53 protein-coding genes and 1 pseudogene (1 of these 54 cut by a window edge) are annotated in these 56,335 nt (G+C 59.0%); 35 read left to right on the top strand and 19 right to left on the bottom strand.

The features are described 5' to 3' along the window. From purH to ACR0K9_RS17845, 3 genes are all read right to left on the bottom strand, one after another. Positions 1–1,572, bottom strand: the 5' portion of a protein-coding gene (gene purH, locus ACR0K9_RS17855; protein WP_480825247.1) for a bifunctional phosphoribosylaminoimidazolecarboxamide formyltransferase/IMP cyclohydrolase. Its footprint begins 18 nt before the window's first position; the window shows 1,572 of its 1,590 coding nt (coding positions 1–1,572); the start codon lies at positions 1,570–1,572; its stop codon lies off the left edge, out of view. A gap of 22 nt (positions 1,573–1,594) precedes the next feature. Further along, a complete protein-coding gene (locus ACR0K9_RS17850) occupies positions 1,595–3,334 on the bottom strand; it encodes a heparinase II/III family protein (RefSeq protein ID WP_480825245.1) in 1,740 nt (579 codons plus the stop codon). Between the two features lie 88 nt (positions 3,335–3,422). Continuing rightward, on the bottom strand, positions 3,423–4,682 hold the full coding sequence (locus ACR0K9_RS17845; protein WP_480825244.1) for an RsmB/NOP family class I SAM-dependent RNA methyltransferase: 1,260 nt from the start codon (positions 4,680–4,682) through the stop codon (positions 3,423–3,425). Between the two features lie 91 nt (positions 4,683–4,773). On the opposite strand from ACR0K9_RS17845, the gene ACR0K9_RS17840 reads away from it, so the two are divergent. Next, positions 4,774–4,956 (top strand): DUF1674 domain-containing protein, encoded by a 183-nt coding sequence (locus tag ACR0K9_RS17840; RefSeq protein WP_480535836.1) that lies wholly within the window; start codon positions 4,774–4,776, stop codon positions 4,954–4,956. Here ACR0K9_RS17840 and ACR0K9_RS17835 read toward each other — a convergent pair whose 3' ends face one another. Then, the gene (locus ACR0K9_RS17835; protein WP_480825242.1) at positions 4,957–5,817 is read right to left on the bottom strand and encodes a LysR family transcriptional regulator; all 861 of its coding nucleotides are present in this window, start codon (positions 5,815–5,817) and stop codon (positions 4,957–4,959) included. Positions 5,818–5,916: 99 nt separating this feature from the next. Here ACR0K9_RS17835 and tmpA point away from each other — a divergent pair, with 99 nt between their 5' ends. The 3 genes from tmpA to ACR0K9_RS17820 are packed head-to-tail and all read left to right on the top strand — an operon-like array spanning position 5,917 to position 8,305. Further along, positions 5,917–7,053 carry a 2-trimethylaminoethylphosphonate dioxygenase gene (gene tmpA, locus ACR0K9_RS17830; RefSeq protein WP_480825240.1) on the top strand — a complete coding sequence of 379 codons (1,137 nt, stop codon included), beginning with the start codon at positions 5,917–5,919 and terminating at the stop codon, positions 7,051–7,053. Then, complete coding sequence (gene tmpB / locus ACR0K9_RS17825) at positions 7,050–7,640, top strand: (R)-1-hydroxy-2-trimethylaminoethylphosphonate oxygenase (RefSeq protein WP_480825238.1); 591 nt, start codon at positions 7,050–7,052, stop codon at positions 7,638–7,640. The genes tmpA and tmpB overlap by 4 nt, the downstream gene beginning before the upstream one ends. Further along, positions 7,637–8,305 (top strand): ureidoglycolate lyase, encoded by a 669-nt coding sequence (locus ACR0K9_RS17820; RefSeq protein WP_480825236.1) that lies wholly within the window; start codon positions 7,637–7,639, stop codon positions 8,303–8,305. The genes tmpB and ACR0K9_RS17820 overlap by 4 nt, the downstream gene beginning before the upstream one ends. Here the strand turns inward: ACR0K9_RS17820 and ACR0K9_RS17815 are convergent. Then, entirely contained in the window at positions 8,292–8,969 is a 678-nt protein-coding gene (locus tag ACR0K9_RS17815; protein ID WP_480825234.1) for a DUF2306 domain-containing protein, read from the bottom strand. The two genes, ACR0K9_RS17820 and ACR0K9_RS17815, sit on opposite strands and share 14 nt — an antisense overlap. A gap of 45 nt (positions 8,970–9,014) precedes the next feature. Beyond that, complete coding sequence (dapB, locus tag ACR0K9_RS17810; protein ID WP_480825232.1) at positions 9,015–9,824, bottom strand: 4-hydroxy-tetrahydrodipicolinate reductase; 810 nt, start codon at positions 9,822–9,824, stop codon at positions 9,015–9,017. Positions 9,825–9,916: 92 nt separating this feature from the next. On the opposite strand from dapB, the gene rbfA reads away from it, so the two are divergent. The 9 genes from rbfA to ACR0K9_RS17765 all read left to right on the top strand — a co-directional run bounded on the left by rbfA (position 9,917) and on the right by ACR0K9_RS17765 (position 18,755). Then, on the top strand, positions 9,917–10,312 hold the full coding sequence (gene rbfA / locus ACR0K9_RS17805; protein WP_480825230.1) for a 30S ribosome-binding factor RbfA: 396 nt from the start codon (positions 9,917–9,919) through the stop codon (positions 10,310–10,312). Beyond that, positions 10,309–11,052 carry a phosphodiester glycosidase family protein gene (locus ACR0K9_RS17800; RefSeq protein ID WP_480825228.1) on the top strand — a complete coding sequence of 248 codons (744 nt, stop codon included), beginning with the start codon at positions 10,309–10,311 and terminating at the stop codon, positions 11,050–11,052. The genes rbfA and ACR0K9_RS17800 overlap by 4 nt, the downstream gene beginning before the upstream one ends. Before the next feature lie 54 nt (positions 11,053–11,106). Continuing rightward, positions 11,107–12,012 carry a tRNA pseudouridine(55) synthase TruB gene (truB, locus tag ACR0K9_RS17795; RefSeq protein WP_480825226.1) on the top strand — a complete coding sequence of 302 codons (906 nt, stop codon included), beginning with the start codon at positions 11,107–11,109 and terminating at the stop codon, positions 12,010–12,012. Between the two features lie 22 nt (positions 12,013–12,034). Beyond that, positions 12,035–12,538 (top strand): DUF1643 domain-containing protein, encoded by a 504-nt coding sequence (locus tag ACR0K9_RS17790; protein WP_480535816.1) that lies wholly within the window; start codon positions 12,035–12,037, stop codon positions 12,536–12,538. Between the two features lie 94 nt (positions 12,539–12,632). Next, the gene (locus tag ACR0K9_RS17785) at positions 12,633–13,649 is read left to right on the top strand and encodes a calcium-binding protein (RefSeq protein WP_480825224.1); all 1,017 of its coding nucleotides are present in this window, start codon (positions 12,633–12,635) and stop codon (positions 13,647–13,649) included. 144 nt (positions 13,650–13,793) lie between these two features. Continuing rightward, positions 13,794–14,063 carry a 30S ribosomal protein S15 gene (rpsO, locus tag ACR0K9_RS17780; RefSeq protein WP_480535812.1) on the top strand — a complete coding sequence of 90 codons (270 nt, stop codon included), beginning with the start codon at positions 13,794–13,796 and terminating at the stop codon, positions 14,061–14,063. A 213-nt stretch (positions 14,064–14,276) separates the two neighbouring features. Next, positions 14,277–15,377, top strand: coding sequence for a Hint domain-containing protein (locus ACR0K9_RS17775; RefSeq protein WP_480825222.1), 1,101 nt, complete (start codon positions 14,277–14,279; stop codon positions 15,375–15,377). Positions 15,378–15,654: 277 nt separating this feature from the next. Next, entirely contained in the window at positions 15,655–17,805 is a 2,151-nt protein-coding gene (pnp, locus tag ACR0K9_RS17770) for a polyribonucleotide nucleotidyltransferase (RefSeq protein ID WP_170693525.1), read from the top strand. 122 nt (positions 17,806–17,927) lie between these two features. Continuing rightward, on the top strand, positions 17,928–18,755 hold the full coding sequence (locus tag ACR0K9_RS17765; RefSeq protein WP_480825220.1) for a methyltransferase domain-containing protein: 828 nt from the start codon (positions 17,928–17,930) through the stop codon (positions 18,753–18,755). Positions 18,756–18,877: 122 nt separating this feature from the next. Here ACR0K9_RS17765 and ACR0K9_RS17760 read toward each other — a convergent pair whose 3' ends face one another. Then, positions 18,878–19,528, bottom strand: coding sequence for a peroxiredoxin (locus tag ACR0K9_RS17760; protein WP_480535804.1), 651 nt, complete (start codon positions 19,526–19,528; stop codon positions 18,878–18,880). Positions 19,529–19,740: 212 nt separating this feature from the next. Between ACR0K9_RS17760 and ACR0K9_RS17755 the strand changes: the two genes are divergently transcribed. Continuing rightward, positions 19,741–21,180, top strand: coding sequence for an aldehyde dehydrogenase family protein (locus ACR0K9_RS17755; protein WP_480825218.1), 1,440 nt, complete (start codon positions 19,741–19,743; stop codon positions 21,178–21,180). 55 nt (positions 21,181–21,235) lie between these two features. Here the strand turns inward: ACR0K9_RS17755 and ACR0K9_RS17750 are convergent, their stop codons facing one another. Next, positions 21,236–22,078, bottom strand: a complete 843-nt coding sequence (locus ACR0K9_RS17750) for a methylated-DNA--[protein]-cysteine S-methyltransferase (protein ID WP_480825216.1) — start codon at positions 22,076–22,078, stop codon at positions 21,236–21,238. A 115-nt stretch (positions 22,079–22,193) separates the two neighbouring features. Here ACR0K9_RS17750 and nth point away from each other — a divergent pair, with 115 nt between their 5' ends. Beyond that, positions 22,194–22,838, top strand: coding sequence for an endonuclease III (gene nth, locus ACR0K9_RS17745; protein WP_480825214.1), 645 nt, complete (start codon positions 22,194–22,196; stop codon positions 22,836–22,838). Next, on the top strand, positions 22,835–23,824 hold the full coding sequence (locus tag ACR0K9_RS17740) for an adenosine kinase (protein ID WP_480825212.1): 990 nt from the start codon (positions 22,835–22,837) through the stop codon (positions 23,822–23,824). Before nth ends, ACR0K9_RS17740 begins: the two co-directional genes overlap by 4 nt. Positions 23,825–23,998: 174 nt before the next feature. Here the strand turns inward: ACR0K9_RS17740 and ACR0K9_RS17735 are convergent, their stop codons facing one another. Together ACR0K9_RS17735 and ACR0K9_RS17730 are read right to left on the bottom strand one after the other, a co-directional pair. Next, positions 23,999–24,838, bottom strand: a complete 840-nt coding sequence (locus ACR0K9_RS17735; protein WP_480825210.1) for a DUF547 domain-containing protein — start codon at positions 24,836–24,838, stop codon at positions 23,999–24,001. Then, a complete protein-coding gene (locus tag ACR0K9_RS17730) occupies positions 24,835–26,220 on the bottom strand; it encodes a radical SAM protein (protein WP_480825208.1) in 1,386 nt (461 codons plus the stop codon). Before ACR0K9_RS17730 ends, ACR0K9_RS17735 begins: the two co-directional genes overlap by 4 nt. 153 nt (positions 26,221–26,373) lie before the next feature. Here ACR0K9_RS17730 and ACR0K9_RS17725 point away from each other — a divergent pair, with 153 nt between their 5' ends. Continuing rightward, on the top strand, positions 26,374–27,033 hold the full coding sequence (locus tag ACR0K9_RS17725; protein ID WP_480825206.1) for an NYN domain-containing protein: 660 nt from the start codon (positions 26,374–26,376) through the stop codon (positions 27,031–27,033). Between the two features lie 21 nt (positions 27,034–27,054). Here ACR0K9_RS17725 and ACR0K9_RS17720 read toward each other — a convergent pair whose 3' ends face one another. Then, positions 27,055–27,540 carry an RNA pyrophosphohydrolase gene (locus tag ACR0K9_RS17720; RefSeq protein ID WP_480825204.1) on the bottom strand — a complete coding sequence of 162 codons (486 nt, stop codon included), beginning with the start codon at positions 27,538–27,540 and terminating at the stop codon, positions 27,055–27,057. A 137-nt stretch (positions 27,541–27,677) separates the two neighbouring features. Here ACR0K9_RS17720 and ACR0K9_RS17715 point away from each other — a divergent pair, with 137 nt between their 5' ends. The 3 genes from ACR0K9_RS17715 (at position 27,678) to ACR0K9_RS17705 (ending at position 30,446) form a co-directional block, all read left to right on the top strand. Next, positions 27,678–29,705 (top strand): FAD-dependent oxidoreductase, encoded by a 2,028-nt coding sequence (locus ACR0K9_RS17715; protein WP_480825202.1) that lies wholly within the window; start codon positions 27,678–27,680, stop codon positions 29,703–29,705. A gap of 100 nt (positions 29,706–29,805) precedes the next feature. Continuing rightward, positions 29,806–30,057 (top strand): hypothetical protein, encoded by a 252-nt coding sequence (locus ACR0K9_RS17710; RefSeq protein WP_480825200.1) that lies wholly within the window; start codon positions 29,806–29,808, stop codon positions 30,055–30,057. Continuing rightward, positions 30,054–30,446, top strand: coding sequence for a hypothetical protein (locus ACR0K9_RS17705; RefSeq protein ID WP_480825198.1), 393 nt, complete (start codon positions 30,054–30,056; stop codon positions 30,444–30,446). The genes ACR0K9_RS17710 and ACR0K9_RS17705 overlap by 4 nt, the downstream gene beginning before the upstream one ends. A 23-nt stretch (positions 30,447–30,469) precedes the next feature. Here ACR0K9_RS17705 and ACR0K9_RS17700 read toward each other — a convergent pair whose 3' ends face one another. Next, positions 30,470–30,910, bottom strand: a complete 441-nt coding sequence (locus ACR0K9_RS17700; protein ID WP_480825196.1) for a DUF4399 domain-containing protein — start codon at positions 30,908–30,910, stop codon at positions 30,470–30,472. A gap of 228 nt (positions 30,911–31,138) precedes the next feature. Here ACR0K9_RS17700 and ACR0K9_RS17695 point away from each other — a divergent pair, with 228 nt between their 5' ends. Next, positions 31,139–32,044 carry a LysR family transcriptional regulator gene (locus ACR0K9_RS17695; RefSeq protein WP_480535783.1) on the top strand — a complete coding sequence of 302 codons (906 nt, stop codon included), beginning with the start codon at positions 31,139–31,141 and terminating at the stop codon, positions 32,042–32,044. Between the two features lie 136 nt (positions 32,045–32,180). Here the strand turns inward: ACR0K9_RS17695 and ACR0K9_RS17690 are convergent, their stop codons facing one another. The 4 genes from ACR0K9_RS17690 to ACR0K9_RS17675 are packed head-to-tail and all read right to left on the bottom strand — an operon-like array spanning position 32,181 to position 35,092. Then, on the bottom strand, positions 32,181–33,083 hold the full coding sequence (locus ACR0K9_RS17690; RefSeq protein ID WP_480825194.1) for an OmpA family protein: 903 nt from the start codon (positions 33,081–33,083) through the stop codon (positions 32,181–32,183). Further along, entirely contained in the window at positions 33,080–33,652 is a 573-nt protein-coding gene (locus ACR0K9_RS17685; RefSeq protein WP_480825192.1) for a peroxidase-related enzyme, read from the bottom strand. The genes ACR0K9_RS17690 and ACR0K9_RS17685 overlap by 4 nt, the downstream gene beginning before the upstream one ends. A gap of 10 nt (positions 33,653–33,662) precedes the next feature. After that, a complete protein-coding gene (locus ACR0K9_RS17680; RefSeq protein ID WP_480825190.1) occupies positions 33,663–34,373 on the bottom strand; it encodes a GNAT family N-acetyltransferase in 711 nt (236 codons plus the stop codon). Continuing rightward, on the bottom strand, positions 34,370–35,092 hold the full coding sequence (locus tag ACR0K9_RS17675; RefSeq protein ID WP_480825188.1) for a competence/damage-inducible protein A: 723 nt from the start codon (positions 35,090–35,092) through the stop codon (positions 34,370–34,372). Before ACR0K9_RS17675 ends, ACR0K9_RS17680 begins: the two co-directional genes overlap by 4 nt. Before the next feature lie 51 nt (positions 35,093–35,143). Between ACR0K9_RS17675 and sfsA the strand changes: the two genes are divergently transcribed. Further along, positions 35,144–35,845 carry a DNA/RNA nuclease SfsA gene (sfsA, locus tag ACR0K9_RS17670; RefSeq protein WP_480825186.1) on the top strand — a complete coding sequence of 234 codons (702 nt, stop codon included), beginning with the start codon at positions 35,144–35,146 and terminating at the stop codon, positions 35,843–35,845. Positions 35,846–35,955: 110 nt separating this feature from the next. On the opposite strand, the gene ACR0K9_RS17665 is transcribed toward sfsA, so the two are convergent. Both ACR0K9_RS17665 and ACR0K9_RS17660 read right to left on the bottom strand, forming a co-directional pair. Continuing rightward, complete coding sequence (locus ACR0K9_RS17665; protein ID WP_480825184.1) at positions 35,956–36,225, bottom strand: hypothetical protein; 270 nt, start codon at positions 36,223–36,225, stop codon at positions 35,956–35,958. 437 nt (positions 36,226–36,662) lie between these two features. Further along, on the bottom strand, positions 36,663–37,103 hold the full coding sequence (locus ACR0K9_RS17660; protein ID WP_480825182.1) for an Rrf2 family transcriptional regulator: 441 nt from the start codon (positions 37,101–37,103) through the stop codon (positions 36,663–36,665). A 108-nt stretch (positions 37,104–37,211) separates the two neighbouring features. On the opposite strand from ACR0K9_RS17660, the gene ACR0K9_RS17655 reads away from it, so the two are divergent. From ACR0K9_RS17655 to ACR0K9_RS17620, 8 genes are all read left to right on the top strand, one after another. Continuing rightward, complete coding sequence (locus ACR0K9_RS17655) at positions 37,212–37,349, top strand: hypothetical protein (protein ID WP_480825180.1); 138 nt, start codon at positions 37,212–37,214, stop codon at positions 37,347–37,349. After that, positions 37,346–37,906, top strand: coding sequence for a DUF2478 domain-containing protein (locus ACR0K9_RS17650; protein WP_480825178.1), 561 nt, complete (start codon positions 37,346–37,348; stop codon positions 37,904–37,906). Before ACR0K9_RS17655 ends, ACR0K9_RS17650 begins: the two co-directional genes overlap by 4 nt. Further along, on the top strand, positions 37,875–38,351 hold the full coding sequence (locus ACR0K9_RS17645) for a hemerythrin domain-containing protein (protein WP_480825176.1): 477 nt from the start codon (positions 37,875–37,877) through the stop codon (positions 38,349–38,351). The genes ACR0K9_RS17650 and ACR0K9_RS17645 overlap by 32 nt, the downstream gene beginning before the upstream one ends. Before the next feature lie 82 nt (positions 38,352–38,433). After that, the gene (gene ubiT, locus ACR0K9_RS17640; RefSeq protein ID WP_480825174.1) at positions 38,434–38,943 is read left to right on the top strand and encodes a ubiquinone anaerobic biosynthesis accessory factor UbiT; all 510 of its coding nucleotides are present in this window, start codon (positions 38,434–38,436) and stop codon (positions 38,941–38,943) included. 17 nt (positions 38,944–38,960) lie between these two features. Next, a complete protein-coding gene (gene ubiU / locus ACR0K9_RS17635; RefSeq protein WP_480825172.1) occupies positions 38,961–39,959 on the top strand; it encodes a ubiquinone anaerobic biosynthesis protein UbiU in 999 nt (332 codons plus the stop codon). Between the two features lie 5 nt (positions 39,960–39,964). Next, on the top strand, positions 39,965–40,876 hold the full coding sequence (gene ubiV, locus ACR0K9_RS17630) for a ubiquinone anaerobic biosynthesis protein UbiV (protein ID WP_480825170.1): 912 nt from the start codon (positions 39,965–39,967) through the stop codon (positions 40,874–40,876). Positions 40,877–40,897: 21 nt separating this feature from the next. Continuing rightward, positions 40,898–42,049 carry an NnrS family protein gene (locus ACR0K9_RS17625; protein WP_480825168.1) on the top strand — a complete coding sequence of 384 codons (1,152 nt, stop codon included), beginning with the start codon at positions 40,898–40,900 and terminating at the stop codon, positions 42,047–42,049. A 948-nt stretch (positions 42,050–42,997) separates the two neighbouring features. Further along, positions 42,998–44,266 (top strand): phophatidylserine decarboxylase associated domain-containing protein, encoded by a 1,269-nt coding sequence (locus ACR0K9_RS17620; protein WP_480825166.1) that lies wholly within the window; start codon positions 42,998–43,000, stop codon positions 44,264–44,266. 10 nt (positions 44,267–44,276) lie between these two features. Here ACR0K9_RS17620 and ACR0K9_RS17615 read toward each other — a convergent pair whose 3' ends face one another. Further along, positions 44,277–45,794, bottom strand: coding sequence for a basic amino acid/polyamine antiporter (locus tag ACR0K9_RS17615; RefSeq protein ID WP_480825164.1), 1,518 nt, complete (start codon positions 45,792–45,794; stop codon positions 44,277–44,279). A 315-nt stretch (positions 45,795–46,109) separates the two neighbouring features. On the opposite strand from ACR0K9_RS17615, the pseudogene ACR0K9_RS17610 reads away from it, so the two are divergent. From ACR0K9_RS17610 to ACR0K9_RS17590, 5 genes and pseudogenes are all read left to right on the top strand, one after another. Continuing rightward, positions 46,110–46,355 (top strand): annotated as a pseudogene (locus ACR0K9_RS17610) (transposase); the annotation flags it as partial. Between the two features lie 322 nt (positions 46,356–46,677). Further along, a complete protein-coding gene (locus ACR0K9_RS17605; RefSeq protein WP_480825284.1) occupies positions 46,678–47,445 on the top strand; it encodes a guanine deaminase in 768 nt (255 codons plus the stop codon). 329 nt (positions 47,446–47,774) lie between these two features. Further along, positions 47,775–54,764 carry a GAF domain-containing protein gene (locus tag ACR0K9_RS17600; RefSeq protein ID WP_480825162.1) on the top strand — a complete coding sequence of 2,330 codons (6,990 nt, stop codon included), beginning with the start codon at positions 47,775–47,777 and terminating at the stop codon, positions 54,762–54,764. 3 nt (positions 54,765–54,767) lie between these two features. Continuing rightward, positions 54,768–55,109 (top strand): Hpt domain-containing protein, encoded by a 342-nt coding sequence (locus tag ACR0K9_RS17595; protein WP_480825160.1) that lies wholly within the window; start codon positions 54,768–54,770, stop codon positions 55,107–55,109. Then, complete coding sequence (locus ACR0K9_RS17590) at positions 55,102–56,127, top strand: adenylate/guanylate cyclase domain-containing protein (RefSeq protein ID WP_480825158.1); 1,026 nt, start codon at positions 55,102–55,104, stop codon at positions 56,125–56,127. Before ACR0K9_RS17595 ends, ACR0K9_RS17590 begins: the two co-directional genes overlap by 8 nt. The last annotated feature ends 208 nt before the right edge of the window (positions 56,128–56,335 follow it).

Below are 56,335 nucleotides of genomic sequence, written 5' to 3'. Positions count from 1 at the left end.
CATACCGGTGAAGACCATCGCCAGACCGGCCTCATCCGCTGCCGCGATCACCTCGTCATCGCGCATCGAACCACCGGGCTGGATCACGCAGGTCGCGCCCGCCTGCGCCGCCTCCATCAACCCGTCGGGGAAGGGGAAGAATGCGTCCGACGCCACCGCCGAGCCGATGGTCAGCGGCTGGGACAACCCCAGGGTATCAGCCATGCGTTCGGCCTTTTTGGCGGCAATCAACGCCGAGTCGACGCGGCTCATCTGCCCGGCGCCAACACCCACGGTTGCGCCGTCTTTGACATAGACGATAGCGTTGGATTTCACGTGTTTGGCGACTTTCCAGGCGAACAGCAGGTCGCGCATCTGTTTTTCGGTTGGGGCCTTTTTGGTGACGACTTTCAGGTCATCCATGCCGACAAAGCCGTTATCCTTGTCCTGCACCAGCAACCCACCGGCCACCTGACGCACGGTCTTGCCTCCGGCGGTCACATCCGGCAGCGCATCGGTCGTCAGCAGGCGCAGGTTCTTCTTGGCGGCAAAGATCGCCTTGGCCTCATCCGATGCGCCGGGTGCGATCACCACTTCTGTAAAGATGCCGGTAATCTCCTGCGCAGTTTCCGCGTCCAGCGGCTGGTTCAGCGCGACGATGCCGCCGAAGGCCGAGGTGCGGTCGCAATCGAACGCAGCTTTATATGCGTCCAGCAACGTTGCGCCTTTGGCCACTCCGCAGGGGTTGGCGTGTTTGATGATGGCGCAGGCGGCGCCGTCGGCGGGGTCGAACTCGGCCACCAGCTCGAACGCGGCGTCGGTGTCGTTGATGTTGTTGTAGCTCAGCTCCTTGCCCTGATGCTGCACCGCCGTCGCCACGCCCGGACGGCCTGAGCCATCCACGTAGAACGCCGCCGACTGGTGGCTGTTCTCGCCATAGCGCAGGGTCTGTTTCAGCTCACCGGCAAAGGCGCGGCGTTTCGGGGCCTCAAGCTCCAGCGCGTCGGCCAGCCAGTTGGACACGGCGGTGTCATAGGCAGCGGTGCGGGCATAGGCCTTTTGCGCCAGCTTACGGCGGAATTTCGGGCAGGTCGCGCCGTTGTGCTGGTCCATATCGCCCAGCAGCTTCTCGTAATCCTCGACATCCACAACCACGTTGACGAAGGCATGGTTCTTGGCCGCCGCACGGATCATCGCCGGGCCGCCAATGTCAATATTCTCCACACATTCATCGTAATCCGCGCCTTTGGCCACGGTCGCCTCGAACGGGTAGAGGTTCACCACCAGCAGGTCGATGGCACCGATGCCGTGTTCGTCCATCGCGGCCACATGGGTGTCGTTGTCGCGCAGCGCCAGCAGGCCGCCATGCACCATTGGGTGCAGAGTTTTCACACGGCCGTCCATCATCTCGGGGAAGCCGGTCACTTCGCTGACATCCTTCACGTCCAGCCCCGCATCGCGCAGCGCGCGTGCCGTGCCGCCCGTCGACAGCAACTCAACCCCGCGCTCGGCCAGCGCCTTTCCCAATTCGATCAGCCCGGTCTTATCGGAAACGGAAAGCAACGCGCGGCGCACGGGGTGAAGATCGGTCATGGGTCCAAAGGTCCTTTTGGCGTCAGTCGAAAACGGGCTCGTCCCGGTGCGTATCCCGCACGGCATAGGCTGTATCCTGAGCCTTGCTGAGCGTCCACCGGATGCGCGTCGCATACTCCATTGCGCGGCCAGATAGAACGATCTGTTTTGTCGCGCGCGGCTTCAGACGGCCTTTTTCAAGATAAACGCTTGGCTCAACTGACAATTTTCCGATGTTATCATGGCGGAAAACCCATATCTCACCGCTTTTCAGCGCCATCGACACCGCCGCGCCGCCCAAATCCAGCGCCGCATCCACGTCCGGATGCAGATGAAACCGAAGTTCAAACGCGATCCCCTTGAGGTTGGCGGCGTCCATCGCACGGTCGAACTGCCGCTTGGCCTTGTCGGTGGCGGTCAGCAGAATGTCCTCGCCGATCAGCTCGCGCCCGTCAAAGCGCAGCTCTAGGGTTCGGGCATGCGTGAGGCCAAACACTTTGGCATACCCGTCATGTCCCGCCATGAACCGTGTACCTTCGAAGGCATCCTCGAAATCCACCGGCACATCCTGCGGGCCATCGACCATTGCCTCATGCGCCGCGCCTTTCATCGGCGCGGCAAGGCGCGCGCTGGAATATCCATCGACACACAGCGTCGAATGCGAGGGCGTGGCCCGACCCGCCCGGCGCCAGTCCTGCCCGAAGCTGCCGCCCGAACCGCAATTTACGATCAGCGGACGGCGGCCCGACGTCAGCTCGAACGCAAGGGTCGAGGCATGGGCGTTATAGGACGCAGCCCCTTTTGGCGGCGCGCTGGCATCCACCAGCACCGTGGTCCGCGAGGCCGCCAGCCGCGCAAAGCCCATCGACAGGTCCGAATGATCCTGCGGTTTCACCCCGCTCTGCGCCAACGCCTGGTCCAGCCGCCCCTCAAGCCCGCGTCCACCGCCATGGAACCGTGCCAGCGCGCCATCCGCATGACGCAGATTGCGCAGGGTCGGCGCGATCCGGCGGATCGCCTCGGTCTGGGCCGCTGGGGTACCCCGGCCTACTTCGCTGAGCGCGGCAGAGGTCCAGGCCAACAGCGTGAAGACCTCAAGCAATTCCTCGGGGTTGCGGGTCGGGATACCGCCTTCGGCATCAATCTGACGCTCGCATTCGCGCGCCAGAGCCTTGAGCGCGGGGTCTGCCATCTGCTCCAACCCCTCCAGCGCCAGTCCGGCCTGCACAAGACCGCCCAGCGCCTCGAACCGGGGCAGACCCGGCGTTGCCGAAGTCCAGCGTTTGGACAGGAACCATGTTTGTTGCGCCAGCGACCGGAAAAAAAGCCTGCTTTGCGCCTCATCCATCCCCCGCAACAGAAACAGTGCGTGATTGATCCAGCGCATCACCCGGCGACCCGTCAGATCCGGGGCCCAGCCGGGGCCGTGCCCGCGCCCATGCGCCGCGATCCAGCCCCAGACCCATCGCTGCGCTTTTTCGCGCGACCGGAAGTCTCCGACAGCGGCCAGATCGTCCAGCCAGGCAAAGCCATGACGTTCGGCATCGAAATCCGTACTGGGGGCAATCACGTCCCACAGTTCGGTATCATCGGCCTCGACCAGAAAACCCGCAAACAGCAGGTTTCCGGCCACCAGCTGTCGCCCGCGCGCAAACGAGCCAACCGTGCGCGGCTCGGGCTGACCGACGAAACCGGCGACGGGTTTTTGCCTTTGGCTCAGACGCGCGTAAAGACGGTTCTGAAACCGCGTCCAGCGATTGGCCATTGTGTCCGAGTTTGACATGACGCTTGCGATTCTGCCCCTTGCGCTCTGCGGGCGCTTGACCACACGATAGACCGGTCCGTTCGTCAAGTCATCGAAAAGCGTCGCCTCAGGCGGATTTGTTCAGACAGGCGATATAGAACCCGTCCATTCCGCCGGTATCAGGCCAATAATCGGGGCGCAGACGCAGGCCGCCTTCTTCGGTGATCCAGGCGGCCTCAACCCCCGCAATCGCTAGCGCCGCGCGGTCGATCTGCATATCGGGGTGTTGATCCAGCGCCTCTTCGATCTGAACTTCGCCCTCGTCCGGCAGCAGCGAACAGGTGCAATAGACCAACCGCCCGCCGGGTTTCAGCAGGGTCCAGGCATGGGCCAGCATCTGTGCCTGCAATTCGATCAGCCCACCGAATTCCGAGCCGTCCTTGGCGAACGGCAGATCGGGATGTCGGCGAATCGTACCCGTTGCTGAACAGGGCGCGTCCAGCAGGATGGCGTCGTACTGCCCCTGATGCTCCAGCGCGTCGCCGGCAATCACCTTGGCCTTCAACCCGGTGCGATCCAGATTTTCACGCACCCGTGCAAGCCGCGCCTCAGAGATATCCAGCGCAGTGACTTCCGCCCCTGCCGCCGCCAGTTGCAGCGTCTTGCCGCCCGGCGCGGCGCAAAGGTCCAGCACCTTTTCCCTCGCTTTCGGGGCCAAAACCCGAACCGGCAGCGCCGCCGCCGCGTCCTGTACCCACCAGCCCCCGGCCTTGTAACCCGGCAGAGCGGACACCTGCCCGGCCTCCTGCAGCCGGACCGAACCAGTAGACAAAAACTCTCCGCCCGGGGCCTCGGCCCCCGGTTTCAATGTCACATCCAAGGGCGCGCCGTGGAAATGGGCCTGCTCCACACCCTTCACCGCGTCGTCGCCCCACGCCATGATCAGCGGATCGCGCAGCCAATCCGGCAGACGGGGCACGCGCATCTTGGGCCACGCATCCGGCCCATCGGCGGCAATCTTGCGCAGAACAGCGTTCACCAACCCCTTCAGCCGCCCATGCTTGCGCGAGCGGCCGACGATCTCGACCATCGAATTGACCACCCCATGCGCGGCCTCACCCTGACACAGCTCGACCGTGCCCAGCCGCAAGGCGTTATGAACGGTCAGCGCGGGCGTCTGCCGCAGATGATCGGCCAGCAACCGGTCGGCGCGTTCCAGCCCGCGCAGGGTCTCGATGGTCAACCGTTGCGCCCGGGCGCGATCCTCGGGGGCCAGACGATCCAGTGCGCCTGCCGCCAGACATTCAGGCAACAGCCGCCCCTCGCCCAATATCTGGTCCAGCAGATAGATTGCGCTGCGCCGCGCGGCTGTTGCGGAATTTGACATGATGCTGAGAGTCCCTCGTGACCTTTGCCCGCATTGCCTTGGGCGGACGAGGGCGTATATCAAGGCGCAGAACGGAAAGGAACCCGATGTCATGAGTGACGAGCGCAAAGACCTGCCCCCCGCCGCCCAGCGCGCCCTCGCCGAGGCCGAGGATCGTCGCAAGAAGGCCGAGGCCGAAGCAAAGGCGCGTCCCAAAGAGCTGGGCGGCCGCGACGGTCCCGATCCCGCCCGTTACGGCGATTGGGAAAAGAAGGGCATCGCCATCGACTTCTGATCAGGTCGCATCCCGCAACGCCTGCAGAAAGTCGTCGATCAACCCCCGCTGGCGTTTCGACCGAACCCGGTCTTCGGGCCATGTCAGCCAGTATCCGTCTTTTGTCTTTAGCTCGGGTTGATCCAACCGGCACAGCCCTCCGGCCTGCAAAGGACCTGCGGCTAACGGCACCGATCCTAGCACCACCCCCATGCCCTGCCGCGCTGCGGTAATCGCGTGGCCAATGGAATCGAAACTGATCCGACCGGTTGGCAAGTCTTCGACCTCTGTACTCCGCGCCCAGTCCTGCCAGCCCGGGCGTTCTCCGCGCAGGTCTATCAGCGGCGCGCCCCAATCAACGCCCGGCGCAGCCATCGGCACCAGAACCTCGGGCGCAATCAGCTGCGCCTGACGTCCGGGCCAAACGCCACGGCCATACCGGATTTGCAGCCATGTCCGCTCTTCCTCCAGCGACGAGCGGCGGGCCATGGAATCCGTCAACACCTGTACCTTGGGACGCGTTTCAAGAAACGCGGGCAAAGCAGGCAGTACCAGCGCGTGAATATGAGACGACAGCCCCGCCACCCGCAACTCGCGCGGGGATTTGCCGAACAGGTCTTCGGTATTGCGCTCCAGCGCCTGCAGACTGTCCTGCACCAGAGGCAGATAGCTTTCGCCCTCGATGGTCAGCGACACACCGCGCGCCTCGCGCACGAACAGCGACCGGCCCAGCCAGGCCTCGAGGTTGCCGATCCGCTGGCTGACCGCGGCCTGCGTCAGCCCGAATTCACGCGCAGCGGCGGAAAACCCGCCCAACCGCCCAGCCGCTTCGAACACGCGCAGCCAGTCCAGCGGGGGCAATCCGATCTTCTTCTTAGCCATAAGATTTTCCACCCCTCAGTCGCAATAAGGATTAATTGTCGTAATGCCATGAAGGGCGTATCTGCTCAAGCAAAGCCCGCGCTGAACAGGAGAGACCCCATGCTGCGCTCTGCCACTTTTGACCCCTCCGTGGTCACCGTTGAATTTACCGATGGCACCCGGTCCCGTTTCCACGCCATCTGGCTGCGTGACAACGCGCTGGATCCTGACACCCGCGCCCCCGGCAATGGTCAGCGCCTGATCACAATCGGCGATATCCCCACGGATATCTCGGTCAGCGCCGCAGATGTGGTGAACCGTGATCTCAGCGTCACGTTCCAGCCCGAGGACAAGACCGTGACGTTCCCCGCCGCCTGGCTGGCCGATCACAGCTATGATCGGGCGCAGACCGCTGAAATCGGGCGCATCGCCCCCGGCATCACCACTTGGGAACGCGGCATCGACGCGCCCAGCGGGGATTGGGATCAAGTGCACGCCAACCCGACCGCCAAGCGCGACTGGCTGGCCGCCGTCGCCGAGTTCGGCTTTGCCAAGCTGACCGGCGGCCCGACCGAGCCGGAATCGCTGCTGAAAGTGGCCGACCTGTTCGGTTACGTGCGCGAGACAAACTATGGCCCCTATTTCGAGGTCCGCACCGAGGTGAACCCAACCAACCTCGCTTATACCGGGCTGGGCCTGCAGGCGCATACCGACAACCCGTACCGCGACCCGGTGCCGACGCTGCAAATCCTTTATTGTCTGGAGAATTCAGCCGAAGGCGGCGATTCCATCGTGGTTGACGGGTTCCGCGCCGCTGAACGTCTGCGCGCCGAGAACCCCGAAGGCTTTGCCCTGTTGGCCGGTTACCCGGCGCGGTTCGAATACAAGGGCTCGGACGGGGTCTGCCTGCGTTCGCGCCGCCCGATGATCGAACTGTCGCCGGATGGCGAACTGATCGGTATCCGCTTCAACAATCGCTCGTCCGCGCCCTTCGTGGACGTGCCCTTCGACAAGATGGAGGCGTATTACGCCGCCTATCGCCAGTTGGGCGAAATCATCGACGATCCGGCAATGGGCGTGTCGTTCAAACTGGAACCGGGCGAAAGCTTTATTGTCGACAACACCCGCGTGCTGCACGCGCGGCTTGGCTATTCGGGCGCAGGCTCGCGCTGGCTACAGGGCTGTTATGCCGACAAGGACGGTCTGCTGTCGACACTGGCGGCCATGAAGGCCGCAACGCCTGAGGCAGCAGAATGAAACCTGATTTCTCAAGCCTGAACCGCGACAATATCGTCGCTTTCATCGGCGATATCTTTGACCGCCGCGGCGGCGAGGAATATCTGGGCGAACCTGTCACCATGGCCGAGCACATGCTACAAGGTGCAACCATCGCCGAACAGAACGGTCAGCCCGAAGAGATCATCGTCGGCGCGCTGCTGCACGACATCGGCCATTTCACGTCCGAGTTCGGCACCTATCACCCCGACGATACCGAGAACCGCCACCACGAGGACGCGGGCGCCGAGGTGCTGGAGCAGTTCTTCCCCTCGGTCATCACCGATTGCTGCCGCTATCACGTGGCGGCGAAACGCTATCTCTGCGCCACCAAACCCGAGTATTTCAACCGCCTGTCGACCGCCTCGGTCCACACATTGGAATTGCAGGGCGGCCCGATGAGCGCCGAGGAGGTTGCAGAATTCGAGGCCAATCCGAACCTGAAAGAGATCATTCAGGTGCGCTATCTGGACGAAGCGGGCAAACGCGCAGATATGGAAACCCCTGATTTCGCCCATTTCGCACCGATGGTGCAGCGTATGGTCGACAGGCATCTGGGGGCAGCATGAACGCACCGGAATATATCTTCGAGGCCAGCTCAAAACCCTCGCTGCCGTGGCATGAGGTTCCTCTGATCCGGGCAACGGAACAGTCGGTCAAGGGTTACGGCTGTCTCGTCGATGACCCAGAGGGATTCGAGATCGAGATCACCCGTTGGCCCCAGCAGGGCTGGCGGCCCATCGACGAAGGCACCGGTGACGAAGGCGGCTGGGTCGAGGGCACGTTCAAATGCGACTGGCAGGGCGACGTACTGTATGGCGAGAACGAGGCGGTCAAAGGCCACTATGTCCTCGGCTGGTCTGCCGACCCGCAGAGTGCGCAGACAGACCGTCAAACCGCGCCGCGCGATCAGGTTCTGCTGTGGCACATGAACTACCACCCCGACGGCGGACAGATGTTCTGGCCTTTGGACAACAAGCCCTTCGTCGTTCCCGCCGCCCTGCCCGGCGACAACCTGACACCTGAAAAGGTGGTGGCGTTCTGGTGCGATGGCTCACGCGGGCTCTATATCCATCCCGGCATCTGGCACGAGGGGATTTTTCCGGTCGAAGACAGTCAGCGTTTCCTCGACCGGCAGGGAAAGGTTCACGCACGGGTCAGTGCCGATATCGGCAAAGAGTTCGGCGTCTATCTGGCTTGCCCACTGCGCGCGGACAAGATCAAGGACGTGTAACCAACGCGCCTTGATGCGCTGGACGCTTGCGAATGATCCAGAACTGCACTGCCAGCAGATAAGGTACGAAAAACGCGAAGTTCTGAACCAGATCGAACGGGCCCGAGAAATCGTGCTCGGATCCCAGCCCACCGGTCAGCAGATACCACAGCGTATAGTGCAGCCGATACAACCACGACCCCAAAGCCAGCCAGAACAGCCGCAGCCCCCAGGCCCAGTGCTCCGCGCGGTTGCCGCTCAGCGCCATCCGCGCCAGCATGAACGCCGACGTGAACAGACACAGCCCATAGAGAAAAAACGCAACCGACATCACTGGCCCGCCGATCGTTCCGCGCAGCGGAATATAAACCATCCCGGCCAGTCCGGTGATCAACGCCAGCGCGATCAGCACCGCACCCAATACGCGATGAAACCGGTTGAGCCTGTGACGAAGGGTGCGGATCAGTTGCAGCGGAACCAGCGCCACCAGCACCGATCCTGCCAGGATATGCAGCATTATGGCCGCGTTGCCGACACTATGTCCGTCCGCGAACAGATAGCTTCGCTCAGCCGCGCTTTCGGACAACCCGATGCCGATCATACCAAACCCGTGCAGCACGAATGGCAGCAGTGTCAGGTAAAACACCACCAGCAATACAGCAGTTGCCAGTCCGGATTTCAGCATTCGCATATGCCTGAGCTTAACGTCGGCAGGCGATCCGTCTATGGCTTATAGCCCCAGAACGTCCACCATATCGTACTGACCCGGCGCCTTACCCTGCCCCCACAGCGCCGCCTTCAGCGCGCCACGGGCAAAGATGGCGCGGTCGGTGGCCAGGTGGCGCAGCACGATACGTTCACCGGGGGCGGCGAACAGGACGTCGTGTTCGCCGACGATGTCGCCACCGCGAATGGCGTGAAAACCGATATTGCCGCGTTGACGCGCGCCGGTGATGCCGTCGCGGCCCCGGTCGGACACATCCGCCAGATTGACCCCGCGCCCCTCGGCAGCGGCCTCGCCCAGCATCAGCGCGGTGCCCGAGGGCGCGTCGACCTTGTGGTGGTGGTGGCCTTCGATCACCTCGATGTCGAAATCCTCATCCAGCGCGGCAGCCACCTTTTTGGTCAGTTGCACCAGCAGGTTTACGCCAAGGCTCATGTTGCCCGCCCGCACGATCACAGCGTGGCGAGACGCCGGTTCCAGCGCGGCGATCTGTTCGTCGCTCATGCCAGTGGTGCCGATCACATGCACGCACCGCGCCTGTGCGGCCAGCGCGGCAAATTCCAGCGTCGCTTCGGGCGCGGTGAAGTCGATCACCGCCTGTGCCTGCGCAAACGCTTCCAGCGGGTCGTCGGTAACGGTCACGCCCAGCGCGGCGCCACCCATGGCTTCGCCCACGTCCCGGCCGATCCAGTCATGGCCCTTGCGCTCGACCACGCCCACCAGACGCGCCTGATCGCTGTCGGTGATGGTCTTGATCAGCATCTGACCCATGCGGCCCGAAGCCCCTGTGATGACGATACCCGGAATATGGGTCATTGCGCTGGTCCTTTTCGCTAAGTCGGCTCAAAGCCTCCTACCCCGTTCGCGCCCGCTTGGCAAAGCCCCGCTTTGGGCTTAGATCGGAAGACATGGCAAAGAACAAATTCCACGATGGCCCCGGCCCGTCCCAACGGCAACTGCGTGTCGGCGAACTGATCCGCCGCACCCTGTCCGAGGTTCTGGCGCGCGGAGATGTCCACGACCCCGACCTGAACCGTATGTCGATCACCGTGGGCGAGGTGCGCACCTCGCCCGATCTGAAGATCGCCACTGCCTATGTGTTGCCTCTGGGCGGCAAGGGACGGGAGGACGTGATCGAACTTCTGGCCCGCAACAAGGGCGAGTTGCGGCGCGCGGTCGGCAAGAAGGTCGGCCTGAAATTCTCGCCCGATCTGCGGTTCCGGCTGGATGACACGTTCGACCGCCTGGACGACACCCGCCGCATGTTCGAACAGGACGCGGTGCGCCGCGATCTGGACGAGTGATCCGCGCAGCTTTGACACTGGGCGCTGTCCTTTGGGCCGCGCAGGCCGGGGCGGTGACCTGTGAAAAGGTCACCCATGAAGACAGGCGCTATACCATCTGCGAGGTGGATGCTGCCAGCGAAGATCTTCGGCTGTTCCTCGCTGACGAAAACGGCGAGGTGTTGGGGCACTTTTCGTCAGTGAACGAAGCGCTGGAACCCGGCGGCAAGCGGCTGGCCTTTGCCATGAATGCAGGCATGTATCACGATGACCGCTCGCCTGTCGGCCATTATGTGGAAGAGGGTCAGGAGGCCATGCGCGTGATCGCCAACGCCGGCCCCGGCAATTTCGGTCTGTTGCCCAACGGAGTCTTCTGCATCCGAGACGGCCGCGCCGATGTGATCGAGACGTTACAATACGTCGATGAGACCCCCAACTGCCGGTTCGCCAGCCAGTCTGGCCCGATGCTGGTGATCGACGGAGACCTGCACCCGCGTTTCCTGCCCGATTCGACCTCGCGTTATGTGCGCAACGGGGTGGGCACCAGCAATGACGGCACCCGCGCGGTATTCGCGATATCCGAGGATTACGTCACCTTCCACGAATTCGGCAGCCTGTTCCGCGATGTGCTGCAGACTCCGAATGCGCTGTTCTTCGATGGCAATATCTCGCGCATGTATGACCGGGCGGGCGGGCGTTCGGATCTGGGCTTTTCGCTAGGGCCGATCGTGGGTGTCGTGGAAGACATCCCGACAAATTGACAGCGGCGGGGTGATCCGCTAACCGGCGCGCCTCAGCAAAAGGCAAGGTGCAAGATGGGACGCAAACGCAAGGGCCGCGATATCTCGGGCTGGCTGGTGGTGGACAAGCCTGCGGGCATGACCTCGACCGCGGTGGTCAACAAGGTGCGTTGGGCGATGGACGCGAAAAAGGCGGGTCATGCGGGCACGCTGGACCCCGAGGCAACCGGCGTTCTGGCTGTTGCGCTGGGTGAGGCAACCAAGACCGTGCCCTATATCACCGACGCGTTGAAAGCCTATACCTTCACTGTGAGGCTGGGTCAGGCCACCAACACCGACGATGCCGAAGGCGAGGTGATTGCCGAAAGCGATGCGCGCCCGTCAGATGAGGATATCAAACAGGCGCTGACCCCATTTCTGGGCGACATCATGCAGGTTCCGCCCAAGTTTTCGGCGGTGAAGATCGACGGTCAGCGCGCCTATAAACTGGCCCGCGATGGCAAGGAAGTGGAACTGACCGCGCGGCCCCTGTGGGTCGAGGAACTGGTGCTGGTCGACCGCCCCGACGAAGACCACGTGGTGCTGGAAATGACCTGCGGCAAAGGCGGTTATGTGCGGTCTATCGCGCGCGATCTGGGCGCGGCTTTGGGCTGCCATGGCCATGTTCGCGAACTGCGCCGCATCTGGTCCGGCCCGTTTGAGGCCGAAGACGGCCTGTCCATCGAACAGATCGACGAGATGGCCAAGACTACTGCGCTGGACGAGTATCTACACCCGCTGGAAACCGGCCTCGCCGACCTGCCCGAACTGAAATGCACGCCCGAAGGCGCCACCCGCCTGCGCAATGGCAATCCGGGCATGGTTCTGGCCTCGGACGTGGAATATGGCGACGAAGCATGGGCCTCGCTGGACGGCAAAGCCGTGGCGGTGGGCATCTACAAATCCGGCGAATTGCATCCCAGCCGGGTGTTCGTCGCCTGAACCTCGTGATAGGCGATAGGGCATGATCACCCGTTCCCATACCAAGGGCGACGCGCCCTCGACCGCTGTTTATTCCGATTGCGAAAAGTACCGCTATAGCCTGACCCGCATCTGGGACCCGGCGGGGCGTAAGGCATTGTTCGTGATGCTGAACCCGTCGACTGCGACCGAGGTGCAGAATGACCCCACGGTTGAACGCTGCGAACGGCGCGCCCGCGCTTTGGGGTTCGGGGCGTTTCAGGTCACAAACATCTTTGCATGGCGCGACACAGACCCGCGCAAGATGCGAGCGGCTGCTGATCCAGTGGGGCCTGCCAATGATGCCACCATTCTGGATGGCGTGGAATGGGCAGATCAGGTCATCGCCGCCTGGGGCACTCACGGCGCGCATCTGGAGCGAGGCCCTGCGGTGGAAACCCTGCTGCGCGGCACCGGACAGCCACTGTTCCATCTGGGGCTGACCAAGGGCGGGCATCCGAAACACCCGCTCTATATCGCCTATACCCAGCAGCCTCAGCGCTGGTGACGAAGGGTTAACCACACCCCCAACTTGGCTTTGACCAACCGCTTGATCGCATGGGATATTTCACACTCGAAGCGATGTGCTTGCGGAGGGTGTCATGTTTCTTGCCGGATTGTTCGGACTGGCCGCCATAGGCGGCGCAGCCTATGCGATGGGAGATCTCCTGGCCCCCAAGGAAGAGGATGAGGACGACCGCATCGAAGACACGGTCGCGGAAGACGTGCCCACGGGCAACCTGCTGGACGCTGACGAGAACATCGACGATCCCGCTGATCCTGAGGAGGTCGGCAAAGGTGAGGTAATCTCTGACCACGAAGGCGATTTGATCATCACCGGCGATGAGGGCGCGGACGCCTTGACCGGGCAAGAGGGCGACGATCAGATCAACGGATATGGCGGCGACGATCTGATCGATGGCGGTACGGGGAACGACGATCTGCATGGCGGCGAAGGTGACGACGTGCTGATGGGCAACACCGGGAATGATGTGTTGCACGGCGACGCGGGCGCGGATGTTTTGTCTGGGCAGTCCGGTGACGACACGCTTTATGGCCATTTCGGTGCAGATACCCTGCAGGGCGGTGACGGCGATGACAACCTCTATGGCGGTCAGGATGACGACAGGCTGGAGGGCGGCGAAGGCGACGACGCGCTGCAAGGCGGCAAAGGCGCCGATTATCTGGCCGGGGGCGCGGGCGAAGACGCTTTGTTCGGGGGCGATGGCGACGATGTTCTAACCGGTGACGACGGGCCGGGCGAAGAGGCACGCGATTTCCTCAATGGCGGGGCGGGAGACGACATCCTGATCGCACAGGGCGGCGATGTGGTGACGGGTGGCGCAGGCAGTGACGAGGTCGTGGTTCAGACCGAACCGGAACAGGACAGCGTCACGATCATGGATTTCCAGGTGGGCCAGGACAAGCTGTTGGTCACCTGGGAAGGTCCTGAGGAACCCGATATCGAGATCGAAAAAGACAGTGAAAGCAATGACCTGACTCATGTTCGCGTGAACGGGGAAGAGGTTGCCCAGCTTTACGGGGCCGAAGGGTTAACCGTTGACGACATTCAACTGGTAACCGAGGCGTATCTGGCGCAGATGACCGCGACCGGCTAAGCCACCAGAATCCCTTTGCCATTCACGCCAAAAGCGCCTATACGCGCCCATCCGCATCGGAATCGGTGCGGTTTTCTCCATGGGCCTGCGCTGGACGACATCCCGGCCTGCGCCATCAACTCTAACCTTTTAAAGGAGACCCCGATGTCGATCACAACTGCTGAAAAAGCACGCGTCATGAAAGAATTCGCAACCAAGGACGGCGACACCGGTTCGCCGGAAGTCCAGGTTGCCATCCTGACCTCGCGCATCAACACCCTGACCGAGCACTTCAAGACCCACAAAAAAGACAACCACGGTCGTCGCGGTCTGCTGAAGATGGTTGCTCAGCGCCGTAAGCTGCTGGACTATCTGAAGGGCAAAGAAGAAGCGCGTTACCAGGACCTGATCAAACGCCTCGGCATCCGCCGCTAAGCACGGATTGCGCGGGTTTTCAGACCCGCCACAAGACCCTTTCAGACGCCCGCCACATGGTGGGCGTTTTTTCGTTCCGGCCCCTGTTTTTCCCGCGTTAAGACAGAGACTTGCCCTAAATCCCCTGTTTACTCTGGTGAATTCTGCGGTTGACCAGTGCCGTGGATCTCGTGCAGTTATTCACTGGTTTTGTAATGTTAATGAGTACACGCAATGGCGACACTGGATCAAGCTGTATGGCTGGATGGCACAGGCACGGCACAAGATGGCAGTACCGTTGTCACGGATGGGGCAAACTCGACAACCGTCACAGCAGACTTTACCGGCAGTTGGGTAACGGACGATCCGGGTGGATCCGGGAACGATATCAACTCGAATTTCGCGACAACCGAAAACACCGCTGATTTCAGCTTTTCCAACGATGTGACCAATCTGTCCTTCAGCCTGGACGGGGTGAATGCAAGTGGATCGTTCAACGATGGCTATCGGGTGCTTATTTTGGATGAGAACGGGCAACCGATCCCTCTTTCGAGTATCACGATCACGCAAAGCTCGGGCGGAACGATCAACATCACTCAGGATGCCAATGGCAATATCCTGATCGACCCGGACACCGGAATTCCCAACGGTCTGACTTTCTCGACCGCCGGGCCGGTGTCACAGGTTGTCATAACCTCGACCCCTGCGCCGGATGGTTCGACAACCGGTGGATCGGGGATCAGCGATTTCACCTTCGACGTCCCGCCGCCGCCACCGTGTTTTGCGCGCGGCACTCTGATCGAAACCCCGGCCGGGCCGGTCGCGGTTGAGGATCTTCGTGTGGGCGATCTGGTGCTGACCAAAGACAATGGCGCGCAACCGATCCGCTGGCTGGGCGGGCGCCCTGTGCCCGGCACCGGCAACCGCGCGCCGATTGTGTTTCGCACAGGCGCAATCGGCAATGATCGTGACCTTGTCGTCTCGCAAAACCACCGCGTCTTGTTGACCGGGTGGAAGGCCGAGATGCTGTTTGGCGAGGCGGAATGTCTGGTCGCTGCCAAGTCGCTGGTAAATGACGACACCATCCGCCTGCAGCCCTGTGATGAGGTTCAGTATTTTCACATCCTCTTTGACCGTCACGAGATCATCTACAGCAACGGTGCCGCGACCGAGAGCTTCCTGCCCGGCAATGTTGGCCTGAACAGCCTCGACAAGGACCTGCGCGCGGAAATCCTCGACCTGTTTCCGGAACTGGAGGCGCAGAACAACACGCCATACCCTCCGGCCCGGCCCTTGCTGAAATCCCGCGAAGCCCGCGCGCTGGCGTCTTTCTGACCCTGCGCTGGCGATTTCACGGGGTGTTTCCCAAACCGAAAGCACCCTGTGACCCACGCCCCACAAGGCCGGTGGCTGACACCCGCTCCTGACCGGTGGGGCAAAGCGCACTTCCCCTTTTCTTCCCACGCATTCTCATGTATGGGCGCTGCATCTGAGACGTTGTGCCCCTGACCCCGGCACTCGAATGGAAGATAAAGTGGGGTCGGCGGCAATGGGGCCGCCATGCAAACCGGAGACCCGCAGGGGCGGGAGTGCTCCGTTCTAGGATACGCATATGTTTGATGTAACAAAGAAATCGATTCAGTGGGGCGAAGAGACGCTGACACTGGAAACCGGCAAGGTTGCCCGTCAGGCGGACGGCAGCGTGATTGCCACGCTGGGCGAAACCAGCGTCATGGCCAACGTGACCTTTGCCCGTGCTCAAAAGCCCGGTCAGGATTTTTTCCCGCTGACCGTGCACTACCAAGAGAAATACTATGCCGCCGGTAAAGTTCCGGGTGGCTTCTTCAAGCGTGAAGCGCGCCCGACCGAGAAAGAGACGCTGACCGCACGTCTGATCGACCGTCCGATCCGTCCGCTGTTCGTTGACGGCTTCAAGAACGAAGTTCTGGTGATGTGCACCGTGCTGAGCCACGATCTGGTCAACGATCCCGACATCGTCGCGATGATCGCGGCATCCGCTGCCCTGACCATCTCGGGCGCGCCGTTCATGGGCCCGATCGCCGGTGCCCGCGTTGGTTTCGAGGATGGCGAATACGTCCTGAACCCGACCGTCGACGACATGCAGGACCTGCGCCTGAACCCTGAACAGCGTCTGGACCTGGTTGTTGCCGGTACCAAAGACGCCGTGATGATGGTGGAATCGGAAGCGTACGAACTGTCCGAGGCGGAAATGCTGGGTGCGGTAAACTTCGCGCATGAGCAGATTCAGCCGGTTATCGACCTGATCATCTCGCTGGCCGAAGAAGCCGCGAAAGAACCGTTCGAATTCGTTGCCCCCGACTACTCGGAACTGTCCGCCGCTGTTTCGGCTGCCGGTGAAGAGCAGATGCGCGCAGCCTTCGCGATCACCGACAAGCAAGAGCGCACCGCCGCTGTTGCCGCGGCCCGTGAAGCGATCAAGGAAGCGCTGACCGAAGAGCAACTAGAAGACGGCAATCTCGGTTCCGCAATGAAGAAGCTGGAAGCTGGCATTCTGCGCGGTGACGTCGTCAAAGGCGGCAAGCGTATCGACGGTCGTTCGACCACCGATATCCGTTCGATTGTTGCAGAAACCTCGATGCTGCCGCGCACACACGGTTCCGCTCTGTTCACCCGCGGTGAAACACAGGCACTGGCCGTGACCACGCTAGGCACTGGCGACGATGAGCAGTTCATCGACGCGCTGCACGGCAACTTCAAATCGAACTTCCTGCTGCACTACAACTTCCCGCCCTACTCGGTTGGTGAAGTTGGCCGCGTTGGTGGCCCGGGCCGTCGTGAGATCGGCCACGGCAAGCTGGCATGGCGCGCCCTGCAGGCGGTTCTGCCTGCAGCGACCGATTTCCCCTACACGATCCGCATCGTGTCGGAGATCACTGAATCCAATGGCTCGTCCTCGATGGCGTCGGTCTGTGGCGGTTCGCTGTCGATGATGGATGCGGGTGTTCCGCTGAAAGCACCGGTTGCCGGTGTGGCCATGGGTCTGATCCTGGAAGATGACGGCGAATACGCCATCCTGTCGGACATTCTGGGTGACGAAGACCACCTGGGCGACATGGACTTCAAAGTGGCTGGTACCGAAAACGGCATCACCTCGCTGCAGATGGACATCAAGGTTGCAGGCATCACGCCCGAGATCATGGAGAAAGCCCTGGCGCAAGCCAAGGACGGCCGGATGCACATTCTGGGTGAGATGGGCAAAGCCCTGTCCGAGACCAACGAATTCTCGGTCCACGCCCCGCGCATCGAAACCATGAACATCCCAACCGACAAGATCCGCGAAGTGATTGGCTCGGGCGGTAAGGTCATCCGCGAGATCGTTGAAGTTTCGGGTGCCAAGGTCGACATCAATGACGACGGCGTCATCAAGATCGCGTCGCCCGATGGTGAATCGATCAAGAAGGCCTATGAGATGATCCACTCGATCGTTGCTGAGCCGGAAGAAGGTCAGATCTACACCGGTAAAGTGGTCAAGATCGTCGATTTCGGTGCCTTCGTGAACTTCTTTGGCAAGCGCGACGGTCTGGTCCACGTGTCCCAGATCGAAAATCGCCGCCTGAACCATCCGTCGGATGTTCTGAAGGAAGGTCAGGAAGTGAAGGTCAAACTGCTGGGCTTTGACGATCGCGGCAAGGTCCGCCTGTCGATGAAAGTCGTCGATCAGGAAACCGGCGAAGAGATCGTTCCCGAGAAGAAAGAAAAGAAAGAGGAAAGCGCAGAGTAATCTGCCGCCTCATCGCAAACACAAAAGACCCCGGTTCTGGCCGGGGTCTTTTTTTGTTGCGCACAACTATCTCCGCGCCTTGCTGCCATGCTAACATAGGCCCCGGATTGGCGGGTTCGACCATGACAGACAAAACCGCATTCGAGGAAATGGAATTCAATGGCTGGTCCGATCCGGCCATTGCCCAAGGCTATGCCGACAGCTTTGCGGTCGCCACCCGCGAGGTCGCGCAACGGTTGGCAAGTGCGGTGCAGGCCGGGCCGCAGACCCGCGTGCTGGACCTTTGCACAGGGCATGGGGTGGTAGCATCCGCATTGGTGGCGCGCGGAGCCTCGGTTGTTGGGCTCGATTTTTCCGAACCCATGATCGCGCTGGCCCGCTCTGCCGTCCCCTCGGCCAAGTTCGTGCAGGGCGACGCGATGGCCACGGGCTTTGAGGATCGCAGCTTTGACGCTGTTACAATCGGCTTCGGGGTTCCCCATTTCCCCGACCCGCTACGCGGCCTGTCCGAGGCCGCGCGGGTTCTGAAACCGGGCGGGAGGCTGGCATTCTCGATCTGGCAGGGTCAGGGATCCGAAGGCGCATTTGGCTGGTTGTTCGATGCGGTCGGGCGGCTGGGTGATCCGACTGTGACGCTGCCCGAAGGGCCAGACGCCCACCTGCTCGCTGACAGCAGCGTCGCCGCATCCATGGTTACTGACGCAGGCTTTACCGCCGCCACCTCGGATAATATTGCAACCGGACTTGGCCTGACCGAGCCAGAGGCCCTGTTTGATGCGTTCGATCGCGGAGCCGTCCGAGCGGCGTCGCTGCTGGGTGGGCAACCGGATGCAAACCGTGCCGCCATCCGCACCGATCTTGCCGCCCGTGCCCGCTCTGAGGGGGTCCGCCACACCGGGGGTTACCGGGTTCCGGCCCCATCGGTGATCGTGTCGGCAATCAAGGCCTGACACTTTTTAGTGCTGCAAACAGTACGCCTCCCCCGCCCGCTTCATCTGGCCAGAAATATCCTCGGAGGGAATCGCGCACCGGCGCGATGGGGGGGCAGACAGCCCCCCTGACCCGGCCCCAATCAGGACGGGGCCTTGGTCTTGCGCAGATAGGGGAAGATCGTCTCGAACTCGCCGAACTTTTCCTTGGCATCTTCGTTGGACACGGCGGGCGGGATGATCACGTCCTCACCGGGCACCCAGTTCGCCGGTGTGGCCACGCCCTTGGCCGACATCTGCAACCCGTCCAGCGCGCGTAGGATTTCGGCAAAGTTGCGACCCACGGTCATCGGATAGGTCATCGACAGTTTCAGTTGTTTGTCCGGCCCGATGATAAACACGGAACGCACGGTGGCGCTGTCGGCCGGGGTGCGGCCATCGGGCAGATAGGCCTCGGCGGGCAGCATATCGAAGGCTTTGGACACGGCCAGACCATCATCCGCGATGATCGGGAAACCGGGATTGGCGTTGCCATAGGCCTCGATGTCTTTCTTCCACTTCTTGTGGTCTTCGACCCCGTCGACCGAAACGCCGATCACCTTGGTGCCCCGCGCAGCCCATTCATCGTTCAGCTGTGCGACCGCCGAGAACTCGGTGGTGCAAACAGGGGTGAAGTCCTTGGGGTGCGAGAACAGGATGGCCCAATTGTCGCCGATCCAGTCGTGGAACTGGATGGTGCCCTGATCTGTTTCTGCGGTGAAATTCGGGACGGTGTCATTGATGCGTAAACCCATGGGGCATCTCCTCTGTTGGTATGTGAACCGAGTCGGTTGGTGCAAACTTAATCACTTTGGCGGCAGGTTAAACCTCTTTACCCTGACGCAGGGTAAGTTCGCAGATCACAACATCGGCCAAAGCTTTCCCTTGCTCCGTCAGCACAGCAATGACAGAGTGTGCAGCAAAACCGACCGTGCGGTCGAATGTAACACAATGCGGAGAGATTCAGATGATCGAAAAACGCGATTTCTATATCAATGGCCAGTGGATCCAACCGGCGGCACCCAATGACTTTCAGGTCATCGATCCTTCGACAGAGGAACCCTGCGCGGTAATCTCGTTGGGCGGTGCCGCCGATACGGATGCCGCCGTTGCTGCGGCCAAGGCCGCCCTGCCCGGCTGGATGGCGACACCGGTCGAAGAGCGTATCGCGCTGGTGGAAAAGCTGGTCGAGGTCTACAGCACCCGGAGCGAGGATCTGGCACAGGCGATGTCGCATGAAATGGGTGCGCCCATCGACATGTCCCGCAGCCAGCAGGTCGGGGCCGGGATCTGGCACCTGAAGAACTTCATCCGCGCAGCAAAGGCGTTTCAGTTCGAACGCCCGCTGGGCGATCACGCGCCGAACGACCGGATCATCTATGAGGCCGTCGGCGTGGCTGCCCTGATCACGCCGTGGAACTGGCCGATGAACCAGATCACGCTGAAGGTCGGTGCGGCAGCGATTGCGGGCTGTACGATGGTTCTGAAACCCTCGGAACAGAGCCCTCTGAACGCGATGATCTTTGCCGAGATGATGGATGAAGCCGGGTTTCCGGCTGGCGTCTTCAATCTGGTGAACGGGGACGGCGTGGGTGTTGGCTCGCAACTCTCAGGCCATCCGGATGTGGATATGGTCAGCTTCACCGGCTCGACCCGTGCAGGCACGGCGATTTCGAAGAATGCAGCGGATACGCTGAAGAAGGTGCATCTGGAGCTGGGCGGCAAGGGCGCGAATGTGGTCTTTGCCGATGCGGATGAAAAGGCCGTGAAACGTGGCGTTCTGCACATGATGAACAACACCGGCCAAAGCTGCAACGCGCCCAGTCGCATGCTGGTGCAGCGCCCGATCTATGACCAAGCGGTCGAGACCGCCGCCGAGGTGGCGAACAAGGTCGCGGTCGGTCCGGCCACCGAGGAAGGCCGTCATATCGGGCCGGTGGTGAACGAGGTTCAGTGGACCAAGATTCAGGACCTGATCCAGAAGGGCATCGACGAGGGCGCGCGGCTGGTTGCGGGCGGCACCGGTCGGCCCGAGGGGCTGAACAAGGGCTACTATGTACGTCCCACGGTGTTTGCCGACGCCAACAACCAGATGACCGTCGCGCGCGAGGAAATCTTTGGCCCGGTTCTGACCATGATCCCGTTTGATACCGAGGAAGAGGCCATCGAGATCGCCAATGACACGCCTTACGGGCTGACCAACTATGTTCAGACGCAGGATGGCGACCGCGCCAACCGCATGGCGCGCGCGCTGCGCTCGGGCATGGTTGAGATGAACGGTCAGTCGCGCAGCGCAGGCTCGCCCTTTGGCGGCATGAAACAATCCGGCAACGGGCGCGAAGGTGGCGTCTGGGGGTTGGAGGATTTCCTTGAGGTCAAGGCCGTCGGCGGCTGGGCGGCAGAGTAACGCGAAAAGGAAATATCAAGATGTGAGGCGCCCTAGGGCGCCTCGCTCTGTTTTCTCAGGCATCCGCCTGAGCGGCCTCATAGGCCAGCATGGCGCGTTTCACCGGCAGACCCCAGTGATAGCCGCCCAGTCCGCCGGATTTGCGCAAGGCGCGGTGGCAGGGGATCAGCCAGCTGACCGGGTTGCGCCCCACCGCCGTGCCCACGGCGCGCACCGCTTGTGGCGAGCCGACACGCTGGGCGATCTCGGAATAGGTCGTCACCTGACCCGAGGGGATGTGCATCAGCGCCTCCCACACCTTGATCTGCAAAGGGGAGCCGATGAGATGCAGCGGTGTCTCGGACCGTTCAGCCCCGAAGGCGCTTTGCACCCACAGGTGCAGGCGACCGGGATTTTCCAGAAACTTCGCCTGCGGCCAGCGGGTTACCATATCCGCCATCGCCGCTTCCTCGCTGGTCTCGGAGCCGAAGGCGATGCCGCAAATGCCCTTGTCGGTGCCCATCACCAGCGCCGGGCCGAAGGGACTTGGGAACCAGCCCCAATAGATCGTCAGCCCTTGGCCCTTGCGGGCGTATTCGCCGGGGCTCATGGATTCCCATTTCAGGAACAAATCGTGCAAACGGCCACTGCCCGACAGGCCAACATTATGGGCGGTTTCCAGCGTGGTGAACCGTTCGCGCAGCAGCGCCTTGGCGTGACCCAGTGTCAGGTATTGCTGATAGCGCTTCGGCGACACGCCGGTCCAACGCGAGAACAGGCGCTGGAAATGCGCCGGGCTCATATCCATCTGGCGCGCCAGTTCCTCGAGGCTGAGGGCTTCGCCGCCCTGATCGATCAGGTCGATCGCCCGGCGCATGACGTTGTAGTGATAGCCGCTTTCATGGTTCTGGATGTTCATGGCAGACCTCGTTTTCTGACCAGATCATAGCGTGCGGGTCACGGCCCCGCGACCCGGAACTTGCGCATTGGCTTTGGGCTTGTGTCACGGCCCGGCGGGCGGCATTAAGGCGCGGATGGCAAAGCAACTCGATTATCACACGATCCGCGAGATCTTTACGCGTTTTCAGGACGCCGACCCCGAACCCAAGGGCGAGCTGGAGCATGTGAACGTCTATACTCTGGTCGTCGCCGTGGCGCTTTCGGCGCAGGCGACCGATGCGGGCGTCAACAAGGCCACGCGCGACCTGTTCAAGATCGCCGACACGCCGCAAAAGATGCTGGATCTGGGCGAAGAGGGTCTGATTGAACACATCAAAACCATCGGACTGTTCCGCCAGAAGGCGAAGAATGTGATCAAGCTGAGCCGTATTCTGGTCGAGGATTATGGCGGCGAGGTGCCCAATTCCCGCGCTGCGCTGCAATCGCTGCCCGGTGTCGGCCGTAAGACCGCCAATGTGGTGCTGAACATGTGGTGGCGGCAACCGGCACAAGCGGTCGACACCCATATCTTCCGCGTCGGCAACCGCACCGGCATCTGTCCCGGAAAGGACGTGGACGCGGTCGAGCGGGCCATCGAAGACAACATCCCTGCCGACTTTCAACTGCATGCGCATCACTGGCTGATCCTGCATGGCCGGTACCATTGCAAGGCGCGCAAGCCGCAATGCCCCACCTGCATCATCCGTGATCTCTGCCAATTCGAGGACAAGACCCAATGAAGACCTACCAACTGACCGGCATCGGGAATGCCGTCGTGGACGTAATTTCCCAGGCCGATGACAGTTTTCTGGAACTGATGGGCATTGAGAAAGGCATCATGCAACTGATCGAGCAGGAGCGGGGCGAGCTGCTTTACGCCTCGATGGAAAGCCGGGTGCAGACGCCGGGTGGCTCGGTCGCGAACACGATTGCGGGCGCAGGTACGCTGGGGCTGGATGCGGCGTTTATCGGGCGCGTGCATGACGACGCCCTGGGCCGGTTCTATGCGGATGCAATGAACGAGGACGGGGTGGATTTCGTCAACCCGCCGGTGCCGGGCGGAGAGCTGCCGACCTCACGCTCGATGATCTTTGTCTCGCCCGATGGTGAGCGGTCGATGAATACCTATCTGGGGATTTCGTCGGAATTGTCGTCCGAAGATGTGTCCCGCGACGTGGCGGGCAGCAGCCAGCTCATGTTCCTTGAGGGTTATCTGTTCGACAAGGAAAAGGGCAAAGCCGCATTCCTTGAGGCTGCGCGTACCTGTCGCAAGGGCGGCGGCAAGGCCGGGATCGCCATTTCCGATCCGTTCTGCGTGGAACGTCACCGGGTCGATTTCCTGTTGCTGATCGAGAACGAGCTGGATTTCGTCATCGGCAATGAGGCTGAGATCAAGTCGCTGTTCGAAACCGATGATCTGGAAGAGGCCTTGGTGAAAACGGCTGAGATTTGTCCTTTGATCGTCTGTACCCGCTCGGGCGACGGCGTTACTGTTCTGCACGACGGTCAACGCATTGACGTGCCGGTTGAAAAGGTGGTGCCAGTGGATGCCACCGGCGCAGGCGATCAGTTCGCTGCCGGGTTCCTCTACGGCATGGCCACGGGCCGCGATTACGAGACCTGTGCCAAGATCGGCAATGTCTGCGCCCGTGAGGTGATCAGCCATATCGGGCCGAGACCGGAGGCGAATATGCAGGAGTTGCTGCGGGAAGAAGGCTTGCTGTAAGCTGCGGAGCCGCGCGATTGCCAGACCGCGGAATGGCGATCAACCGGTTGAACAAAGCACTTTGTGCCAGCCAACTATTCCCGACGGTATTTCTGTTTTCCAAGGTTCAAAATCGCCAGCCCGTGCGGGCGGTCTGGCGATCGCGCGGCGGCCTGCGGCCTTGATTCAGCGCGGCTATGATCCACCGGCAGCGTCGTTCAAGGCCCAGTTATATTCATATGCGTTCACGCGCCGGGCGTCTTGCAATCTCGCGCGCAATTCCGGTTCTACCGCCGTTTCGAGATAGGCAATCACCGCTTTCTCGTTCGGTCCAAAATCCTCGCGAAACCAAATATAGATCTTGGACAGGATCAGCCGCCCGCGCGCATCATACCGCACCCCGCGCCGGTCGTTGACATAGGCGCGCTCGGCGGCTGCCAGGTCCCGCTCCAGCGTTTCGGCCTGCCACGCCCTGTTCATCAGATTGGGGCATCCCACGGCCGCACAGTTCAGCGCATAATGGATGCGCGGCTCGTCAAAGCCGGACCGGATGATGCGGTGCTCGATATCATTCAGCGTCAGACGTCGCCCGGCAACCTGCGCCAGAGGCCGATCCCACGGGCCAAAGGAAAATGCGCCATCGGTGATGTCCCGGATCGAAGCGACGGGGTAGTTTTCAAGGATCAGATCAACGGTCAGCGCATTGTACAGATTGATCCAATAGGCCAGTTGCTGATCCCGGGTCAGCGCGGCGGGGTCCACCGATTGCAGATCGCTCAGATAACCCTCCAACCGGGCTCGATCTGCCCGTGAGACCTGCCCATAGGCCACACGGTTCACTCCTTGCGCATCTGTGGTGACATATCGGGACAGAAAGGCGCTCCAGTCCCGATGATCGACATGGTCTCCGGGCGGCGGGGCGGATCGGGTCAGCGCGGTATCCGGCAGGGGTGTCGCCGAGGGCAGGGCCAGACGCTCGACGCTGGCACAGGCAGCCAGCAGCGGCAGCAGTAGGAGGGCTAAGAAGGCTCTCATGAGATTACTTTCCGGCGTGACCGCGCCGCCCGCAACTGACCTTTGAGCTTTTTCAGCGGTGCCAATTCCGGATCGTGCAGGTCGGGCAGATCGGGGGTGTCGGTCAGATCGCGAGAGGCCGAATTCCACCAAAGCGGCCCGTCATCTGCCTCGACCCGGTCCGGCGCAGCGAGATGCAGATCACGTTGCGCATTGTGGACACACATGGATAGCGGGCCGTTGGCCGTGGCGACCATGAACACGCAGGAGGCGCATCGATCCTCCTCCAACGCATCAGCCGCCATGAAGTTGTGGATGAACACCGCCTGTTGCCGTACCTGCCCCCGCAGCAAACCGGTGCCAAGCCGCAGCGTACAGCCCACCAGATGCGCGGCAGCGCGCAGGGCCAGCAGCGGGTGGCGCAGCGCCAGACGTCGCATGCTGTCGTGAATGTCTAGATGCCCGTCCTGCGATCGGTCCTGTTGTTCCAGCGCTTCAATCACGCGATGGACAAGCTTGCGGTTCGACAGGGTCGACCGGGCCTTGCCGCCCGCCGTGATCACGCTGGCATAGCGGTTGCAGCGGGAATGCCCCACGGCGGCGGTATCGAAATGCAGCTGGGTCTCATACCCCTGTTCAACCGCGCGCATGACACTGTGCTGCGTGATCGTGTCGGGCCGTTCGCGCAGCACCCCGCGCCCGGTATCGGCCTGCATCTGGAAGGATACAAACGCAACTTCAGGCTGGTCGCGCAGGAACCGTGCAAGCGCGGGCAACTCGGCAAAATTGCCCTCGAACACGGTGGTGTTGAACAGGACGCGCAGCCCCAGCCCCTCGGCCCGACGGATATAGGCACTGCGGACAGTGTTCAGTTCAACTTCGGTCCCGAACCCGCGGCGCTCCTGCGTCAGGTCGACGTGAAAGGCCACGTCGTCCAGCCCGGCGGCGGCCAGTCGTGTCAGTTTGGCCCGGCTGGCGCGGATGCCGTTGGTCATCAGGCACGAGCGCATACCCAAACGTCTGATCTCGCGGCACAGCGCCTCAAGGTCTTCGATTTTGCGCAAAGTCGGATCGCCGCCCGTCAACTGGACCGAGACGCTGGGGCCGTAATGGCTGCGGATCGTCACCAGCCGCGCGAACAGGACCGAAAGCGGGGGATCATAGGTCATCTCGGCCCGGTCCGACAGGTAACAGAGCGAACAATCCAGATTGCAGCGCTGCGTTACCTCAAGCGCGACGCAGGCGATGGGATAGAACCGGCCTGCCGTCTGGCCGGGGCCGTATTCACCGCACGCCTGCAAACCGCCGCGCAAAGGCGCGCGGCGGTCAGCCCCATGAAATCGGCGACCTGCCGGGGCTGTTCCGATGGCGTTTGAAATTTGGTGATTTGCGCTGTCTTTCATGCCTCAGAGGCTAGGGAGGCATGTGGCCCAGCGCTATGCCACTCACGGCAAGTTGTCAGGTCATGAGGTTGAGGTGATCGAAGGGAGCAGGTCAAAGTTTTGCCTCAAAATGACACTACTCAGACCTGATTGAGTTTATGGATTGAGGTGCGCATGATCCGACGTGTCGCAGTGCTGATTGATGGAGACAACGTTAGCCCAACCCATCAGGCTGAAATTCTACGAATTGGCCAAAACGCTGGGCAGATCGATATCGGGCGCGTCTATATGAACGCCCAGAAATGTTCGGGTTGGCATGATGCACCTGCCTTTCGGCTTGTTCATAGCGGTACAGGTAAGAACGCGACTGACATTCTGCTGGCGATCGATGCAATCGAACTCGCGTTGCGCAACACCATCGACGTCATCGTTATCGGCAGTTCAGATGGTGATTTTTCTCATCTCCACTGTCGCTTGCGTAAGTTGGGACTGGTGGCACTAGGCGTCGGTGAAAATAAAACGCCACTATCGGTGCGTGCGAAATGTACTGAGTTCATCGAGCTAGGCGCTGGGCAGACAGCTCCAACTGATCACAGTGTCACTCAACTAGATCAGGACATAAAGGACGTGATTGCTGCGAGTAGCCAAAACGGACAAGGCATTCTGATTGCCGACCTGAATGTGCGCATGAGAAAGCATCATGACATCAAGATCAGTACCCGCCCCGAGAAAACCTGGCGGAGATATCTGGCCAAGCGCGCAGGGTTATACGATTTGGATCCGAAGGGTCCAGATGCGCATGTTCGCTTCAAACCAGAGGGGTTTTTACGTTGAAGCTTTGAAGCAGCAGGGCGCTCAGCGCAGATGTTCGGCAAAGGCGGCAACCACCTGTTCATAAACCGCACGCTTGAACGGCACGATTTCGGCGGTCAGGCGCGCGGGGTCCTGCCATTTCCAATGGGTGAACTCGGGGTGATCGGTTGCGATATTGATCTGGTCGTCCCGGCCGGTGAAGCGCATCAGGTACCATTTCTGCTCTTGCCCGCGATAGCGGCCTTTCCAGATTTTCGGCACGATATCGTGGGGCAGATCATAGGGCAACCAGCCGTCGGTTTCGGCGATGATTTCGACCAGATCGGCGGTCACGCCGGTTTCCTCCCACAGCTCGCGCAGGGCGGCATCACGCGGGTCTTCGCCCTTGTCCACACCGCCCTGAGGCATCTGCCAGGCGTCCTTGTGGCGGTCATTGCGCTGACCGACAAAAATCTTGCCCTCGGCATTCATCAGCATCAGCCCCACGCAGGGGCGATAGGGCAGTCTGGCGATCTGGTCAGGGGTCATGCGCGGCCTCGTCAACAAGCTTTGCAGCGTCTCTAGCAAGTGGCGCGCCGAAGGCAAAGGGAATGACGTTAGGTTTCGCGTGACAAAGGTGACGCGAAGGTCAATCTAACCCGCAAATTCGGGAGGGAGAGTTCGCCATGACTGCGTACCCAAACATGCTGGCGCCGCTGGATCTGGGATTTACCACGCTGAAGAACCGCGTGCTGATGGGGTCGATGCATACCGGGCTTGAGGAAACCGGCGACTGGAACCGGGTGGCCGAGTTCTATGCCGACCGGGCGCGCGGCGGCGTGGCGTTGATGGTGACGGGCGGGATTGGTCCGAACCTTGAAGGCTCGGTGTTACCGGGGGCCTCGATGATGACCAATGACAACGAGGTGGCAAACCATTCCACCGTAACACAGCGCGTGCATGAGGCCGGTGGCAAGATCGCGATGCAGATCCTGCATGCGGGACGTTATGCCTATGGTCCCAAATGCGTGGCGCCCAGCCCGGTGAAATCCCCGATCTCTCCGTTCCCGCCGCATGAGCTGGACGAGGACGGGATCGAGAAGCAGATCAGCGATATTGTGAATGCAGCCGTGCTGGCCCAGAAGGCGGGCTATGACGGCGTCGAGATCATGGGGTCCGAGGGGTATTTCCTGAACCAGTTCCTGGTGACCCATACCAACAAACGCACCGACCGCTGGGGCGGGTCCTATGAGAACCGGATGCGCCTGCCGATCGAAGTGGTGCGCCGCACGCGCGAAGCCGTGGGCACCGATTTCATCATCATCTACCGCCTGTCGATGATCGATCTGGTGCCCAACGGCTCGACCCATGAGGAAGTGGTGGAGCTGGCGCAGCGGATCGAGCAGGCCGGGGCGACGATCATCAACACAGGCATCGGCTGGCACGAGGCGCGGATACCGACCATCGCCACCAGCGTGCCGCGCGCGGCTTTTGCCTGGGTGACGAAAAAGCTGATGGGCAAGGTTTCGATCCCGGTGATCACCTCGAACCGGATCAACACGCCTGAGGTGGCCGAAGAGGTTCTGTCCTCGGGGTGCGCCGATATGGTTTCGCTGGCGCGGCCGATGCTGGCGGATGCGGATTTCGTCAACAAGGCAATTGCGGGTGAGGCCGCGAAGATCGCGCCCTGCATCGCCTGCAACCAGGCCTGTCTGGATCACACGTTCAGCGGCAAGCTGACCTCGTGTCTGGTCAATCCGCGCGCCTGCCATGAGACGGAACTGGTGATCGGTGAGGCGGAGAAGCGCAAGACTGTTGCCATTGTCGGTGCCGGCCCCGCGGGCCTGTCCACCGCGATGACAGCGGCCCAGCGCGGGCACGATGTCACCCTGTTCGACCGCGCATCCGAGATCGGCGGTCAGTTGAACATGGCCAAGCAGGTGCCGGGGAAAGAGGAGTTCTGGGGCCTCGTCGACTGGTATCGCACCATGATGGACGATCTGGGCGTCAAGGTTGAGCTGAACCGCGAGGTCAGTGCCGACGATCTGACCGGCTTTGACGAGGTGGTCATCGCCACTGGCGTCACCCCGCGCGATCCGCAGATTCCGGGGCAGGACCAGGACAATGTCCTGAGCTATATCGACGTGCTGCGCGGCAAGGCCGAGGTTGGCAGTTCCGTCGCCGTGATCGGCGCGGGAGGGATCGGCTTTGACGTGTCCGAGTTCCTGCTTGAGGACGGGCATAGCCTCACCACCGACCTGCCCGCCTGGATGAAGGAATGGGGCGTGAGTGATCCGGAACAGCACCGTGCGGGCCTTGCGCCCGAAGGACCACAACCCGCCGCCCCTGCCCGTCAGGTCACGTTGTTGCAGCGCAAGGCGCAAAGGCATGGCAAAGGGCTGGGCAAGACGACCGGGTGGATTCACCGGGCCACGCTGAAGATGAAGGACGTCAATTTCGTGGGCGGCGTGAACTACGAACGCATCGACGAAGACGGTCTGCATGTCAGCTTTGGTGAGGCCCGCGAAGATCCGACCGTTATCCCGGTAGAGACGATTGTGCTGTGCGCGGGTCAGGTCTCGGATCGGTCTCTGGCCGATGAGCTTGGGGATCGTGGCATCGCCTGTCACGTCATCGGCGGCGCGGATGTGGCCGCCGAACTGGATGCGAAACGCGCAATCAATCAGGGCACCCGGCTGGCGGCGACCTTCTGAGCCAACGGGTCCATTTTACTTGCGACGGAAAGCTGCGCCGAAAGGCGTGGCTTTTTTTGTGGCGCTTGACTTTTTGGGTACACAGGTACATATGTACATCATGGATACGAAAGTTGAACGCACGCAAACGGGAATCCGCATCGAAAAGCGGCTGCTGAAAGTTCTGAAGGGGCTGGCCGAGTCGCTGGATATGACAGTTGGCGATCTGATCGAAGGCATCGTCCTGCATAGTTTTGAGAACAAGCCACCCTTTTCCGCAGACACGCTGGAAAAGATCAAACAGCTCAAAACCGTCTACGATTTCGACTGGACAGCCGAGGACAGCCACAAATTCAAGGAGCAGGACGAATGACCAAACCGATCCAATGCGCCGACATCACCCGCGCTTTTGAAGCACACGCGATCGACAACGCTACATTCGGACATGCCGAACATGTTCGGGTAGCCTTCGACCTGTTGCGCAAGTATGATTTTATCGATGCTGCGGCGATCTATGCCAAAGGGATCAGGGCCCTTGCCGCAAAAGCCGGTGCGCCGGACAAATTCAACCTGACCATCACTTACGCCTTCATGAGCCTGATTGCCGAGCGCATGGCGCACTCAGCAGACTGCAGTTTTGACGATTTTGTTGCAGCCCACCCGGATCTGATGTCCAAATCCGTGTTGAGCAGCTGGTATTCCAGCGACCGGCTGAATTCGGCACTCGCCCGCGGCGTATTCCTGTTGCCAGCCGCCGCCTGAGGCAGGCCGGATCGTACCGATCTCTACTCGACGGTGATGGTGATCACGTCGGACACGATCGGGGTTGCGTGCGGTACATGGCCTGCATCCCCCAGCACCAGTTGCAGCGTGTGTTCGCCCGGCGCAAGGTCCAGCGTCACCTCGGTCTGGCCGCCGCCGAAATGCATGTGGTTGTCATCGGCGGGCAAGCCATAGGCCAGCTCATCCGCGCCGTCCTCGCCCTGCCCCAGCGGTGGGCGGTTGATCAGCAGGTGGTGATGGCCGGTATTTTCTTTCTCGGTCCCGGCGGGCGCAACGCCCATGCCGTTGAGACCAAACACAATCTTAACGGGTGATTGCACCGTGTCCCCGTCAGACAGGTTGACGAAATAGACCGTTGCGTCGGGGTTCGAGGGCGTCTCTCCGCCGGCCCAGGCGAGCGTTGCGCTCAGACACAGGGCGGTGGCTGTGAAAAGGACTTTCATAATCTCCTCCTTGGTCACAAAAATGCCATTCTCAACATAGCACGATTGAGAAAAGGACCAAAAACCGGGGATTTGCGCTGAATCATATGGCGCGCTGCCCGGCACGCCCGGCGTTTCCCAGTCGCAAACGATCCGAATCAAAACCCCGATATTATCCCATGTCTGCCCAGTTCTCGCCCAGATTGATCGCGATAAAGAGACAACGAACGGAAGACCTGGGGAACGAGAATGGATCGACTGACCGAAATGGAGGCCTTTTCCAACGTGGTGGACCAAGGGGGTTTCACTGACGCGGCCAAGAAAATGGGCATCTCCAAATCGGCCGTGTCCAAACACGTGTCGAGCCTTGAGGCGCGGCTGGGTGCAAGGCTGCTGAACCGCACCACACGCCGCGTATCACCGACCGAGATTGGGCTGGCCTATTACGATCGCGCCCGTCGCGTTCTGAATGACGCGGGAGAGGCCGACGCGCTGGTGACCTCGATGCAATCGGCACCCTCTGGTTTGCTGCGGATCAGTGTGGCCACCGATTTCGGCGTCAATCACCTGTCCCCGGTGCTGTCGGAATTCCTGTCTGCGTTTCCCGAAATCACGGTGAACATGGTGCTGAACAACCGCTATGTCGAATTGATTTCCGAAGGGTTCGACGTCGCCGTGCGGATCGGAGAGCTGGAGGACAGCACCCTGCGCGCCCGCAAGCTGACCGAGACGGTCAAACGTCTGGTCGCATCGCCGAAATACATTGAACAGTTCGGACGCCCGCAAAAGATCGACGATCTGAACGAACACAAGCTGCTGCATTATTCCAGCCAGTCTTCGGGCAGTGTTTGGAAACTGACCGCGCCGTCGGGCGAAAAGCGTCAGGTGCGCACTGCCGGATGGCTGAGCGTGAATGACGGGCAGTCGCTGCTGAACGCCGCCATATCGGGGCTGGGGATCGCGCATCTGCCCAGCTATCTGTATGCCGACGCGCTGAAATCGGGTGAGGTGGTCGACGCCATGCCGTCGCTGCCCGACGAGGTTCAGGGCGTCTATGCGGTTTACCCGCCGGGCCGGTTCACCCAGCCCAAAGTGCGGGCCTTCATTGATTTTCTTGTCGAATCTTACGCCGAAAAAGGCCCGATGGATTGGTAGAATTCTCCCTGAAGTACCTCGGTGGCCCGTGCTGAAAGGCACGGGTCTTTTTTTTGGCACATCACCTCTGATCAGAGTTGCCGATTTCATTTAATGAAATCGGTCCGGAAACTTTCAAAGTTTCCGGCGCGTCGTCTCAGTTGATCAGCAGCACCGCTTCAACCCGGCGATTGATATCGCGACCCTCGGGTGTTGCGTTTGACGTGATAGGCGCGAGATAGCCTGCGCCCTCTGCCTCTATGCGGTCAGGGGCGATGCCATGCGCTTCGATCAGGCGCGCTCGGACTGCCTCGGCCCGTTTCATACTGACAGTAATATTGGCCTGTAAGGCGCCGGTGTCGTCTGTGTGCCCGACCAGCGCCAGACGCATCTGCGGATTGTCGGTCAGATAGCCCGCCAGCAAGGTCAGCGAGGCAAAGGGCCCCTCGCCCAGCACCACCTCGCCGGTACGGAAATGCAGATCGTCCAGAATCACGTGCCCGTTCTGGCTCAGTTCGCTCAAAAGACCCGCCGCGCCATCAACCGTTTCTTCAATCACCAGCGGTGGAGCCGGCTGGGATCCGACCGGCGAGACGCGGATCATCTGCACATAGCCTTCAGGCTCGTTGCGGCTGACCAGCAAGCTCAGCGCATCCTCACCCTTGGTGGCAGCGAGAAAGCGGTAATCGTGGATCGCCACATACATGTCGGGCGTCGGCACCACCTCGGTGCCAAAACGAAAATCGAAGCCGCCGCAGCTGCGGGCCTCGCATTCGAAAGCGATGTCATAGCCCTGTGCCTGCAACTGATCCCGCAGAGGCGCAAGAATCTGCAGCGTGGTACTGGAGCCAGTCTGCAAGCGCCAGGTCAGGCGTTCGACCCGGCCCTCGACCGTGCGAGAGGGCACCGCGCCGTTGGCAAATACGCTGGTCGGCAGATCATAGCTGCCAAGCGCACTGACCCGTTCGCTGACCTGACGGGCGCTGGGCGGCAGGATCAGGTCTTGTGCCAGCGCGGGGCAAGCCAACAGAATGAAGCTGAGAGAGAGGCGCAGGATCATCGGAACTGGGCGTGGTATTCTGGGTTCGGGACCATCGCGGTGGCGCTGGCCACGCGGTTGGTCATGTTGAAAAAGCCGGTGACATTGGCGATGTCCCAGATATCGCGGTCGCTGAAGCCAGCATCGCGCAAGCGCTGGCGGTCTGCGTCTTCGACCGTTACACTGGCATGGGTCATCTGGGCGGCGAAATCCAGCATCGCGCGCTGACGGTCTTCCAGCGGCGCGACGCGGTAGTTCATCACCAACATCTCGCCCAGTTGCGGGTCGCCTGAAAGCTGCCGCACCGCTGCGCCATGCGCCACGAGGCAATAGAAACATTTGTTGATGGAGGAGACGACCACGGCGATCATCTCGCGCTCCAGCTTGGACAGCCCGCTTTCGGCCAGCATCAGATCGTTATACATCGCCGTGAACGCGTTCAGCTTGTCGATATCGAAGGCATAGGCGCGCAGCACATTGGGCACCATGCCCAGCTTTTCGACACAGATATCGAAGTATTTCTGCGTCTCTGGCGGCAGCGGGTCCACCTGAGGCAGATTCAGGGCGGTGGGCTGATCCTGTGTGGTCACGTCGCTCTCCTCATACGCGTTGCCGGTAGTGGTATTCTCCGGCGATCTCCATCCCCAGCGCGCGGTAGAGCGCGTTGGCCCCTTCATTCGCCTTGGTGCAGATCACGCTAAGGGTCTCAGCGCCATTGTCCAGCGCCCAGAAAGCCGCGGCGCGCATGGCCCATGCACCCATGCCGTGGCGGCGATGTTCGGGCAGGATTTCCAGCGCGTGCACCATGGCGATGCCATCATGGATGGCGACGAAACCGGTACCCGCGGGCTGATCGCTGCGGCGTATCAACAGGCCCGTTTTCGGCCCCTGCGCCCGATGCATGATGGCCAGCCGTTCCGGCCCGATGCCGCCCTGCGCCCAGATTTCGCGCATGATCGCCAGCGGTTCCCAGATGTTGAACACGGTCACGCGCGGGACCGGAATATCGGTCAGATGCGCAGCCGGGCAGGTGTAGATATTGACCGGATCGAGAATGTCGTAACCGCGCGCGGCAAGTTGCGCGTCCAGCGCCTCATCCCCTGCCCACAGGCAAAAGATCCGTTTCTGGCCCATGGCCTGCATCGCGGCCTCGGCGGCGTCGATATCTGCATCCGTCACATCGCCGACACGGCTGGCGGCGGACACGCGTGAGCCGCCACCCTGCCCCTTGCGTAACCTGAACGGCCCCAGCGTTTCAAACCCGACGGCGGGCCATGTGGCGTCGACAATCGCGGACCAGTTGGCGCTCAAAGCTCAAGCTCTTTCGCGAGGCGGGTGATGGCGGCGTCGATGCGGCTGCCTTCAGCGCCGCGGATCACCACATTTGCGCCAAAGACACCGTTGATCTGAAACGGATAGCAGCCGATGGACAGATCGTCGAAATCCTCGGCCAGCAGCCCCAGTGTTGCGGCGATATCGCCCTCGCCCCGATCCACCCGCAGGGTTTGTGACAAAAGCGGGCTGCCGCCGGTGAGCGATGGCAAAACACTTGCAACCATCGCCTGAAAAACCAGCGGCACACCGGCCATGACATGCACGTTCCCAAGCGTGAAGCCCGGCGCAGTCGAAACCGGATTGTCGATCAGTTCCGCCCCGTCCGGGATGCGCGCCATGCGCAGGCGGGCGTCATTCAGTTCCAGCCCCGATTTGTCGTAATGCGCCTCAAGCAGGGCGCGGGCATCGGCGCGGACATCGATATGCGCCCCGAAGGCGCGGGCGATGCAATCGGCGGTGATGTCGTCATGGGTCGGGCCGATGCCGCCGCTGGTGAACACGGTGTCATGGGCCTCGGACAGGGCCTTGACGGCGGTCTCGATTGCCGGAGCATCATCACTGACGATACGGACCTCTTTCAGGTCGATGCCCTGCTTTGCCAGCTCTCCGGCCAGGTAATGCATGTTGGCATCGCGGGTGCGGCCCGAGAGGATCTCATCCCCGATCACCAGCATTGCGGCGGTTGGATTGGCCATGGCACGCCCTCCCTCTTGATCGGCCCTTAGGGCAGGTATAGGCCCTAGGCCATGCGATTTGAAACCCCCCTTGTCCCCGCCCGCCTGATCCGCCGCTACAAACGCTTTCTGGCCGATTGCCTGCTAGAGGACGGGCGCGAGGTCACCGCCCACTGCGCCAATCCCGGCTCGATGATGGGTCTGGCGGAACCGGGCGAGAAAATCTGGCTGGAGCCCAACGACGATCCGAAGAAAAAGCTGAAATACGGCTGGCGGCTGGTGGATCACGAGAACGGGCATTTCACTGGCGTCGATACCTCGGTCCCGAACCGGGCGCTGCGGATCGCGCTGGAGGCGCGCGAGATCCCCGAGCTGGCGGCCTATGAAACCGTGACGCCAGAGGTCAGATATGGCGAGAACAGCCGCATCGATTTCCTGCTCACCCAGCCCGGCCTGCCCGATGCCTATGTCGAGGTCAAAAGCGTCACCCTGTCGCGTCAGCCCGGTCTGGCCGAGTTTCCCGACAGCGTCACCGCGCGCGGCACCAAACATCTGGGCGAACTGGCGGCGATGGCGGCGCAGGGACATCGGGCGGTGATGCTGTATCTGGTGCAACGCACCGATTGCGACCGGTTTGCGCTGGCGACCGATATCGACCCGACCTATGCGGCAACATATGAAGCCGCCGAACGGATCGAGCGCCTGATCATCGGAACCCGTATTACGCCCGAAGGGGTCTGGGTCGATCCCACGCTAAGCTGGCAGAGCGACTAAAAGATGGCAACGCCACCCAAGCGGCCGCTACAATCGCGCTTCAAAAATCAGGTGAATAGACCAACAAAGTCTACCGAAATTGGAACAGTTGGGTTCCACCCTGACGTAGTTTACCTTGCAGTTTCTTGAAACTCTTCGAGTTGCTCTATTGCAGATAGAAGAGTCTTGTGAAGCGAATTGATCGCTTCCTTTGAAAGGCTGCTGTTCAGAAGAACCGTATCTGCTTCGTGCACGTCAGCCATGACCGTTTCTATCTTGTCTTTGCCGGATCGGGTCAACTTGACCAATTTGCTGCGTTTATCCGCGTCGCTGGCAAAAACCCCATGCGGTGCTTCTCGAAACGCCGATTTTCTTGGCCGCTCCCAATAGTAGCGGTCCAATATCCTGCCCTGACTACTCAAGCTCCAGTATCGGACGCAACGCATTGGCCCGTTCAACTGCGATCGCACTTTCTTCTGGGTGCTCTACTTCATTAGACAAGATCATCCCCAGGCGACTTATCCACAGGACACACCGTCCGGGAATTAAGGGCACAGTCCGGTAATTAATGATACAGTCCAGAAATTAAAGGCATACTAAAACACTGATTTTGCTAAACTTTCTAAAGTCAACGTCCAGTAATTACCGGCCCAGTGACAGCTAAAATCAATGTGTGTCGCGGCTGCTTGGTTGGAGTTGCGGGAAGCTAGTTTGAAAAAGAGCTATGTGAGACAAATTCGGCTAGAACCGCTCTGCTTCCATTTTTCCAGATTGTCTGACGACGGACAGACTTAACAAACATTCATACTTCAGAAAAGAATGCGACAAAGCCGCTTCATTATCGACGATCAATGATTTGGAGCCGTCGGACGGCTTCGGAAGGATAAACGCAGTCGGCCAGAGTACTTCGGTTGAGGTCAGCTAGGAAGGCGGCCTCTGCCTGGGCCAGTCGCGCCTTCAAGCGGCAGTGCGGGGTCAGTGTGCAAGCTGTGCCATCGGGTGAGAAGCACTCCACCAGCACCTGGCCGGATTCAAGGAAGGCCACCACGTCGCCAAGCCGGATTTCCTCTGGCGGGCGCGCCAGCGTAGCCCCGCCACCGCCGCCGCGCCGGGTCTCAAGATAGCCAGCTCCGGATAGCGCGGAGATCACCTTGGCAAGGTGGTTGCGCGAAATCTGAAACTCTTCTGCAAGATCGGCAGTTGTCAGGGCGCGGGCCGGGTCCCCTGCCATGCGCATCAATACGCGCAGCCCGAAGTCAGTGAAAGAAGTGAGGCGCAAGGTCGCAATCCTGTTTTGGTATTTGCAATGCGTATTAACTGAGCATATTCGGCAAATCAAATACCAATTCGATCATGCCCAGATAAATCGTACCCAAAAGGACCGGCCATGAAAGATGATGCCGCCATCCCCGCTCAAGAAGAACCCGTCACTCCGGTCGACCGGATCGCGGTCAGGTTTCAACATACGACACGCCCAATTCTCGCGTTGCCGGCGGAGCGCGTGGAGCAGCAGCAGGGCCGATGATGAGGCTTGCGGGAGTTTCGGCAAAAGGTCGAGGTGCAACAGACTGGTTGCTCACCACCTTGGTTGCGCGCTTGCAGGGAAGGGATATCCGGATCGCAGGTGCCCTGCGCGCGCGAGAAACGCAGGGCAAGACAGGCCATTGCAACAGCGATTTGTGGCTATTGCCTGACGGGCCTGTCGCCCGGATAACGCAAAATCTTGGCGCTGGCTCCACCGCCTGTCGGATGGATGCGGGAGCTCTGGAAGATGCGGTCGGTATGGCGACCGCGCGCCTGGTCTCGGACGGGGCTGACTTGGTCGTGTTGAACAAATTCGGCCTCAGCGAGGCGGAAGGGCGCGGATTTCGCGCTCTGATGGTTGAGGCCCTGTCGCGCGACATACCGGTCCTGATCGGTGTGCCCGATGCCCACCGGGCGGCTTTCGAACACTTTGCGGATGGCATGGCGACGACATTACCACCCGAAGAGAACGCGGTTCTGGCCTGGTGTCATGCGGCGATCGCGTCACTTAACAGAGGAGGCGTGAATGCAAGATCCGACAACCCTGACACCGACTGACGCGCTGATCGATCACATCCGGACCCGATACCACGACACACATCGACGCGAGTTGCCGGGCCTTGTTGCTCTGGCCCGCAAAGTCGAGACAGCTCATGCGACCGACCCGAACGCCCCGCATGGATTGACCGATGCGCTTGAAACGATGACCGCAGAGCTCGAGGTACACATGCGTGAAGAAGAGAAAGCTGTCTTCATTGCGCTGCAGACTGGACCCTCATCAAGCGCCGCAATGGCTGTCCAGGGTCTACGCGCGGCACATGACAATCAAGAGGCCGGGCTGAACCACATCGCAGCGATTACCCATGGGTTTCGACTGCCGAGCTACGCCTGCCGGAGTTGGCGGCGTCTTTATCAAGGGCTCGGCAAGCTGGTCGATGACCTTGATGAGCACATGTATCTCGAAAATGAGGTGCTGTTTCCGCGTATCGAGGCGCCGGTGTGAGCGATGGCATGCATCTGCCTCGCCGCCCTGCGTGGCGGCGGAGGTCGACCACACTCCGTTTGCAGAAAGTAGGACCCGAGATATGACTGCCAACCCCCGGCCCGTTCAACGCCCGCGCCTGCCCGGGCAGAATGCGGTGGCGCGGCTGTCGGCCGTATTAGTTCAGCCGATACTATCGCGCGTCGTCCGACGCGTCGCGGAACGCCACCCGTCGCTCTTTGCTCGACTTGGACCGCATCAGACAACAGATTATATCATCGACCCAGTTGAACTGCCCTTCGCACTGCACCTACGCCCTGATCCGCAAGCCCTGATCCTCCGCGCTGTGCCGCGCGATGTTGCACCCGTTGCCGGCGCGGCAATCCGTGGCCGTTTCATGCTGCTGCTAGAATTGATCGATTCAGAAGAGGATGGTGATGCGGCCTTCTTTTCGCGTGATCTTGAAGTGACCGGCGATACCGAAGCGGTTGTGCGACTGAGAAACGCGCTTGACGATGTCGATGGCTCCATCGCCGAAGAAACCGCCGACATGTTCGGCGCACCGGGACGCGCGATCCTGGCGCGACTGCGCCGTTCATACCCCGCAACCTGAAAGGAAATAGCCGGACCATGAGTCTTGCCGAACTGATCTGTCCCGCCGGCACGCCAGCTGCCCTGCGTACCGCCGTCGATGCTGGTGCCGATGCCGTCTATTGCGGTTTCCAGAATGCCACCAATGCCCGCAACTTTCCGGGCCTGAATTTCACACCGGAAGAGCTGGCCGAATCCGTTGTCTATGCCCACGCAAAAGGGGCGAAGGTTCTTCTGGCCCTCAACACCTATCCGCCTGCGGGCAAGGTGGACCTCTGGCGACAGGCCGCCGATACTGGTGCGCGGTTTGGCGTTGATGCGTTCATCGTTGCCGATATGGGGGTGGCCGATTACATCGCCCGCACCCATCCCGGCATCCGGTTACATCTGTCAGTGCAGGCCGCAGCCTCCAGCCCCGAGGCCATCCGCTATTATTGCGAGAGTTTCGGTGTGAAGCGCGTTGTCCTGCCACGCATCCTGACGATCCCCGAGATTCGCCAGATCCGCAAGGAAATCCCTTGCGAGATCGAAACCTTCATCTTTGGCAACCACGGGCTGATGGTCGAAGGGCGGTGCAGCCTGACCAACTACTTGACCGGGCAATCCACCAACATGGACGGCGTCTGTTCCCCGGCCTCGGACGTGGAATATGCCCGCCACGAGGATGGGTCGATGTCCTCGAAGCTTGCGGGCTTCACGATCGACTGTTTCGGACCGAACGAAAAGGCCGGCTATCCCACGATCTGCAAAGGCCGATATACCGCGCCGCACCGGCCCGAAGGTTATTACGCCTTTGAGGAACCTGTCAGCCTCAACCTCTCGCGGCTATTGCCCGATCTGATTGGGGCGGGTGTTCATGCCTTCAAGATCGAAGGGCGGCAGCGTTCAAAAAGTTATGTGCGCAATGTTGTAAAGGCATTTCGCGCAGCGGTGGACGACATCCGGGCGGGCGGTGAAGCGAATATCGCCGATCTCGTCGCATTGACCGAAGGGCAGAAGCAGACGCAGGGCGCCTTCGAGACAAAGAAATGGCGGTGACGAACATGACAAAGCTGACACTGGGCCCAATCGCCTACCACTGGTCTGCCGAACAGCGGCACGATTTCTATGCCCGTATCGCGGACGAGGCTCCTGTAGACGAAGTCTATCTGGGCGAGGTGATCTGCTCAAAACGCGCACCTTTTCAGGAGGCGGGCTTACCGACAATCATTGAACGATTGGAGGGTGCAGGGAAGCAGGTGATCCTATCGACACTCGCCGAGGTGATGCTGAAGCGCGAGCGTAAGACGACCGAGGATCTGGCCGCGATGGACGGACCCGAGATCGAGATCAACAATGCCGCGGGGCTTTATGCGCGCGGCAAGCGCCCGCATCGGATCGGCCCCTTCATGAACGCCTATAACGAGGCCACGATCAAATGGATGGCGGATCAGGGCGCGACCCATGTCGTTCTGCCCACGGAACTGCCCGCCCCGGCCATCGCCGTTGCCACGCAGACAGCCCGCGATCTGGGACTGGGTGTCGAGGTACAGGTATTTGGTCGCGTCTCGCTCGCCGTTTCGGCACGCTGTTACCACGCGCGCGCGCATGGCCGCACAAAGGACAATTGTCAGTTCGTTTGTGAGGACGATGCCGATGGGATGCCGCTGACCACGAGCAAAGATCAGCCGATTTTGCGGGTGAATGGCATCCAGACCCAGTCCGAAAGCTATGTCGACCTCATGCCGGAATTGGCACGGCTGGCTGATGATGGTGTCACCCATTTGAGGCTGATGCCGCAGAAGGTGGATATGGTGGCCGTCACGCAGGTCTACCGGCGCGTGCTGGAGCGCAGACTCGATCTGCCAGAGGCGGAAGCGGTGTTGCGCGAAATCTGCGGCGGGGTTCCGTTCAGCAACGGCTTCTTCCACGGCGAGGCCGGATATCGCCGTATCGCCAATGCCAATCCAGCGTAATTGCGCGGCGAGGGCTATCCAATGGTGGCACCGTATCGACCCATGTTTCTGGCTGGCGCGACCTGGGCAATTGTCGGAGTTAGCCTGGTCGGCTGGGACACAGGGATTGACCTGACCCATTCGCCGCTTGGCAATCGGTGGGCCTGGCACGGCCATGAGATGGTGTTTGGCTTCGCCGCGGCCATGTTTGCGGGCTACGCGCTGACCGCGATGCCAAGCTGGTCCAAGAGTTCTCGTATGTCTCGCCGGCTTGTAGTGCTCCTAGTGGCCCTTTGGGTTGTTGCAAGGTTGACCGCAGCAGGTGCATTTGGGACCGGTCCTGTTCTGGTTGCAGCAGGAACCGCCGCCTTTTTGAGCTTTGTAACGCTGACACTCTCGCGTGCGGCGTTGCAATCCCCATCCTCGAAAAGCGTGGGATTTTCGCTGTTCGCGTTGACGATGACCGGTGTGCAGATTGCAGCGCTACGGGGCGGGACCATGCCGTTCATACCGGTTTTGGGCTTTGCGGTCCTTCTATCAATCGTGGGCGGCCGTATGGTTGCGGGTTTCACCTGGAACAGGTTGAGTTGCACCCCGCCCGGCGAGCGACGCTTCAGGTTGGCACGGCTTTTCGGTTATCCCTCTGTCATGGCCATCCTCGTAGCGCTCTTGCTGGAAACGCTCGGGACGGCATCCGAATGGGTCATCGCAAGCCTGGCGGTTGCCGCTGCAGTCGAAACGGTTCGACTGGCGCTCTGGTTGTCCAAAGTTACATTCGAAGACGGTTTGTTGCGTATGCTGATTCTGGCTTACTGTTGGTTGCCCTTGGGGCTCTTGCTAGTAGCGCTCAGCAAAGCGAATGTGTTGATGCTGCCCGACAGCGACGCCCTGCACTCGCTTGCCGCTGGGGCAATGGTATGTTCGATCTATGCCGTGGCCTCACGCGCTGTGGCCCGCCGTGCTGATCGACTACGATCGCCTATGATCGATCAATGTGGTTTCGCGTTGTTGTGGATGGCGGCTATTATACGGGTATTCGCCCCGACCGATACGATAGGTCACGCTGCCATACCCCTGATCTGGTGCATCGCCTGGGCTTCTTTCATAGTGCGGCATGGCGCGGCCCTATTCCACCCGGCCCCCCAACCTGTATTCAGTGGTCCGAAACGGCTTACCGGGGTTCTGAAGGTGTAGACGCCCCCGCTGAAGGCGCGTCTGGCGTTTTCGAGCGTGGCGGCAAGAAATCCCCTGAGATCGACGATGAGCCGTTGAAAGAGCTGCACGCTGTCTAGCCCCCATGTTCTGGGTCATTTCGGACTAGAGTTGAGCACCTGCCCACGCCGATCGACTTCGCGGTCGGATAAAACGGCTCAGCCTGAGTGAGAAAGAGTGGCAACAAGGAAGTTGCTGCCTAACGTTGCTCACACCAAAACGCCAGTTATTCGCACCAAAATGGGATTTTCCGCTCTTCAACCAGTTTAGATGAAACCAACTAAGCAGTAGGTATCGTGGCGTGCGGGGCTCGAGAAATTTGCACCTAGGGGCGGCGCCCCAAGTGCGGAACTGCTTACAACAGGAAAAGTTGTGTCAGGCAAATTCACCGTTTGGCTGCTCGAATCCCTGCAACCGTAAGGCTTGCTGGAATACATTTCGGGGATGGAAGAAGTCCACATGTCATACACGCAAGAGCGTCATACTACCCGCATCAGGCATATGTTTGAATTACGACGCCCTGCCCAAACCCTATCCGACCCTTACTTGGCCACTCGAGATAGTGGTACTATTACCTCCGAAAAGAGCCTGCTTGCTGCTGGCCTTGATCAGGCGTTGTACCGCCTTTCAGTTATTCATTAGCGGCGACAAACAGGGATGTCCGAATTGTTGATTTTATGGGGGAGTATGGTTCGTTGCTGACAAAGGCTGAACTTACAGTCTGGCTGCGAAGCTTGATGAAGGACAAAGTTTTCATTTCCGCCTAGCCGCCGATCGCTGCAAGTGTACGATTTATGTTTCAAAAAATGTCAGGACCGCGGAAACTGCGAATTTCAAGTTGTCTGCATCTCATTGGACACCGTGGCGTCTGGACACGTAATATTGTCAGGGTTGAGATCGACTAGAACGCAGCGGGAAAAGGTGCTTACGATGACTTTGAGAGAAACTTCTGTAAACGTTCATTACAAAGTCGGCAAATGGCTGCCTTCTGATCAAGATGTGCTGGACGCTTGGTCTGCGAAAATTGCAACCAAGGCCGAGCAAGACACCAGCCCGCTTTTGCCATCTGTACAACGGCTCAAGACCCTGATTGAGACGGATGCGAAGGCTTATATGTTCTTTTCGCAGATGTTTCAGGAGGTCCCTGAGAGCAAGCAATCCACACCTACGGGCAAGCCGCAGGTACGCGATTATGAACACATGCTTCGGCTGTTTAACACGATCATGACGCACGCGCCCGAATTTAATGAAAGCGGTCTGGTCGGATTTCCGTTCAATGCGATCCTCGACTGGTCAATGGCCAATGTCGGCGGTTGGGCCGGGTTTCTGGATGACAAGATTGATTCGTGCTTGCGCGACATGCTGAATGAATGGGCCGTCTATTTGCAATCTCCGGAAAGCAGATCGGTTTTGACTGATGATCCCAAAACCGGGTGGTTCGGGGCAGCCGCGCAAAAAGCGATGCCCACCTTCAAAGACGATTTCATTTGCGACCCGTCGCTCCCTCACTTTGGATTCAAATCCTGGGACGATTTCTTCACGCGCCAGTTTCGTGACGGGATCCGACCCATTGCTGCGCCCAACGATGATGCGGTTGTCGTTAACGCCTGCGAGTCCGCGCCTTACCGGGTCGCCCGAGACGTAAAGCTGCGCGATCAGTTCTGGATCAAAGCGCAACCTTACGCGTTGCAATTCATGCTGGATAACGATCCGCTGGCTGATCACTTCGACTCGGCCACAGTGTACCAGGCATTCCTGAGCGCGCTCAGCTATCATCGCTGGCATGCCCCGGTTTCGGGCCGGGTCGTCAAAACCCGTCGGATCGAAGGAACCTATTACTCGGAAATCATGCCGGAAGGACTGGACCCAGCTGGTCCGAATGCCTCGCAGGGTTATATTGCCGAGGTTGCCACGCGCGCGTTGATATTCATTGAGGCGGACAATCCGGATATCGGCCTCATGTGTTTTGTCGGCATCGGCATGGCCGAAGTTTCAACTTGTGACATCACCGTTTACGAAGGCCAGCACGTCACCAAAGGTGACGAAATCGGCATGTTCCATTTTGGTGGTTCAACGCATTGCCTGGTCTTTCAGTCAGACGTTGATATCGAGTTTGATCTGCACGGGCAGGAACCGGGACTCGACAGTACCAACATCCTGGTTAACCAACGGATTGCGACGGTTGGAACACGCAAATAATCCTGATCATTCAACCCGAAAACACCTCAGGCAGCTGCCCGTCGACCAACATCCACAAGGCAACGCCTGCCAGAAGCAGCAGACCCGCGGCAACCAATGCCTCGGCCCGGTTAAACGCGGTGGCTGAATCCGCGGCAGTCCGGCGCGCACAGTAGAACACGGGCAATCCGGCCGCATAGATAATGGCGCCCGCCAGCATGAACTGGATGCCCGCCGCGTAGACCAGCCACAGACCGAAGCCGGTCGCAAGCAGGCTGGTGATCAGGGCCGTATTCCTGCCGAGCTTTGCGGTACGCGGGTAGTCACCCTGCCAGATCACTTTCCAAAGAAAAACGGCAGAGCCTATGTATGCCGGCAAGATAACCACGCCTGTGATCGATAGCATCAAGTTCCATGCGTTATCGGCAAAAAAGACAACGATGATGGCCGCTTGCATGATAACGGTTGAAACTATAAGCGAATTTGACGCGATACCGGCCTGATTGGTTTTGGCAAAGAACTTCGGAAAAGTCCCGTCCTTTGCACAGACCCACGGCAACAGCGCCACAAGCAGCGTCCAGACCAGCCAGGAGCTGAGCAAGGCGATGATTACGCCAACATTGATAAACACCTCACCCCAATAGCCGACAAGCGACATCATGATGCCCGCAGTGGAGGGTGGGGCCAGCGCTGCAAGCTCACCCTGGGACATCACGCCAAATGGTGCGACAGAAATGAGAACAAAGATGACCGTCACGATGAAGTAGCCAAGGATCGTTGCCCGGCTGACGGTTTTGGCGTCGGACTGATCGGACATCACAACGGCGCATTCGATGCCGATATACATCCAGAGCGTGACCAGCATCGTGCTTTTGATCTGGTCGAGAAAACTGCCCAAGGGTTTGTCGGCATATTGAGTGTCCAGAGTATTCCCCCAGAGATCCGCCGTGATAAGTCCCTTACCAAACGAAAAGAAAACCACCACTGCCAAGAACACAAGAACCGGCAGGAATTTGGCCACGGTCCCGATACTGTTCAGGAGCGATGCACCTTTCACGCCACGCATGACGAGAAAACACAGACCCCAGATGATAAGGGATGAACCCAGCGTGGCTTGCCAGGTACTCCCGTCCTGAAAGTAAGGCGGGAAAAAGTAATTCAGAGCGTCCATCAGCAGAACAGCATAGCTGACATTTCCGAATGCGACGGACAGCCAATAACCCCAGGCAATCAGGAAACCGGCGAGCCTGCCAAAGCCAGCGCGCGCGTACATGTAGATACCCGAGGTCATCTCCGGGTGGATATCGGCCAGAACCTGAAAGCTTCGCGCGACAAAGAAGATACCTAGTCCGCTGATGAGCCAAGCAATGAGAACCGCACCCAGCGCGGCCTGTTCGGCCATGTTCTGCGGAATGTTGAAAACTCCGCCACCAAACATCGCGCTGACAACCAGCAAAGTCATGGCAAACAGACCAAGCTTCTTGGGAGCAGATGTCGGTTGACCATCTCCTTCCGATGCTTCCGAACCTCGGTTAGATTGCACTGCCATTAGTTCGATTTTCCGATCGGTCTCTAAACATTGCTTCCCCGCCTAAGTTACATAACTGTCGGAGTTTGTGTTCCATTTTTTGCTGCAATGCTTGAATGATTCTTTGGTTGATTTTTGACCCCAGAACCAAACGAACCGGCTCTACGTATTTTCTAGGAGACCTAAAGTAGCATCCAGGTTCGAAAGCTAGAATTATCGGGAATCTAGTTCAGGGCTGATTGCAAATGACTGACGGCTTATTTTGTTGAATAACTCTTGCTTGCTTGACGCATGAATTGCTGATTCAACTCCACCATTGGGTGGGAGGATTGAGCGATGTTGGGGCCGAGGCAGGAAGCGCAATCGTCGCTGTTCTATAAGTTCTCATTGGAGAACCACGTTCCCCAAGATCACCTGCTTCGATCTGTTGATCGCTTTGTCGATTTGAGCAGCATTCGAGTGCATCTCGCGGATTTCTACAGCCACACCGGTCGTCCATCGGTCGATCCTGAACTGCAGATCCGGATGCTGCTGGTCGGCTATTGCTTCGGCATCCGCTCTGAACGATGGCTATGCGAAGATTCTAGTTTCGGGAAAGGCTTTGTGCGTGGGTACCGAGATAAACTGACCGAACTGTATCAAGAGAATGTGGTGGCGCTTCCATGAAACTTGGCCAGTCATCTCTTTCAGGCCGATCCCAGTCAACATCTAACTCCTGAAAAAATGGCCGAATAGTATCTCCAAAAACACCAAAAGGCCCAAAGGCTAAGTTGTTACTGAAGTTCAAGCTTAGACGTGCCGCATTGCAGCTGTCTGTCGAACGGTCAACATCTGCTAATCGCCGGCAAGGTCATGATGGACCGCAATTGTCACGAGTATCTTCGGGATACGCCTCTGACGAGCTATCTCGAAACCAAACAGCTTATCGAGCAGTGGTAAAAAAGGCCGTCTGAGCTATGCTGTGACGCCGCGGTTTGCACCAACATCTTCCGAGGCGCAGCTTGGAATGGCGGCGAAACTGCTGCGGGAACACTCTGATGTTCACATGCATACCCACCTTGCTGAGAATAAGGAGGAAATCGCATGGGTGGCAGAATTGTTTCCCGACTGCCGCAGCTATCTGGATGTGTACTCAAAATTCGACTTGCTGCGCGAGCGTTCGGTGTTGGCGCATTCCATTTGGCTCGATGAAGAAGACGAACGCGTCATGGCAAGCACAGGCGCGGCCATCGCGCATTGTCCCACATGCAATTTGTTCATTGGCAGTGGGTTATTGGACATCAATGCTGCAATTTCCAAGGGAATACGCGTCGGGCTGGGGACTGACGTCGGCGGAGGAACCAGTTTCAGCATGATCAAAGTCATGCACGACGCCTATAAAATCGGCCAGTTGAACCGGTACAACCTGTCGCCGCTCCGCGCCTTTTATCTGGCAACTCTGGGAAGCTCCCAGTCGCTCTACATAGACGACGCCGTGGGCAACTTTGAGGTCGGGAAAGAAGCCGATTTTCTGGTTCTTGATTCTGCGGCCACTCCGTTGATTGAGCGCCGGACTTCAATTTCTTCGTCTTTGGAGGAACAGTTGTTTGCGCTGATGATCCTGGGAGACGACCGGGTCATTCAGGCGACCTATGTGATGGGACAGGAAGCGTATAACCGCGCGTTGCTGTAATTGGGGCATAGCGCAGCATCGGTCAACGTGGGCTCTGTGCCGCCGTACTCCACGGTTTACATGATTGGCCGGTGACAGCCCAAAGAAGACACACAACAGCGATGTTTGAGTATTCTGGGAAGTTCAACACAGCTCCTATTTAGGACACCTTTTTGAAAAATAGGGCGGCTTTCTTAATGACTCTGCGGATCTTCCCAAGGCCACACCATACCGGCATCGCCCGAACCGCATGGAACACAACCCACAAAGAAACTCTGTGACTTCTATCGTATGCCCTCTAAACTCCGGTCTTGTGTGTTTCATTAGTTTGCGTGGGGGCACGACCGCAGGTGGGTGGAAAGAAGGCATCAAGAGAGACTGCTGATTCAGCGTCGTCATCCTCGCAAAGCAGGGGGCTCAGCGCGGATGATCAGCAGGCTCGGTTTGAAGCCACCGCGCGGGTTATGCAGGCGATCTCCGAGACCAAGGATGACATCCAGCCAGTATGCGACCTGATTGTAACGCTGGCAAAAGATCTCTGTGATGCCTTTTTTGCCGGTCTGGTACTCGGGCAAGAAGGGGATGCTCGTCAGCAACTGGTAGCCAGCGTTAATCTACACCCGGATATTCAACAACTCTGGCTCGACGGCAAATACACGATGGAGCCAGGCAACTCCATTGTGACTGACACTATTCTAAGTGGCGAGACAAAACGTGTTGTCGATATGGGCGACACTGATTTCCACAGATCGGGCGATGAGCGCTTTAAGCTCATTGTCGACACTCATGGGTGCAGGAGCAATCTGTTTGTTCCATTGAAAATGGGTGGCAGCGCAATCGGATGCCTGATGTTGGCGCGGGATGAGGTACGACCTTATTCCGACGATCAGGTGCAGCTGGTTGAAACTTTCGCCGCGCAGGCGGTCATTGCAATTGAAAATGTTCGACAGTTTAGCGAGTTGCAGCTGCGTCTGGCTCGTGAAGGTGCCACGCGTGATGTTCTGGAGACGATCAGTCGGTCTCGGGATGATGAAGCGCCGGTCTTTCAGACGATCCTGGAAAACACCGCACGGCTTTGCGAAACAGATGTAGCCACGTTGAGCCTGCTAAATGAGGCAGGAACTCATTTGGAATACGCGGCACATTTTGGCGATCAATTGGCGACTTACAAGGTCGGCGTGGATCGCTGGTCTCTGGACTCAAATTTACAGATCGCCGAGTCCGTGCGGGAAGCGCGCGTCATTCACAATGTCGATTTGCGCCAGACGGACCACTACATCAACGCGGATCCTTGGCGCCGGCAACTGGTTGATGAGGAAGGTGTCCGTTCGTTTCTGACGGTTCCTTTGATGTCGACAAATGGTGATCCCGTAGGCGTTATCGGGATTTACCGGCGCGAAGTGCGCTCCTTTTCCGATGACGAGATTTCTTTGGTCGAGAGCTTTGCGGCGCAAGCCGTCATTGCAATCGATAACACTCGTCAAATGACAGAGCTGCAAATGCAGTTGGAGCGGCAAACCGCGACGCAAGAAGTTCTGAGCGTCATCAGCAAGAGCCGTGACAATGACGCACGTGTCTTTGAAGCGGTGCTTCAGCAGGCCACGGAAGTTTGTGGGGCAGATCAGTCCGCGCTTTTGTTGGTCAACGCCGTTGGAACACATATTCGATTGGCAGCGGCCTGGGGCCATGACAGAACCGATGTTGAATTGGGCGAGGAATGGCCTCTTGATAGCCCAATCACGGCAGCTGCTGCGATCCGAACTGGCAAAGTTGTTCGCGTCGAGGATATGGCTGACACCGATTTCTACCGCTCGGGAGATGCCACTGCGCATCAAATTGTCGACGTCGAAGGTATCAGGTCGCGCGTTGTTGTACCGTTGATTCAAGGCGAGCAGGCGATTGGTGCTATTGCGGTTAGCCGCCGCGAAGTCCGCCCGTTTTCTGATCCCGACGTGCAATTCATCGAAGAGTTCGCCAAACACGCAGTCATAGCAATAGAAAACACGCGCCAATTTCGAGAGGTTCAGGAACGACTTGAGCGCGAAAAAGCATCGCGGGAAATCCTCGAAGTCATCAGCCGTAGCCGCGACGACGAAAGGCCGGTTTTTCAAAGCATTCTCGAAAACTCCAGCCTTCTGTGCAAAGCGCCACTCGCGTTCTTGTGTATCGCTGATCACGAACGAGGGCTCGCAACGATCCCGGCAAATATTGGCGCAAGAACGGATTTTGACGAAGCGCTGAAAGATTTTGAGGAACCGTTAACGCGCACTGAATTGATCGCGATCAGACCAATGATCGATGGCCAAGTTATTCGCCAGGATGATATCGCGGATGACCCGCTTTACTTCAAGGACCGAGACCCGAAACGGGTTCAGATGGTTGAGATTGAAGGAGCCCGCTCGGTTCTGGCGGTTCCGTTGATGAAGGATGGCACCGGTCTAGGGGTGATCGTGCTCTATCGTCGTGAAGTTGCGCCATTCTCAGACGACGACGTGGCACTGGTCCAAACCTTCGCGGCTCAAGCCGTTATCGCAATGGAAAACGTCCGACAGTTTCGCGAAGTTCAGGATCGCACAGCGGAGGTTACGCAGGCTTTGGAATATCAGACCTCTACATCCGAAGTGCTGCGGGTTATTTCGGCGTCACCAAATGAGTTGGCGCCTGTTCTCGATGCTATCCTCAAAGAAGCGTCGCGCATCTGCGAATTGCAGGATGCCTATGTTGCAATGTTGAACCCCGACGATCAGCTTTTTCATGTTCTTGCAATACTTACGCAGGACACGACCTTTGCGGAATATGTCAAAGCGCATCCTATTTCGCCTGATGAAAGCGGTGTAAGCGGGCGTGCCATATTGTCGAAACGCACCATCTACATCGAAGATGTCGAAACCGAGACGTCTTATACTTGGATGGAAGACAGCGGCGTCGGGGAATATCGGTCCGTGCTCGGGGTCCCGTTGGTCAAAAATGGCGAGGTTGTGGGTGTAATTTCGGTCGGGTCAACCGAGGTTTCTGGATTTTCCGCCAAGCAGATTCAGTTATTAGAAACCTTCGCCGACCAAGCGATAATCGCAATTACAAATGCCAACCTGTTCCGGGAAGTGGAGGAACGCACTGCCGAGGTTGTGCAGTCACTAGAATACCAGACTGCCACGTCAGAGGTTTTAGATGTCATCTCACGTTCGCCCAACGATCTTCCACGGGTGCTGGATGCAATTCTGGAAGTTTCCTCACGCATTTGCGATCCAGAATATGCATTCTTCGCAATGCGGGATGCTGACGATGGGTTGTACCGTGTGGCCATGTCCCACAACGTGAGTGATGCGTTTCTTGACTATTTGTCAGACAACCCCATTGCCCCAGAGGAAGGCTCATGCATCGGCCGCACGGCCCTTCATGGCAAGACTGTTTACATAAAAGATACAAGTAAAGATCCAACTTACACATGGAAGGTGGCGGCGGAGATCGGTGATTACCTTACCACCCTCGGCGTCCCCTTAGTCAGCGAAGGCGTGACCGTTGGTGTTATCGTCATGGCGCACCGGAAGCCCGGGGCGTTTAGCGAAAAACAGGTCAACCTGTTAGAGACATTCGCATCCCAGGCTGTGATCGCTATCAACAACACCCGTTTGTTTAAAGAAGTGCAGGCACGCACCGCAGAAGTTGAAGAAGCGCTCGACTATCAAACAGCCACGTCTGAAGTGCTGGGAGTGATCTCGCGCTCGCCAAATGAACTCGATCCAGTTCTCAAAGCTATTTTGCAGGTGGCGGTTCGCATCTGCAAACCCGAAGCGTCTTACGTCGCACTTTTGAATGAAGACACTGGAATTTATGACATTGCTGCGACCCACAATTCCGCCGCAGCTCATTACGACGTCATAACCCGTCAGGTACTTGTTCCGGACAAGGGTACGACCACGGGACGCGCCGCGCTGACAGGCAAAACGGTGTACATTGAAGATTTTGAGCGCGACCCGGATTATGCTTGGAAAGAAGAAGCACTGGGTGCCGGATTTCGTTCAGCTTTAGGGGTCCCACTGGTAAAGGATGGGGTCACGCTCGGCGTGATTTCACTTGCTCATTCGAAAATTGGGGCGTTCTCGGACAAGCAGATAGCTCTGGTTGAAACGTTCGCCTCGCAAGCGGTAATTGCGCTTGGAAATGCGCACCTTTTCGACGAGGTGACAGCCCGAACTGAGGAAGTTGAGGAATCCTTAGCGTACCAGAAAGCTACAAGCGAGGTGCTCGAAGTTATTTCCCGATCTCCTGATGCATTGGAGCCTGTGCTGGAGGCGTTGCTGGCCGTTTCGTCTCGCATTTGTCGCCTGCAGGATGCCTTCGTGGCGCTTAAGGCACCCGAAGATGGGAAGTACCATTATTTTGCCGGGCACAATTTGTCGGGCAAATTCACGGATTTTTTAAAGGCGCATCCTTTTGAGCCCGGGGAAACATCGGCCACGGCACGTGCGCTTCTGCATGGACGGGCCGACTATGTTGAAGATACGCAAGCTGATCCCAATTACGATCCGCTGCTCAAATCCAATCTCGAAGGCTATCGATCCGTCCTTTCCGTGCCACTGATCCGCGATGGTGACACAATCGGCGTTATCAGCATGGGGAGCCGAACCACCGCAGCTTTTGACGAAAAGCAAATCAAGCAGATGGAGACTTTTGCGTCACAGGCGATCATCGCCATTCAGAACTCGCAGCTTTTCAATGACACGCAGACCGCCCTCGCGCGCCAAACCGCAAGCGCGGACGTTCTAAGAGTAATCTCTGAATCCCCAACAGACACAAAGCCGGTTTTCGAGAAGATTGTCGCGCTGGCGACGACCCTCATAGATTGCGACCTGTCGATTGCTATTCAGGCGAACAAGACTGAACTTTGGCAAATCGCCGCTGCGACACCCGATGGCGTCGAAGAAATCACATGGACCGAGCGCCTGCCAATTGATCCCGAAGACAATTTGCCGTCCAAGGCAATCAAGAACGGCAAGACGCTACACATGCCAAATTGGCGCTACGATGAACTACCGCGGCGCGATCAAGAGATCATCCGCAGGAAAGGGTTCAAGTCTTCGCTGACAGTGCCTCTGATGCGCGGGGCGGAATGTTTCGGTGCCTTGGTGTTCATCCGAAAAACTGCCAAAGTTTTCAGCGAAGATGAAGTCGCCATTGCCGAGTCCTTCGCCGATCAGGCCATCATCGCGCTGGAAAATGTTCGCCTGTTTAATGAAACTCAGGCTTCCCTGGCACGTCAGACTGCGAGTGCTGATGTATTGCGGGTGATCAGCCAATCGCCCACGGATACAACGCCTGTTTTTGAGGTGATTGTAGATTCCGCGACACGGCTCGTTTCGTGCGACATGGCCGGTGCGGCGTTGTCGGATGAGAGTTTCTGGAGGCAAGTGGCTTTGGCCTCGCCCAAAGGGCTGATACGTGATTTCGGAAGAACCCGGCACCCGCTGGATCCGCACGACAATTTTCTGTCGTCTGTATTACTTTCTGGAAAAACCATGCATGTGCATGATTTGTCGTCGGGTGACCTGCCGCGGTTGGCAAAGAAACTTCACGAAGAAAGCGGGTTTGAAGCTTTCCTTGGCGTGCCATTGATGCGCGGAGGCAAATGTCTGGGCGGCCTCTATTTCATCAGGAAATCCAAAACACCATTTTCGGATGACGATATTGCAATGGCCGAGTCCTTTGCCGATCAATCTGTTATTGCCATCGAGAACGTGCGCCTTTTCCGCGAAGCTGAAGAAGCGCGCGAGGCTGCTGAAACTGCCAACGAAGCAAAAAGCGCATTCCTGGCCACGATGTCCCACGAAATTCGAACCCCCATGAATGCCGTAATCGGGATGAGCGGCCTGTTGATGGACACAGAGTTGGATGCAGAGCAAAGCGACTATGCAAACACCATCCGCGATAGTGGTGACGCGTTGTTGGGTATCATCAACGAGATCCTCGACTTCTCGAAAATTGAAGCCGGGCAGATGGATATCGAAAACCATCCGTTCGACCTGCGCGAATGCATAGAAAGCGCTCTCGACTTAGTCAGCGGCAGAGCCGCCGAGAAACAGCTGGATTTAGCCTATGAGTTCGATGACGCGCTACCGCTGGCGATTAGCGCGGATCTGACCAGATTGCGGCAAATTCTGCTGAACCTGCTTTCTAACGCAGTGAAGTTCACCGAAAGCGGCGAAGTGGTTCTGTCTGTTGAACAATCCGCCAAGGTACAGGGATCGCTCGAACTGACGTTTAAAGTCCGAGACACCGGAATCGGTCTATCCCAAAAAGGTATGAGCCGATTATTTCAGTCTTTCAGTCAGGCAGATAGTTCAACGACCAGAAAATATGGCGGCACTGGTCTGGGTCTTGCGATCTCGAAACGCCTAGCAGAACTCATGGGCGGGACCATGTGGGCTGAAAGTGATGGCGAGGGCAGCGGTTCCACCTTTGTTTTCAAGATCCAGGCCAAACCTGCAAAGCCAGTTAAATCGTCTTCCCGCAATCTTGTTGGCGTTCAGCCTGAACTCGAAGGCAAGCGAGTTCTGATGGTGGACGACAATGCCACCAATCGTAAGATCCTTTCTCTGCAAACCGAAAAATGGGGCACACAGACCACGACGTGTGAATCTCCTTCAGAGGCGCTGAGCATACTTGAAGAAGGCGTCGAGTTCGATTTGGCAATTCTGGACATGCATATGCCTGACATGGATGGAGAAGAGCTCGCAAAAAGGGTTCGCGCCAAGAAACCGGGCTTGCCACTCATCCTTTTCAGTTCACTTGGCCCGCGCGATATAGACCTTGAGGATGGGCTCTTCGCGGCCAACCTTGCCAAACCTCTGCGCCAATCCCACCTATTCGATACTCTGGTCACATTGTTCGCGACTGAAAAGGTGCGCGTAGAGCCGTCCAAACCTCAGGGCAAACCCCAAACAGATCCAGATATGGCCACACGACATCCGCTGCGGATTTTGCTGGCTGAGGATAATTTGGTGAACCAGAAACTTGCACTTCGTCTGCTGGAACAGATGGGCTATCGCGCTGATTTGGCCAGCAATGGTGTTGAAGCGGTCGAAAGCGTCAACCGGCAAACGTACGATGTCGTTTTCATGGATGTGCAAATGCCCGAGATGGATGGGCTTGAAGCATCTCGTCGTATCAACAAAGCGCATCCGGATGGCAGCCGTCCTCGCATAGTTGCGATGACCGCGAACGCAATGCAGGGTGATCGTGAGATGTGCCTGAAAGCGGGGATGGACGACTACATCACCAAACCGATCCGCGTACCGGTCCTAATTGAATCCCTGTTAAATTCCCCCAGAATAAGAAGGTGATCCATGACAGACAGCCCAATTGATCATGAAATCTTAGCAGAGCTTAAAGACACCACAGGCGAAGAATTTGCAGCCGAGCTTGTGAACACCTTTCTCGACGAAGCGCCTGGCATGATTGACGAATTGAAAGCGGCTGCGGGCACGGCTGATGCCGACCGATACCGTCGTGCTGCACATTCCATTAAGTCGAATGCCAATACCTTTGGGGCGATCGCTCTCGCTGAACGGGCCAGGAAAATCGAGCTCGGAGAACTGCCTGAAGCCGGGGACCTTACAGATGCAACAGCGCTGGAAACCGACCTTACCATTGCTGCAGCTGCTTTAAGGAGCCTGATTGATGTCTGACGCCCCCGGTCATTTGCTCATCGTTGATGACAACAAGGTGAACCGCTTGCTTTTGTCGCGCAGCGTAGAGCTTTTGGGTCACCAGGCATCGGTCGCGGAAAACGGCCGGGTGGCAATGGAGATGTTGTCTAGCCAGCCATTTGACTTGCTTCTGCTGGATATCGAAATGCCCGAAATGGACGGCTTTCAGGTTCTAGAGGCTGTCAAATCAGACACCGACCTGCGTGATCTGCCGGTAATCGTGACGTCATCTGTTGAGGGGCTCGACAATGTCGTACGCTGTATCGAATTGGGTGCCGAAGACTACCTGCCAAAACCGGTCAATAAGACACTTCTCGGTGCGCGCGTCTCCAGCGGCCTTGAAAAGAAAAGACTCAGGGACGAACAGAAGCGTCTGCTAGAGCGCTTTGCAACAACGGAGGTTGCACAAGACCTGCAAGAGTCCGGCTTTGCGATAGGTGGCAAGCGTGCCAATGCTTCGGTCCTCTTCTGTGACATTCGCGGTTTCACGACCTTGTCGGAAAATCTCGCCCCTGAAGATACAATTGACCTGCTCAACACGTTCTACACGTTGATGTTCGAGGCAGTTACCAGCAATGGCGGAATTGTCAGCCTGATGCTGGGTGACGGTTTGATGGCTCTTTTTGGAGTTCCGCAACCACTGCCCAATTCTGCGCAAAGTGCAGTGGCGGCTGGGCATGAAATGCACAACATGATCGGGATGTTAAATCTCGAACGGCGCACCGAAGGGAAAAGCGACCTTAAAATCGGCATCGGAATAGCGACGGGTGAAGTCGTCGCTGGCTATGCCGGTACAGACAATCGAGCGACGTATACTTGCATAGGATCGACCGTAAACCTTGCTGCTCGCCTTGAGGCAGAAACACAGAAAACCGGAAGCCGGATATTGATCGATCAAGAAACTTTCGACCTGCTGGAAGAGGTCAACGTGTTGGAGACATTTGATGGAACCATGATCAAAGGTTTCTCCGATCCGTTCGACATCCATGCGCTATGACCATTCATGTAACCTGGCAAGCGTATCTACATCGGGTGTAGTTGTGCTTGTGGCTTTGCTTTTCGCCCGATGGTTTTCATAAGTGGCTCAGTGATTGGAGACTAGATATTGTCATGCTTTGCAAAGTTCTCAATCTGCGGTTTCGCTTTCAAGGGCGGATTTAGATCGCATCGGGGTCATGGTTCTCTCTGGGGTCGAACGAGCCGCC

It is taken from the genome of Ruegeria sp. L12 (assembly GCF_056531745.1).
This window is presented reverse-complemented; position numbering and strand designations above follow the sequence as displayed.

What these genes read in the sequence shown, in the direction of transcription:
- ACR0K9_RS17655 (WP_480825180.1), top strand. Translation starts at nt 37,212, where the DNA reads ATGAAAGATGATGCCGCCATCCCCGCTCAAGAAGAACCCGTCACTCCG.
- ACR0K9_RS17845 (WP_480825244.1), bottom strand. Translation starts at nt 4,682, where the DNA reads ATGTCAAATTCCGCAACAGCCGCGCGGCGCAGCGCAATCTATCTGCTG.
- rbfA (WP_480825230.1), top strand. Translation starts at nt 9,917, where the DNA reads ATGGCAAAGAACAAATTCCACGATGGCCCCGGCCCGTCCCAACGGCAA.
- pnp (WP_170693525.1), top strand. Translation starts at nt 15,655, where the DNA reads ATGTTTGATGTAACAAAGAAATCGATTCAGTGGGGCGAAGAGACGCTG.
- ACR0K9_RS17790 (WP_480535816.1), top strand. Translation starts at nt 12,035, where the DNA reads ATGATCACCCGTTCCCATACCAAGGGCGACGCGCCCTCGACCGCTGTT.
- truB (WP_480825226.1), top strand. Translation starts at nt 11,107, where the DNA reads ATGGGACGCAAACGCAAGGGCCGCGATATCTCGGGCTGGCTGGTGGTG.
- ACR0K9_RS17625 (WP_480825168.1), top strand. Translation starts at nt 40,898, where the DNA reads ATGGTGGCACCGTATCGACCCATGTTTCTGGCTGGCGCGACCTGGGCA.
- ACR0K9_RS17720 (WP_480825204.1), bottom strand. Translation starts at nt 27,540, where the DNA reads ATGACCCCTGACCAGATCGCCAGACTGCCCTATCGCCCCTGCGTGGGG.
- ACR0K9_RS17840 (WP_480535836.1), top strand. Translation starts at nt 4,774, where the DNA reads ATGAGTGACGAGCGCAAAGACCTGCCCCCCGCCGCCCAGCGCGCCCTC.
- nth (WP_480825214.1), top strand. Translation starts at nt 22,194, where the DNA reads ATGGCAAAGCAACTCGATTATCACACGATCCGCGAGATCTTTACGCGT.
- ACR0K9_RS17595 (WP_480825160.1), top strand. Translation starts at nt 54,768, where the DNA reads ATGACAGACAGCCCAATTGATCATGAAATCTTAGCAGAGCTTAAAGAC.
- ubiV (WP_480825170.1), top strand. Translation starts at nt 39,965, where the DNA reads ATGACAAAGCTGACACTGGGCCCAATCGCCTACCACTGGTCTGCCGAA.
- ACR0K9_RS17590 (WP_480825158.1), top strand. Translation starts at nt 55,102, where the DNA reads ATGTCTGACGCCCCCGGTCATTTGCTCATCGTTGATGACAACAAGGTG.
- sfsA (WP_480825186.1), top strand. Translation starts at nt 35,144, where the DNA reads ATGCGATTTGAAACCCCCCTTGTCCCCGCCCGCCTGATCCGCCGCTAC.
- tmpB (WP_480825238.1), top strand. Translation starts at nt 7,050, where the DNA reads ATGAAACCTGATTTCTCAAGCCTGAACCGCGACAATATCGTCGCTTTC.
- ACR0K9_RS17820 (WP_480825236.1), top strand. Translation starts at nt 7,637, where the DNA reads ATGAACGCACCGGAATATATCTTCGAGGCCAGCTCAAAACCCTCGCTG.
- ACR0K9_RS17760 (WP_480535804.1), bottom strand. Translation starts at nt 19,528, where the DNA reads ATGGGTTTACGCATCAATGACACCGTCCCGAATTTCACCGCAGAAACA.
- ACR0K9_RS17730 (WP_480825208.1), bottom strand. Translation starts at nt 26,220, where the DNA reads ATGAAAGACAGCGCAAATCACCAAATTTCAAACGCCATCGGAACAGCC.
- ACR0K9_RS17850 (WP_480825245.1), bottom strand. Translation starts at nt 3,334, where the DNA reads ATGTCAAACTCGGACACAATGGCCAATCGCTGGACGCGGTTTCAGAAC.
- ACR0K9_RS17620 (WP_480825166.1), top strand. Translation starts at nt 42,998, where the DNA reads ATGACTTTGAGAGAAACTTCTGTAAACGTTCATTACAAAGTCGGCAAA.
- ACR0K9_RS17755 (WP_480825218.1), top strand. Translation starts at nt 19,741, where the DNA reads ATGATCGAAAAACGCGATTTCTATATCAATGGCCAGTGGATCCAACCG.
- ACR0K9_RS17615 (WP_480825164.1), bottom strand. Translation starts at nt 45,794, where the DNA reads ATGGCAGTGCAATCTAACCGAGGTTCGGAAGCATCGGAAGGAGATGGT.
- ACR0K9_RS17710 (WP_480825200.1), top strand. Translation starts at nt 29,806, where the DNA reads ATGGATACGAAAGTTGAACGCACGCAAACGGGAATCCGCATCGAAAAG.
- tmpA (WP_480825240.1), top strand. Translation starts at nt 5,917, where the DNA reads ATGCTGCGCTCTGCCACTTTTGACCCCTCCGTGGTCACCGTTGAATTT.
- ACR0K9_RS17750 (WP_480825216.1), bottom strand. Translation starts at nt 22,078, where the DNA reads ATGAACATCCAGAACCATGAAAGCGGCTATCACTACAACGTCATGCGC.
- ubiT (WP_480825174.1), top strand. Translation starts at nt 38,434, where the DNA reads ATGACTGCCAACCCCCGGCCCGTTCAACGCCCGCGCCTGCCCGGGCAG.
- ubiU (WP_480825172.1), top strand. Translation starts at nt 38,961, where the DNA reads ATGAGTCTTGCCGAACTGATCTGTCCCGCCGGCACGCCAGCTGCCCTG.
- ACR0K9_RS17675 (WP_480825188.1), bottom strand. Translation starts at nt 35,092, where the DNA reads ATGGCCAATCCAACCGCCGCAATGCTGGTGATCGGGGATGAGATCCTC.
- ACR0K9_RS17705 (WP_480825198.1), top strand. Translation starts at nt 30,054, where the DNA reads ATGACCAAACCGATCCAATGCGCCGACATCACCCGCGCTTTTGAAGCA.
- ACR0K9_RS17700 (WP_480825196.1), bottom strand. Translation starts at nt 30,910, where the DNA reads ATGAAAGTCCTTTTCACAGCCACCGCCCTGTGTCTGAGCGCAACGCTC.
- ACR0K9_RS17740 (WP_480825212.1), top strand. Translation starts at nt 22,835, where the DNA reads ATGAAGACCTACCAACTGACCGGCATCGGGAATGCCGTCGTGGACGTA.
- ACR0K9_RS17765 (WP_480825220.1), top strand. Translation starts at nt 17,928, where the DNA reads ATGACAGACAAAACCGCATTCGAGGAAATGGAATTCAATGGCTGGTCC.
- ACR0K9_RS17815 (WP_480825234.1), bottom strand. Translation starts at nt 8,969, where the DNA reads ATGCTGAAATCCGGACTGGCAACTGCTGTATTGCTGGTGGTGTTTTAC.
- ACR0K9_RS17715 (WP_480825202.1), top strand. Translation starts at nt 27,678, where the DNA reads ATGACTGCGTACCCAAACATGCTGGCGCCGCTGGATCTGGGATTTACC.
- ACR0K9_RS17785 (WP_480825224.1), top strand. Translation starts at nt 12,633, where the DNA reads ATGTTTCTTGCCGGATTGTTCGGACTGGCCGCCATAGGCGGCGCAGCC.
- dapB (WP_480825232.1), bottom strand. Translation starts at nt 9,824, where the DNA reads ATGACCCATATTCCGGGTATCGTCATCACAGGGGCTTCGGGCCGCATG.
- ACR0K9_RS17835 (WP_480825242.1), bottom strand. Translation starts at nt 5,817, where the DNA reads ATGGCTAAGAAGAAGATCGGATTGCCCCCGCTGGACTGGCTGCGCGTG.
- rpsO (WP_480535812.1), top strand. Translation starts at nt 13,794, where the DNA reads ATGTCGATCACAACTGCTGAAAAAGCACGCGTCATGAAAGAATTCGCA.
- ACR0K9_RS17690 (WP_480825194.1), bottom strand. Translation starts at nt 33,083, where the DNA reads ATGATCCTGCGCCTCTCTCTCAGCTTCATTCTGTTGGCTTGCCCCGCG.
- ACR0K9_RS17695 (WP_480535783.1), top strand. Translation starts at nt 31,139, where the DNA reads ATGGATCGACTGACCGAAATGGAGGCCTTTTCCAACGTGGTGGACCAA.
- ACR0K9_RS17650 (WP_480825178.1), top strand. Translation starts at nt 37,346, where the DNA reads ATGATGAGGCTTGCGGGAGTTTCGGCAAAAGGTCGAGGTGCAACAGAC.
- ACR0K9_RS17645 (WP_480825176.1), top strand. Translation starts at nt 37,875, where the DNA reads ATGCAAGATCCGACAACCCTGACACCGACTGACGCGCTGATCGATCAC.
- ACR0K9_RS17735 (WP_480825210.1), bottom strand. Translation starts at nt 24,838, where the DNA reads ATGAGAGCCTTCTTAGCCCTCCTACTGCTGCCGCTGCTGGCTGCCTGT.
- ACR0K9_RS17775 (WP_480825222.1), top strand. Translation starts at nt 14,277, where the DNA reads ATGGCGACACTGGATCAAGCTGTATGGCTGGATGGCACAGGCACGGCA.
- ACR0K9_RS17725 (WP_480825206.1), top strand. Translation starts at nt 26,374, where the DNA reads ATGATCCGACGTGTCGCAGTGCTGATTGATGGAGACAACGTTAGCCCA.